Origin of the sequence: Duganella hordei (genome assembly GCF_040369125.1) — a bacterium.
GTDB classification, from domain to species: Bacteria; Pseudomonadota; Gammaproteobacteria; order Burkholderiales; family Burkholderiaceae_D; genus Rugamonas; species Rugamonas hordei.
Genome location: NZ_BPWI01000001.1, coordinates 344,511 through 400,592 on the forward strand (window position 1 = coordinate 344,511; position 56,082 = coordinate 400,592).

The 56,082-nt window shown below is 65.1% G+C and carries 53 protein-coding genes (2 of these 53 running past the window's edge); 22 read left to right on the top strand and 31 right to left on the bottom strand.

From position 1 onward, the window contains the following. The 5 genes from ABWW33_RS01445 to ABWW33_RS01465 all read left to right on the top strand — a co-directional run. A protein-coding gene (locus ABWW33_RS01445; protein WP_353398090.1) for an aldo/keto reductase crosses the window boundary here: on the top strand, positions 1-343 show its 3' end. The gene continues 497 nt to the left of window position 1, outside the view; 343 of the gene's 840 nt are visible here — the last part of the coding sequence; its start codon lies off the left edge, out of view; the stop codon is at positions 341-343. A 14-nt stretch (positions 344-357) separates the two neighbouring features. Then, entirely contained in the window at positions 358-1,431 is a 1,074-nt protein-coding gene (locus tag ABWW33_RS01450; protein WP_353398092.1) for a DUF4272 domain-containing protein, read from the top strand. A gap of 79 nt (positions 1,432-1,510) precedes the next feature. Continuing rightward, complete coding sequence (locus ABWW33_RS01455) at positions 1,511-1,933, top strand: RcnB family protein (RefSeq protein WP_353398095.1); 423 nt, start codon at positions 1,511-1,513, stop codon at positions 1,931-1,933. Between the two features lie 59 nt (positions 1,934-1,992). Beyond that, positions 1,993-2,448 (top strand): YbaK/EbsC family protein, encoded by a 456-nt coding sequence (locus ABWW33_RS01460; RefSeq protein ID WP_176650445.1) that lies wholly within the window; start codon positions 1,993-1,995, stop codon positions 2,446-2,448. Between the two features lie 11 nt (positions 2,449-2,459). After that, positions 2,460-4,475 (top strand): alpha/beta hydrolase domain-containing protein, encoded by a 2,016-nt coding sequence (locus ABWW33_RS01465; RefSeq protein WP_176650446.1) that lies wholly within the window; start codon positions 2,460-2,462, stop codon positions 4,473-4,475. Here the strand turns inward: ABWW33_RS01465 and ABWW33_RS01470 are convergent. Both ABWW33_RS01470 and ABWW33_RS01475 read right to left on the bottom strand, forming a co-directional pair. Further along, positions 4,472-6,067 (bottom strand): 2Fe-2S iron-sulfur cluster-binding protein, encoded by a 1,596-nt coding sequence (locus ABWW33_RS01470; protein ID WP_353398097.1) that lies wholly within the window; start codon positions 6,065-6,067, stop codon positions 4,472-4,474. The genes ABWW33_RS01465 and ABWW33_RS01470 overlap by 4 nt on opposite strands. 24 nt (positions 6,068-6,091) lie before the next feature. Next, on the bottom strand, positions 6,092-6,637 hold the full coding sequence (locus ABWW33_RS01475; protein ID WP_353398100.1) for a carboxymuconolactone decarboxylase family protein: 546 nt from the start codon (positions 6,635-6,637) through the stop codon (positions 6,092-6,094). Between the two features lie 116 nt (positions 6,638-6,753). Here ABWW33_RS01475 and ABWW33_RS01480 point away from each other — a divergent pair, with 116 nt between their 5' ends. The 3 genes from ABWW33_RS01480 to ABWW33_RS01490 all read left to right on the top strand — a co-directional run bounded on the left by ABWW33_RS01480 (position 6,754) and on the right by ABWW33_RS01490 (position 10,646). Next, positions 6,754-7,653: a LysR family transcriptional regulator gene (locus tag ABWW33_RS01480; protein ID WP_353398103.1), complete on the top strand. Its 900-nt coding sequence runs from the start codon at positions 6,754-6,756 to the stop codon at positions 7,651-7,653. Positions 7,654-7,848: 195 nt separating this feature from the next. Further along, positions 7,849-9,207 carry a nucleobase:cation symporter-2 family protein gene (locus tag ABWW33_RS01485; RefSeq protein WP_353398106.1) on the top strand — a complete coding sequence of 453 codons (1,359 nt, stop codon included), beginning with the start codon at positions 7,849-7,851 and terminating at the stop codon, positions 9,205-9,207. 77 nt (positions 9,208-9,284) lie between these two features. Further along, positions 9,285-10,646, top strand: coding sequence for an 8-oxoguanine deaminase (locus ABWW33_RS01490; protein ID WP_353398109.1), 1,362 nt, complete (start codon positions 9,285-9,287; stop codon positions 10,644-10,646). On the opposite strand, the gene ABWW33_RS01495 is transcribed toward ABWW33_RS01490, so the two are convergent. The 3 genes from ABWW33_RS01495 to ABWW33_RS01505 all read right to left on the bottom strand — a co-directional run bounded on the left by ABWW33_RS01495 (position 10,622) and on the right by ABWW33_RS01505 (position 13,066). Then, positions 10,622-11,329 carry a hypothetical protein gene (locus ABWW33_RS01495; protein ID WP_353398112.1) on the bottom strand — a complete coding sequence of 236 codons (708 nt, stop codon included), beginning with the start codon at positions 11,327-11,329 and terminating at the stop codon, positions 10,622-10,624. The two genes, ABWW33_RS01490 and ABWW33_RS01495, sit on opposite strands and share 25 nt — an antisense overlap. After that, a complete protein-coding gene (locus tag ABWW33_RS01500; RefSeq protein ID WP_353398115.1) occupies positions 11,329-12,264 on the bottom strand; it encodes a glycoside hydrolase family 43 protein in 936 nt (311 codons plus the stop codon). Before ABWW33_RS01500 ends, ABWW33_RS01495 begins: the two co-directional genes overlap by 1 nt. A gap of 115 nt (positions 12,265-12,379) precedes the next feature. Then, entirely contained in the window at positions 12,380-13,066 is a 687-nt protein-coding gene (locus ABWW33_RS01505; protein ID WP_176650454.1) for a GntR family transcriptional regulator, read from the bottom strand. A 250-nt stretch (positions 13,067-13,316) separates the two neighbouring features. On the opposite strand from ABWW33_RS01505, the gene ABWW33_RS01510 reads away from it, so the two are divergent. Then, the gene (locus tag ABWW33_RS01510; RefSeq protein ID WP_353398118.1) at positions 13,317-15,167 is read left to right on the top strand and encodes a carbohydrate-binding module family 20 domain-containing protein; all 1,851 of its coding nucleotides are present in this window, start codon (positions 13,317-13,319) and stop codon (positions 15,165-15,167) included. 6 nt (positions 15,168-15,173) lie between these two features. Here the strand turns inward: ABWW33_RS01510 and ABWW33_RS01515 are convergent, their stop codons facing one another. Genes ABWW33_RS01515 through ABWW33_RS01525 form a run of 3 tightly spaced genes read right to left on the bottom strand, consistent with a single transcriptional unit; the run spans position 15,174 to position 16,634 of the window. Then, positions 15,174-15,503 (bottom strand): DUF2288 domain-containing protein, encoded by a 330-nt coding sequence (locus tag ABWW33_RS01515; protein WP_176650456.1) that lies wholly within the window; start codon positions 15,501-15,503, stop codon positions 15,174-15,176. 3 nt (positions 15,504-15,506) lie between these two features. Next, on the bottom strand, positions 15,507-16,196 hold the full coding sequence (locus ABWW33_RS01520) for an RES family NAD+ phosphorylase (RefSeq protein ID WP_176650457.1): 690 nt from the start codon (positions 16,194-16,196) through the stop codon (positions 15,507-15,509). Beyond that, entirely contained in the window at positions 16,197-16,634 is a 438-nt protein-coding gene (locus ABWW33_RS01525) for an antitoxin Xre/MbcA/ParS toxin-binding domain-containing protein (protein WP_176650458.1), read from the bottom strand. A gap of 82 nt (positions 16,635-16,716) precedes the next feature. Between ABWW33_RS01525 and ABWW33_RS01530 the strand changes: the two genes are divergently transcribed. Beyond that, the gene (locus ABWW33_RS01530; protein WP_176650459.1) at positions 16,717-17,181 is read left to right on the top strand and encodes a YybH family protein; all 465 of its coding nucleotides are present in this window, start codon (positions 16,717-16,719) and stop codon (positions 17,179-17,181) included. Between the two features lie 10 nt (positions 17,182-17,191). Here ABWW33_RS01530 and recJ read toward each other — a convergent pair whose 3' ends face one another. Both recJ and ABWW33_RS01540 read right to left on the bottom strand, forming a co-directional pair. Then, positions 17,192-18,886, bottom strand: coding sequence for a single-stranded-DNA-specific exonuclease RecJ (gene recJ, locus ABWW33_RS01535; protein ID WP_176650460.1), 1,695 nt, complete (start codon positions 18,884-18,886; stop codon positions 17,192-17,194). A 1-nt stretch (position 18,887) separates the two neighbouring features. Continuing rightward, positions 18,888-19,946 carry a hypothetical protein gene (locus ABWW33_RS01540; protein WP_353398124.1) on the bottom strand — a complete coding sequence of 353 codons (1,059 nt, stop codon included), beginning with the start codon at positions 19,944-19,946 and terminating at the stop codon, positions 18,888-18,890. A 226-nt stretch (positions 19,947-20,172) separates the two neighbouring features. On the opposite strand from ABWW33_RS01540, the gene ABWW33_RS01545 reads away from it, so the two are divergent. From ABWW33_RS01545 to ABWW33_RS01565, 5 genes are all read left to right on the top strand, one after another. Further along, positions 20,173-21,438, top strand: coding sequence for a lipoprotein-releasing ABC transporter permease subunit (locus ABWW33_RS01545; RefSeq protein WP_176650462.1), 1,266 nt, complete (start codon positions 20,173-20,175; stop codon positions 21,436-21,438). Further along, positions 21,431-22,126 (top strand): lipoprotein-releasing ABC transporter ATP-binding protein LolD, encoded by a 696-nt coding sequence (lolD, locus tag ABWW33_RS01550; protein WP_353398127.1) that lies wholly within the window; start codon positions 21,431-21,433, stop codon positions 22,124-22,126. Before ABWW33_RS01545 ends, lolD begins: the two co-directional genes overlap by 8 nt. A gap of 5 nt (positions 22,127-22,131) precedes the next feature. Beyond that, the gene (locus tag ABWW33_RS01555) at positions 22,132-22,935 is read left to right on the top strand and encodes a TatD family hydrolase (protein WP_353398129.1); all 804 of its coding nucleotides are present in this window, start codon (positions 22,132-22,134) and stop codon (positions 22,933-22,935) included. 63 nt (positions 22,936-22,998) lie between these two features. After that, positions 22,999-23,793, top strand: coding sequence for a CsgG/HfaB family protein (locus tag ABWW33_RS01560; protein WP_176650465.1), 795 nt, complete (start codon positions 22,999-23,001; stop codon positions 23,791-23,793). 71 nt (positions 23,794-23,864) lie between these two features. After that, positions 23,865-26,366: a DNA internalization-related competence protein ComEC/Rec2 gene (locus tag ABWW33_RS01565; RefSeq protein WP_353398132.1), complete on the top strand. Its 2,502-nt coding sequence runs from the start codon at positions 23,865-23,867 to the stop codon at positions 26,364-26,366. Here ABWW33_RS01565 and ABWW33_RS01570 read toward each other — a convergent pair. After that, positions 26,363-28,834, bottom strand: coding sequence for an SGNH/GDSL hydrolase family protein (locus tag ABWW33_RS01570; RefSeq protein WP_353398135.1), 2,472 nt, complete (start codon positions 28,832-28,834; stop codon positions 26,363-26,365). The genes ABWW33_RS01565 and ABWW33_RS01570 overlap by 4 nt on opposite strands. 180 nt (positions 28,835-29,014) lie before the next feature. Between ABWW33_RS01570 and ABWW33_RS01575 the strand changes: the two genes are divergently transcribed. Then, positions 29,015-29,848: an alpha/beta hydrolase gene (locus tag ABWW33_RS01575; RefSeq protein ID WP_176650468.1), complete on the top strand. Its 834-nt coding sequence runs from the start codon at positions 29,015-29,017 to the stop codon at positions 29,846-29,848. 56 nt (positions 29,849-29,904) lie between these two features. Next, entirely contained in the window at positions 29,905-30,471 is a 567-nt protein-coding gene (gene dcd / locus ABWW33_RS01580; protein WP_176650469.1) for a dCTP deaminase, read from the top strand. A gap of 19 nt (positions 30,472-30,490) precedes the next feature. Here dcd and ABWW33_RS01585 read toward each other — a convergent pair whose 3' ends face one another. After that, positions 30,491-32,062: a HAMP domain-containing sensor histidine kinase gene (locus tag ABWW33_RS01585; RefSeq protein WP_353398139.1), complete on the bottom strand. Its 1,572-nt coding sequence runs from the start codon at positions 32,060-32,062 to the stop codon at positions 30,491-30,493. Between the two features lie 4 nt (positions 32,063-32,066). Continuing rightward, positions 32,067-32,759 (bottom strand): response regulator, encoded by a 693-nt coding sequence (locus tag ABWW33_RS01590; RefSeq protein WP_176650471.1) that lies wholly within the window; start codon positions 32,757-32,759, stop codon positions 32,067-32,069. 207 nt (positions 32,760-32,966) lie between these two features. Here ABWW33_RS01590 and ABWW33_RS01595 point away from each other — a divergent pair, with 207 nt between their 5' ends. Genes ABWW33_RS01595 through ABWW33_RS01605 form a run of 3 tightly spaced genes read left to right on the top strand, consistent with a single transcriptional unit; the run spans position 32,967 to position 35,122 of the window. Further along, entirely contained in the window at positions 32,967-33,524 is a 558-nt protein-coding gene (locus tag ABWW33_RS01595) for a Spy/CpxP family protein refolding chaperone (protein ID WP_353398143.1), read from the top strand. A gap of 35 nt (positions 33,525-33,559) precedes the next feature. Beyond that, positions 33,560-34,237: a hypothetical protein gene (locus ABWW33_RS01600; RefSeq protein ID WP_353398146.1), complete on the top strand. Its 678-nt coding sequence runs from the start codon at positions 33,560-33,562 to the stop codon at positions 34,235-34,237. A gap of 12 nt (positions 34,238-34,249) precedes the next feature. Next, entirely contained in the window at positions 34,250-35,122 is an 873-nt protein-coding gene (locus ABWW33_RS01605; protein WP_353398149.1) for a dioxygenase family protein, read from the top strand. Here ABWW33_RS01605 and ABWW33_RS01610 read toward each other — a convergent pair. The 6 genes from ABWW33_RS01610 to ABWW33_RS01635 form a co-directional block, all read right to left on the bottom strand. Continuing rightward, positions 35,076-36,251, bottom strand: coding sequence for a hypothetical protein (locus tag ABWW33_RS01610; RefSeq protein WP_353398152.1), 1,176 nt, complete (start codon positions 36,249-36,251; stop codon positions 35,076-35,078). The two genes, ABWW33_RS01605 and ABWW33_RS01610, sit on opposite strands and share 47 nt — an antisense overlap. Before the next feature lie 75 nt (positions 36,252-36,326). After that, the gene (locus tag ABWW33_RS01615) at positions 36,327-38,579 is read right to left on the bottom strand and encodes an Orn/Lys/Arg family decarboxylase (protein ID WP_176650477.1); all 2,253 of its coding nucleotides are present in this window, start codon (positions 38,577-38,579) and stop codon (positions 36,327-36,329) included. A gap of 200 nt (positions 38,580-38,779) precedes the next feature. Next, entirely contained in the window at positions 38,780-39,379 is a 600-nt protein-coding gene (locus tag ABWW33_RS01620) for a DUF4337 domain-containing protein (RefSeq protein WP_176650478.1), read from the bottom strand. Between the two features lie 35 nt (positions 39,380-39,414). After that, complete coding sequence (locus ABWW33_RS01625; RefSeq protein ID WP_353398155.1) at positions 39,415-39,900, bottom strand: dihydrofolate reductase; 486 nt, start codon at positions 39,898-39,900, stop codon at positions 39,415-39,417. Between the two features lie 50 nt (positions 39,901-39,950). After that, complete coding sequence (locus ABWW33_RS01630; RefSeq protein ID WP_353398158.1) at positions 39,951-40,745, bottom strand: anti-sigma factor family protein; 795 nt, start codon at positions 40,743-40,745, stop codon at positions 39,951-39,953. After that, positions 40,735-41,283, bottom strand: coding sequence for a sigma-70 family RNA polymerase sigma factor (locus tag ABWW33_RS01635; protein WP_176650481.1), 549 nt, complete (start codon positions 41,281-41,283; stop codon positions 40,735-40,737). Before ABWW33_RS01635 ends, ABWW33_RS01630 begins: the two co-directional genes overlap by 11 nt. Positions 41,284-41,456: 173 nt before the next feature. On the opposite strand from ABWW33_RS01635, the gene ABWW33_RS01640 reads away from it, so the two are divergent. Both ABWW33_RS01640 and ABWW33_RS01645 read left to right on the top strand, forming a co-directional pair. Continuing rightward, positions 41,457-42,335: a metallophosphoesterase family protein gene (locus ABWW33_RS01640; RefSeq protein ID WP_353399207.1), complete on the top strand. Its 879-nt coding sequence runs from the start codon at positions 41,457-41,459 to the stop codon at positions 42,333-42,335. 3 nt (positions 42,336-42,338) lie between these two features. Further along, positions 42,339-42,695 (top strand): cupredoxin domain-containing protein, encoded by a 357-nt coding sequence (locus ABWW33_RS01645; RefSeq protein WP_353398161.1) that lies wholly within the window; start codon positions 42,339-42,341, stop codon positions 42,693-42,695. 12 nt (positions 42,696-42,707) lie between these two features. Here ABWW33_RS01645 and ABWW33_RS01650 read toward each other — a convergent pair whose 3' ends face one another. The 12 genes from ABWW33_RS01650 to wrbA form a co-directional block, all read right to left on the bottom strand. Beyond that, positions 42,708-43,403: an alpha/beta fold hydrolase gene (locus ABWW33_RS01650; protein WP_353398164.1), complete on the bottom strand. Its 696-nt coding sequence runs from the start codon at positions 43,401-43,403 to the stop codon at positions 42,708-42,710. Further along, positions 43,400-44,374, bottom strand: a complete 975-nt coding sequence (locus tag ABWW33_RS01655) for a thymidylate synthase (RefSeq protein ID WP_353398166.1) — start codon at positions 44,372-44,374, stop codon at positions 43,400-43,402. Before ABWW33_RS01655 ends, ABWW33_RS01650 begins: the two co-directional genes overlap by 4 nt. Before the next feature lie 58 nt (positions 44,375-44,432). Beyond that, a complete protein-coding gene (locus tag ABWW33_RS01660; protein WP_353398169.1) occupies positions 44,433-45,986 on the bottom strand; it encodes a DEAD/DEAH box helicase in 1,554 nt (517 codons plus the stop codon). Between the two features lie 61 nt (positions 45,987-46,047). After that, the gene (locus ABWW33_RS01665) at positions 46,048-47,130 is read right to left on the bottom strand and encodes a threonine aldolase family protein (protein WP_353398172.1); all 1,083 of its coding nucleotides are present in this window, start codon (positions 47,128-47,130) and stop codon (positions 46,048-46,050) included. Between the two features lie 24 nt (positions 47,131-47,154). After that, positions 47,155-47,928, bottom strand: coding sequence for a sterol desaturase family protein (locus ABWW33_RS01670; protein WP_353398175.1), 774 nt, complete (start codon positions 47,926-47,928; stop codon positions 47,155-47,157). Positions 47,929-48,007: 79 nt separating this feature from the next. Continuing rightward, positions 48,008-49,852, bottom strand: coding sequence for an ABC transporter transmembrane domain-containing protein (locus tag ABWW33_RS01675; RefSeq protein WP_353398178.1), 1,845 nt, complete (start codon positions 49,850-49,852; stop codon positions 48,008-48,010). Between the two features lie 70 nt (positions 49,853-49,922). Further along, positions 49,923-51,020 carry a lipocalin-like domain-containing protein gene (locus ABWW33_RS01680; protein WP_353398181.1) on the bottom strand — a complete coding sequence of 366 codons (1,098 nt, stop codon included), beginning with the start codon at positions 51,018-51,020 and terminating at the stop codon, positions 49,923-49,925. Continuing rightward, entirely contained in the window at positions 51,020-53,584 is a 2,565-nt protein-coding gene (locus tag ABWW33_RS01685; RefSeq protein WP_353398183.1) for an FtsX-like permease family protein, read from the bottom strand. The genes ABWW33_RS01680 and ABWW33_RS01685 overlap by 1 nt, the downstream gene beginning before the upstream one ends. Before the next feature lie 11 nt (positions 53,585-53,595). Next, positions 53,596-54,030 (bottom strand): DUF4124 domain-containing protein, encoded by a 435-nt coding sequence (locus tag ABWW33_RS01690; RefSeq protein ID WP_353398186.1) that lies wholly within the window; start codon positions 54,028-54,030, stop codon positions 53,596-53,598. Positions 54,031-54,041: 11 nt separating this feature from the next. Then, a complete protein-coding gene (locus ABWW33_RS01695) occupies positions 54,042-55,448 on the bottom strand; it encodes an FAD-binding oxidoreductase (protein WP_353398188.1) in 1,407 nt (468 codons plus the stop codon). Then, a complete protein-coding gene (locus ABWW33_RS01700) occupies positions 55,445-55,852 on the bottom strand; it encodes a DUF2069 domain-containing protein (RefSeq protein WP_176650493.1) in 408 nt (135 codons plus the stop codon). Before ABWW33_RS01700 ends, ABWW33_RS01695 begins: the two co-directional genes overlap by 4 nt. Before the next feature lie 13 nt (positions 55,853-55,865). Next, positions 55,866-56,082: the final stretch of an NAD(P)H:quinone oxidoreductase gene (gene wrbA, locus ABWW33_RS01705; protein WP_176650494.1), read on the bottom strand. It continues 395 nt past the right edge of the window; the window shows 217 of its 612 coding nt (coding positions 396-612); its start codon lies beyond the right edge, outside the window — the gene reads right to left on this strand; it ends in the stop codon at positions 55,866-55,868.

Sequence of the window (56,082 nt, forward strand, 5' to 3'; positions counted from 1 at the left end):
CAAGCGCGGCATCGAATTCGACCTGCTGCCGTGGTGTCGCCAGCAGGGCATGCCGTTGATGGCTTATTCGCCGCTGGAATCGAACGGCCGCGATCAGGCCGCGCTGCTGGGCAATCCCGGCCTGCGGACCGTCGCCGACGCGCACGGCGTGACGCCGGCACAGATCGCGCTGGCCTGGGTGCTGCATCAGGATGGCGTGATCGCCATCCCCAAGGCCGTCGATCCTGTACACTTGCGCGCTAATCGCGCCGCCGCCGATATCCGCCTCTCGGCGGAGGACCTGGCGGCGCTGGACCGTGCGTTTCCACCGCCGCGCCGCGCCCGCGCGCTGGACATGCGTTAAACATCGAATAATTTATGCTCAACCGAATCAAGCAACTGTTCTTCCCAAAAGATACCAGCAACCACATCCTGATCAACGCCTACTGCACGGTCGCCGACGTTCCCAAGCCCGGCTTCCCGCATGTGCTCAATGCCCGGCGCGGCCTGTCCGATCCCGAATTGCCGCCGCATCTCAACGGTTTCATGAACCACCTTGCGCAAGCTGGCCAAGGCCAGATGACGCAGCTGCGGTACCACGTGATCCGCCATCTTCAGCGGGTGCAGCAGCATGTCAGCCTGTCCATCGAGCCCGGCGCCATGGACAGCTTCGGTGCATGGGCGGAAGCGGCAAACGCCGTCGTGTTCATGGAAGACGGCAGCGTGCGCGATCCGCAGGGGCGCATCCTGCTCCCCGCCGCTGGCGACAACGGCGACCCGAAGGCCGTCGTGCCGTACCCGCCGCAGGCCTGGCGGCGCAAGGCGCGTTCCGACGAGCTGCTCGCCGCGTACAAGATCATGGTGCCGGCCACGTTGCCGCCGCTGGTCTCCGAGCCGGAACTGCGCCTGCGTGCGCCGGAGGATGTACTGCGCCGTATGCTGGCCCTGTTCGTGGTTGCGATCCGCGCGGAATCGCTGGCTGGCGGCCGGCCTATCGCTGTCGATGATCTGCAAGAACGCTTTCCGCCCGCATTCGCCGGCCTGACCGACGCGGAGCGCGCCTATCTCGCGCAGGAAGAACCCAGCGAGCAGGAGACCGCCCAATTCCTGTGGCGCTACGAGGCCATCCTGGTGCTGCAATGGGTATTGGGCCTGCAGGATGCGCTGCCGTTCGCCGACGCGATCTGCGACGTGGCAGCGATTTCGCGCACCGTCATCGAGCGCGGGACCGACGGCTTGCGCAAGCAGCTGGCCATGCGTCCGGCCGGCGAGCTGCTGGACGCGCTGGATCTGCACTACCGGCTGCATTGGGCCACGCGCCAGGCGATACTGAAAAAGACCCCGGCTCCGGCAGGTCTCAACGATGGCGTGCTGCAGGAGCGCCACCTGGCGCTGAACTGGCTGGTGCGCTTTGAAGACCGTGACTGGGACGACGTCGATACACCGACCTGAGCAATGTACGTTACCGTACGGAACGATGGCGACCGGCGCAGTATATTGGATCATCGAAGCGCAACCCAAGGGAGCTGAAATGAACAAGAATATGATTATCGCCGCCATATTGGCTGCAAGCGTTGCCGGCATCGGCTCCGCATCCGCGCAGGACCGTCACGACAACGGCCGCCGCGACGCGCCTGGGCAGATGAAGAAGGATGATCGTCACGACAATCGCAACGACAATCGCTATGATCGCAGCGACGAACGCCGCAACGACCGCGCCGACTACCATTACGACGACCGCGGCCCGAATCGCGGCGCCGGACCGCGCCATGACCTGCGCAAGGGCGGCCGTCTGCCGAATGAATATCGCGGCCATCAATACGTGGTCGACGACTGGCGCGGCCATCATCTGAACGCGCCTCCACGCGGCTACCATTGGGTGCAGACCGGCGGCGATTACGTGCTGGTCGCCATTGCCACCGGCATCATCGCCAACCTGCTGCTGAATAACTAAAAGAGCGTTCGCCGCTCTGCTACACTGCTGGACAGTTCAAACTGTCCAGCATTTTTTTTATGAGCCTGCAATCGGTACGCGAATTCTTTCTCTCCCGCGATCTTCATCCGCCCATCATGGAGCTCGACGTCAGCACCGCCACGGTGGCGCTGGCGGCTGAAGCGCATGGCGTTGAACCCGGCCGCATCGCCAAGACCTTGGCGTTCCGCGTCGGCGAAGGCCGCGTGATCCTGCTGGTGGCCAGCGGCATCGCCCGCATCGACAACCGCAAGTTCAAGCAAGCCTTCGGCAAGGGCAAGATGCTGGCGCCCGAGGAAGTCGCCGAAGCGACCGGTCATCCGGTGGGCGGCGTCTGCCCGTTCGGCCTGGCGCAAGCGCTGCCGGTCTACCTCGATCATTCGCTGAATAATTTTGATGAAGTGCTGCCCGCCGCAGGCTCGGTCAACAGTGCCGTGCGCATCACTCCGGCGTTGATGGCGTCTGTCACGCAAGGGCAGTGGGTGGACGTGTGCTAAGGAGCGCGAGGATGAAGAAGCTGGCAATGGGTGCCGCGATTGCGGTCATATCGTTGAGCGCACAGGCGGCGGTCGAGCGTATCGAGATCAAGGAACGCACAGCGTTCGCGCCCGGTGTCAGCTTTGGCGAGGCCGGTGCCTACGAAAAAATACGCGGCGTTGCCTACTTCGCGCTCGATCCCAAGGCCGCCGCCAACGCCGCCATCGTGGATCTGAAACTGGCGCCGCGCGATGCGCGTGGCCGCGTGCTGTTCTCCAGCGAGTTCGTGCTTTTGCGGCCAACCAGCGGCCAGCCATCTACGTTGATCTACGACGTCAACAACCGTGGCGGCATCGCCATGCTGGGACAGATCAACGGCCGCAGCCCGGCTCATAACGATCCGACCACCGCGGCCGATGCCGGCGATGGCTTCCTGATGCGCCACGGTTTTTCGCTGCTGTTCTCCGCCTGGACCTGGGACGTGGCGCCGCCGCCGGCCGGTGCGCGGCCGCTGGTGTTTGCGCCGCCGGTGGCCAAGGGCGTCAAGGGCAAGGTGTACAACGAATTCACGGTGAACGCGGCGGCCGATGTCGCCACCTATGCCGGCATGCGCGGCCTGACCTATGAGCCGGCCAGGCCGGAAGACCCTCATGCCCAGCTGACCGAGCGCGCACGCCCGCAAGACAAGCGCCGCCCGATCCCGCGCAGCAGCTGGCATTTCGTCGCGCCGGAACAGGCGGGCGGGCCGGGGCGCGTGCAGCTGGAAGGCGGCTTCAAACCCGGCACGATCTACGAGCTGACTTACGTGGCCAAGGATCCTTACGTCACTGGTGCCGGCCTGGCCGGCATACGCGACCTGCTGTCCTACTTCCGCGACAAGCCGTTTGAGGGCGCGGCCGCACCGAAGAACGTGCTGATGTTCGGCATCAGCCAGTCCGGCCGCGTGATCGGCCGCATGCTGCACGACGGTTTGAATGTCGATGAATCCGGCCGCCTGGCCTTCAACGGTGCCTACCTGCATGTGCCGGGAGCCGGCGGCAGCGCGGGCTTCAACAGCCGCTTCGCGCAGCCGACCCGCCATCCGTCGATGATGGAGGAGCACGAGTATCCGGCGGACGCCTTCCCATTCACCACCGCGCCGTCGCGCGACCCGGTCAGCGGCAAGACGGCTTCCTTCCTCGACAAGGCGCGCGACAAGCAGGGCAGGCTGCCCAAGCTCTTCTTCGCCAATACATCGACGGAGTTCTGGAACCGCGGCGCCTCGCTGATCGCCACCACACCCGATGGCGCGCAGGATGTGGCGCCGGCCGACAATGTGCGCATCTACGCCTTCATGGGTGCCCAGCATTATGTGGGCCGCTCGCGCACCGTGGCGCCTTTCACGGCCTGTGTGTCGACCAGCGACCACTACCTGCCGATGCGCGCGCTGGTGCTGGCTTTGGATGACTGGACCGTCAAGGGCAAGCAGCCGCCGGCCAGCGCCTATCCGCAACTGGCGGACGGCACGCTGACCACGGTGGCGGACTATCGCGCCATCTTCCCCAAGGGTTTCGGCCTGACGCCTCCTGAACAGAATCTGCGAGAGCCCCGCCTGGACTTCAGCCGTGGCGCGGGCCTGCCGAAACGCGGTGACGACTACGAAACCCGCGTGCCGGTGCCCGATGCGGACGGCAACGACAAGGGCGGCGTGCGGCTGGTGGAAGTGCAGGCACCGCTGGGCACCCACACTGGCTGGAATCTTCGCGCACCGGAAACCGGCTTCGCCTGGGCTACTTCGCGCTTCGACGGCAGCTTTGTACCGTTCGCGCGCACCGAGGCCGAGCGCCTTGCCGCCGGCGACCCTCGTCCGAGCCTGGAGGCGCGCTATCCCAAGCGTGACGATTTCGCTGCCGCCGTCCGTGCCGCCGCCGATCGCCAGCTCGCTGCCGGGCTGCTGTTGCCGGAGGACGTGGAGCGCACGATGGCCGGCAATCTCGGACTATACGACCGCATCATGGCGCGAGATCCCGCCGACAATGGTTGCGGCTACCTGTACGCCACGCCTTAAAGATCCAGCGTCAGGGCAGGGCCATTGGCGCGCGAGACGCAGATGCACATGCGGCCTTGGGCGCGCTCTTCGGGCGTCAAGGCATCGTCCCGATGGTCCGGCGAGCCTTCCAGCACGTTGACCGCACAGGCACCGCAGTTGCCGATGCGGCAGGAGGCGGGCGCCGCGACGCCTGCGGCCTGAACGGCGTCCAGGATGCTGGTGCCGGCCGCTACTTCCACCACTTTGCCGCTGCGTCGCAACGTTACGAATACCGGCTGGTCGCCGGCGCGAGCCGTGTTCGCGGCAAAGCGCTCGAAGTGCACTCGCGCGGCGGGAATGCCGGCGTTGACTGCCTCGCGCCGTACCGCGTCTATCAGCCGCTCCGGTCCGCAGGTGTAGATCACGGTGTCCGGGCCGGCGAGGGCGATCACGCTGGCCAGGTCCATGCGGCTGTTTTCATTGGAGGCGTGGATGATCAACCGGTCGCCGAATTCCGCCGCCAGTTGGTCGAGATACGGAGCCTCGGCACGTGAGCGCACAGCGTAGTGCAATACAAAGTTTCGTCCCTGCGCCGTGAGCGTATGCGCCATTGTCTTGACGGGCGTGATGCCGATGCCACCGGCGATCAGCAGGACTGGTGCGGGCTCGTCCGACAACGCGAAGTCGTTGCCGGGCAGGGCGCACCGCAGTTCCAGTCCAAGGATGTATTCGGCGTGCACGCCTTGCGAGCCGCCGGCGCCGTCGTCCTCACGCAGCACGGCGATTTCGTAGCTGTTGGCCAGCAGCGGATTGGATGCGATCGAATAGCGGCGCGTGGCGCTGACGCCGTCGGGCAGCGTGACCGGCACGTCGATGTGCGCGCCGGCCTGCACCGGCGGCAACGGTGAGCCGTCCGCGCTACGCAGCTCGTAGGCGCGCACGCGGGGCGTCAGCTGGCGCACGCCGGTAATGGTCAGTGCCAGCGGGCCATTGCCAAGGACGGAGCGCTGCACCGCGCGTGGCGTGGCGTCGGCGGCTGCCAGTTGCTCTTTCAGGCGCTTCACCTGCGCGTGCAGCGGCGCCGACATCCGGGTGACTTCCGCCTCGGTGAAGCGTGGCGTGATGTGCTGCGGGCAGTTCCAGTCGTAGCCTTCCACGGTGATGATGAAGGCCCGTTCGATGCGCGCCGGATAGCCCGGCATGCGCAGCCGCTCCATCAGTTCCGGATCGTCGGCCGCTTCCACCGTCCGCGCGCGGCCGATGATCTTGAGGCGTACCTGTTCCGCATAATCGATCAGTATCATCGAAATGCGGTCATCCTTTTTCAGGTTGCCGACGCTGAGGTACTGCACGTTGCCGCTGAAATCGGCGAACGCCAGCGTTTTGCCGTCGATAACGCGCAGGAAGCCCTGGGGCCCGCCGCGATGCTGGACATATGGCCACCCTGTCTCGCTGACGGTCGCCTGGAAAAAGTGATCGCGCTCTTCGACGAAGGCGATTTCCCTCCTGCCCAGGCTGTCCTGCCGGTTTTGCATCTCGTCGAGGAAGGCATATTGGGCGCGGCTGCCCATGCTGCTCTGAACCTCACGCACGGTGGGCGTAAAGGTGATATCGGAATAGGCACGTCCCATGATGCTCTCCTCGATTGAAATGAATCAGGCGGCGATTTTCAGCTCGACTTTCGGGAAGTCGATTTCAACGCGGCTGGCTTTGCCCAGGATGTTGGTCAGGAAGTTCATGCCGACATGGGTGATGATTTCGACGATGTCGGATTCGCTGTAGCCCGCGCCTCGAATCTCGGCCAGTTCCACGGCGCTGATCTCGCCTTTCTTTTCCATCAGGCTTTGCGCGAACTTCACCGCCACGGCGGCTTGGGCATCTTCGCTGCCGCCATTGCGGGCAGCGGTCATCTCGTCACCGCTCAAGCCGGCTTTGCGGCCGATGGCCGTGTGGGCCGAAACGCAGTATTCGCAGCCGTTTTGCTGTGCCAGCGCCAGCGCGATGCGTTCGCGGGTCGGCGCGTCCAGTGTGCCACCGTTGGCGATGCCGTGCAGGCCGAGGAAGGCGCGCAGGGCGACCGGCGAGTTGGCGAAAACCTTGAGGAAGTTGGGCACCATGCCGAGCTGGCCCTGGATGGCGTCCAGCAGGGCTTTCTGTTCTGCGTTGGCGGTGGCGGTTTCGATTGTGGCGATACGGGTCATGGTGTTTCTCCTTTGGGTTGGGTTGTTTGTTCAGCGAACAATTGCAGTTTCATCGATATGGCGGATAATGAGAATCCATTGAATTTGCAATGAACTATTTCTAAATCAGGAATAATATGGACAAACTCTCTGCCATGGCGATCTTCGTGGCCATCGTCGATGAAGGCGGTTTCGCCTCGGCCGCGCGCAAGCTGCGGATCTCGCCCCCTGTGGTCACGCGCGCCGTCACCGAGCTGGAAGACAGCATGGGCGTGCGCCTGCTGGTGCGCACCACGCGCGTGGTGCGGGTGACCGAGGTCGGCGCGCGCTATGCCGCCGATTGCCGCCGCATCCTGGCCGACGTGGCGGAGACGGAGACCTCCGCCGCCGGCTCGCACGGCGCACCGCGCGGCAAGCTGGTGATCACCGCTTCGGTGATGTTCGGCGCGATGTACGTCACGCCCATCGTCACCGAATACCTGCGGCGCTATCCGGAGACGGACGTCGAATGCCGCTTCCTCGACCGTGTGGTCAACATGATGGACGAGGGCGTGGACGCGGCGATCCGCATCGGCGCGCTGCCCGACTCGAGCTACCAGGCGGTGCGTGTGGGACAGGTGCGGCAGGTGCTGTGCGCTTCGCCTGCATATCTGGACGCCCGTGGCATCCCCACCACCCCGGAAGACCTGGGGCGCCACGACCTCATCGCGGCCACGGCGGTGGTGGCCACCAACGATTGGCGGTTCGAACGGGACGGCAAACCGGCGACGGTAAAGGTGCACCCGCGCCTAAGCAGCACCAGCAACGACGCCGCCTTGCGCGCGGCGCTGGACGGCTTCGGCATCACCCGCGTGATCTCCTACATGGCGGCGCCGCACCTGGCGGCCGGCCGATTGAAGACGGTACTGGGCAGATACGAGACGCCGCCGGTGCCGGTCAGCGTGGTGCATCACGAAGGCCGCCAATCCTCCCGCAAAGTGCGGGCCTTCCTCGATATGGCGATCGCCGCGTTGAGCGCCGACAGTGCGTTGAACTAGCAATACGCATTCAAAAATTGTATACAAAATTCGTTGACAATGTATCCGGCGAGGTGCAATATCGTCCTCAATAAAGCGCTCGGTCACAAGCTGCAGCGTTGCTAGGCACGATTTCTACGCACGGTTAAGGGCAGGCCGCGCGGGCAGTAGTTGCAAAGTAACGCCCATATAAAAGAGACTGACGGAGACGCGCTTATGAATCATTTGTTATTTCAGGTCGAGGATCGACCACCCTTGTTTATGACCGTACTGCTGGCGGCGCAGCACATGCTGGCGGCGCTGGGCGGCATCATCGCCGTGCCGCTGGTGGTGGGCGCCGCGCTCAAACTCCCGGCGGACCAGATCATCACCCTGATCAACGCCGCGCTGCTTGGCTCCGGCATCGTCACCATCATCCAGTGCAAAGGCGTGGGCCCTGTCGGCATCAGGCTTCCTTGCGTCATGGGCACCAGCTTCGCTTTTGTCGGCGCGGCCATCAGCGTCGGCCTGGAACACGGCGTGCCGGCCATCCTCGGCTCCTCGCTGGCTGCTTCGCTGGTGATGATCGTCGGCAGTTGCTTCATGCCGAAGATACGCAAGCTGTTCCCGCATGCCGTCACCGGCGTGGTGGTGACGATGATCGGCCTGTCGCTGGTGCCGGTGGCGGTGGACTGGGCGGCGGGCGGCCATGCGTCGGGCGCCGTCTACGGTTCGCCGCTCAACCTCGGCATCGCCGCGTTTGTGCTGGTCACGGTCATCATGCTGGTCCAATTCGGCAAGGGTATCGTGTCGGCGGCGGCGGTGGTGATCGGCATGTTCATCGGCTACATGGTATGCGTTTCGCTGGGCATGATCGACTTTTCTCAGGTCCGGAATGCGCCGGTGTTCGCGCTGCCGCAGCCGCTCCATTACGGCATGAGCTTCCCGATCAGCGGCATCGTTGCAATGGGCATCGCCTACCTGGTGACGATGGTGGAAACCACCGGCACCTTCATGGCGCTGGGTGCCGCCACCAACACCAAGATGCGCGGCAAGACGCTGGCGCGCGGCATCCTGTGCGACGGCGTCGGCTCGGCCTTCGCCGCGCTGATGTCCAGCCCACCGGTGTCGACCTTTGCGCAGAATGTCGGCGTGGTGTCGCTGACGGGCGTGGCCAGCCGCCACGTGGTCGCCTTGACCGGCGTGATGCTGTTCCTCGCCGGCCTGTTCCCGATATTGGGAGCGGTGGTCGTGACGATTCCGCAGCCGGTGCTGGGCGGCGCGGGCCTGATGATGTTCGCGATGATCATTTCGGCCGGCGTACAATTGCTGAGCCATGTCGAGCACACCAAGCGCAATGGCATCATCATGGCCGTGGCGATCGGCTGCGGACTGGCGGTGACGGTGCGGCCTGAGTTGCTGTCCAAGTTGCCGGCGTTCGTCAAAGAGGTGTTCGGCTCGGGCATCACGGTCGGCGCGCTGGTGGCGGTGGCGTTGAACCTGGTGCTGCCGGAACGTCCGGTCGAAAAGACCGATGACGATGAAGAGGAAGATGTGCCGCAGGCTTTTTTAACTTCCGAGCGTGAAGCGGCTTAAAATACTTTCATTATTAACCCCGCTGTTTCCGCAGTGCCCGCGCATTGTTTCCGCAGTGTTTAATCATCATAGAACTTATGACTAAAACCCTACTGATCAAAAATGCGCGCGTACTGGTGACGATGGACGACGAGCGCCGCGAAATCGCCGATGGCGCCGTCTTCATACGGGACAACGTGATCGAGCAGGTCGGCAGCAGCGCCGATCTGCCGAAGGAAGCCGATGAAGTCATCGACGCCGCCAGTCACGTCGTGATGCCCGGCCTGGTCAATACGCACCACCATATGTACCAGAGCCTGACGCGCGTGATTCCCGCCGCTCAGAACGGCGAGCTGTTTAACTGGCTGACCAATCTGTATCCGATCTGGGCCAACCTGACGCCGGAAATGGTCAACGTGTCGACGCTGGCGGCGATGTCGGAGCTGATCCTGTCCGGCTGCACCACCAGCAGCGATCACCTCTACATTTATCCTAACGGCTGCAAGCTCGATGACAGCATCGAAGCCGCCCGCAAGATCGGCATGCGCTTCCACGCGGCGCGCGGCTCGATGAGCGTGGGCCAGTCCAAGGGCGGTTTACCGCCGGACCGGGTGGTCGAGGAGGAGGGCGCCATTCTCAGGGATACGCAGCGCCTGATCGAAACCTATCACGACGCCGGCCGCCATGCGATGCAGCGCATCGTGGTGGCGCCATGTTCGCCGTTTTCCGTCTCGCGCGATTTGATGAAGGAGTCGGCGGCAATGGCGCGCAGCTTCGGCGTGTCGCTGCATACGCACTTGGCGGAAAACGCCAACGACATCGCCTACAGCCGCGAAAAATTCAACATGACACCGGCCGAATACGCCGAGGATTGTGGCTGGGTGGGCCACGACGTCTGGCACGCGCACTGCGTGCAGCTCGACGACGACGGCATCTACATGTTCGCGCGCACCGGCACCGGCATCGCGCACTGTCCGTGCTCGAACATGCGGCTCGCTTCAGGCATCGCGCCGATCCGCAAGATGCTGGACCGCGGTGTATCGGTCGGCCTTGGCGTGGATGGTTGCGCCTCCAACGATTCCGGCCACATGATGGGCGAAGTGCGGCAGGCGATGCTGCTGCAGCGCGTGGGCTTTGGCCCGGATGCGATGACGGCGCGGCAGGCGTTGGAGGTGGCCACGCTGGGCGGCGCCAAGGTGCTGAACCGCGACGATATCGGCGCGCTCAAGCCGGGCATGGCGGCCGATATCGCGATGTTCAAGCTTGACGGCATAGGCTTTGCGGGCGCGCTGCACGATCCGGTGGCGGCGCTGGTGTTCTGCACACCGCCGAACGTTTCGTACAGCGTGATCAACGGCCGCGTGGTGGTGCGCGAGGGTGTGCTATGCACGATCGATCTGCCGGTGGTGATCGAGCGCCACAACGCGCTGGCGCATCAATTGGCCTTGGCCGCCAGTTGATTAAGGGCTTGTCGCATGTGCTGGTCGTGGCGCGCCTGGTCGTCCTGGTTGGCGGCGGAAGGCGGCGCCTGGCCGCTGCCGCGCTGGCGCCATTCGTCCAGCGCTTGCACCGCGTAGGTCTCCTCGTTGCCGAACCATTCCAGTGCGATGCGCTCGCCCAGCATGCGGACGCGTAGTTGCTGGCGTTGCTGTTGCCAGCTGCTCAAGCGGTTGAGGTCCAGCGACGCGACGTCTTCGGAGGTGAAGTTCTGGGCTGCCAGCAGCTCGTCGTGCACAACGAGATAGGCCTGGTAGCGTATGGCAATCTGTATGGCTTCTGCGGCCGCGTTGGCGGGGAGCGTGCGGCGCAGGTGGTCGATAAGGGCTTGCATCCGGCTTGCATCACGTCGGTTCAGCAGAAAGCTGTCCATTAACGCATGCAGCGCGAAGTCTGCAATCAGTTCCTGATTGTCGGCGAGCGAGAGTTCGGGCGCGGGCGGGGCGGGAGCCTGGGTGCCGAGTTGGCGGAACAGGCGCTGTGCGGCGGCGTCCGCGATCGGCGGCCGGCCGGCTTGGGCTGCGGCTGCCGCCGAGGTGGCATCGGCTTCACCGGCGGCAGGGCGCTGCGGCGCCGGTGCGTCATGCCACGCCAGCGCCGCCAGCAGCATCGCCGCCAGCGCAGTCAATGCCACCAAGGCTTTCATCAGTAAGTCGGCCAGCCGTTGCTGAAGGTCAGGTCGTTGATGAACAACACGCCGTTGTAGTTGTTCTGGCTGTCCAGCTCATGTCGCACCATCACGCCGTTCGCCACCGACTCGCCGCCCGGTGCGATGAAGCGTCCGCCGCCCGCGTCCAGCGTGGTGCCACCGCCATTGAGCATGTTGACGCCGTTCTTGTCGAGATACGGCCCGGTCACGCTGGTCGAGCGGCCGTAGGAGATGTGATAGGTGCTGTTGGCGCCGGCGCAGCAGCTGCCCTTCGAGACGAACAGGTAGTAATACGAGCCGTTGCTCATGATGAAGGAGTTCTCGATGCCGCTGCTGTCGGCGGCCAGGTGATACCAGCTGCCGGTTGGCTTGAGCGTGTTCGGATCGACCCGCGTGGTATAGATCCCGGTCCAGAAGGAGCCGAACGACAGCCATGGCTGGCCCGCTTTATCGACGAAGAAGTTGGGATCGATGGCGTTGTAGTTGTTGCCCGGTGCCGACGTCAGCACGGCGCCCTGGTCGGTCCAGTTGCCTTGGGCGATGCTGCTGGCCGTCGCCAGGCCGATGGCCGATTTCTGCGAGCCGAAGGTCGACACGGCGTAGTACAGGATCGCCTTGCCGTTCCATACGTGGATGTCCGGCGCCCATACGGTTTTGCCGTTGCCGTTGTACTGCGTCCACCACGACAGGCCTCCGCCGAAGATGCTCACGCCCTGCGTCCACGCGTGGCCGTCCGGCGAGTACTTCACGCCGATGCCGGTGTCGCTGGTTTCGGTGATCCACCAGGTGCTGTTTTCCTTGTAGACGCTGGGGTCGTGCGTGATCAGCGATCCGGTGAGTGTCCAGGTGGTGGCATGTGCGTTGATGGCGCCGATGGCGCTGAAGGCCATGGCTGTCGCCGCCGCCCATCGCTTGAGTAGCTGTTTGTTCATGTCGTCTCCGCTTTATGTGTTTTTGTGTCTGCTGGATGCAGGATTTCATGCTGCGGGAGGTGCGGGCGGGCGTCTAATGAATTTTTATGGCGTACCGATACTGCGAATCGTATCGCTACATGAGCAGCGCGGAGACCAGGTCCTTCTTGGCGGGGCTGGTGCTGACGTCGAAATTCAGCGCCGCTTCGACGTGGCTCAGATGGTGCAGCATCAGCTCCGCCGCCTTGTCCGCGTCGCCCGCGCGGGCGGCGGCGAGGAAGTCGCTGTGCTCATCGGATGAACAGACTGCGTCGCGTTCGGACTGGTACAACATGGTGATCAGCGTGCTGCGGCCGACCAGCTCGCGCACGATTTCCTTCAGCACCTGGTTGCCGACGACATCGGCCAGCAGCACGTGAAAATCGCCCAGCAATTGCTGGCGCATTTTCGACGGCGCCTGCGACAGCAGGCTGCGTTCTTCCTTCAAGTGCTTTTCCAGCATGCGGTAATCGGCTGCCTTGGCCTTGGCGGTGAACTCGCGCGCCAGCGCCACTTCGATGATGCGGCGTGCCGCGAAAATCTCGCGCGACTCCTGCTCGCTCGGCTGGCTGACCACGGCGCCCTTGTCCGGCACCATGTCGATCAATTTGTCCTTCGACAGTATCAGCAGTGCGGCGCGGACCTTGGTGCGGCTGACCGAGTACAGGCGGCACAACGCTTCTTCCCTCAGCTTGGTCCCGGGCGGCAGTTTGCGTGCCGCGATGGCTTCGGCGATGTTGTTCGCGATGTCGTTGGCGCTGTCGGCGGAGGCGGTGGTGGGCATGAAGTGGCTTGCGGTGGCGAAGTGTCGTTTTTTTGCCATCATACAGGGACCGTGGAAGATTGACTACGTAGCAGTGCCGCCGCCGTAATTGCATTACATCTGTGTCTCAATGGGAATTAATGGAAGCGATTCCTGTAGTGAATTGTCAAAAATGAAGAGAATTCCACTTGTTGTTTACTGTAGTTCTGCTACATTTTATTCGGGATGCAGTATTTCCCAAAACATAAAACAAACAACACACGGAGACAGCATGAAGAAAACCTTATTGGCCGCCGGCATCCTTGCCGGTGCCGCGCTGGCGCCTGCGCACGCCGCTTTCAACGCCGCCGACACCTCGGTGCAAATGTTCCGCTGGAAGTGGAACGACATCGCCAAGGAGTGCACCAACTGGCTCGGACCGCAGGGCTTTGGCGCGGTGCAGGTATCGCCGCCGCAGGCATCCGCCAGCCTGGGCGCGTGGTGGGATGTGTACCAGCCGGTGAACTTCGTTACGCTCAAGAGCAATATGGGCACCGAAGCCGAGTTCCAGGCCATGATCAACACCTGCCACACGGCCAAGGTGCGGGTGTATGCGGACGTGGTGGTCAACCACCTGGCGGCCGGTTCCGGCACCGCCACCGACGGCTCGACGTGGAATTCGACGACGCTGGCGTACCCGTATTTCAGCAGCAGCGATTTTCATCCGGCCTGCGACATCGCCGGCGGCGATTACGGTTCGCCGGGCAACCGCTACAACGTCATGTTCTGCCGCCTGAGCGGCCTGCCGGACCTGAAGACCGACGGCGCCTACGTGCAGGGGCAGGTCAAGAACTACCTGACCAAGTTGATCAACATGGGCGTGGACGGCGTGCGCTTCGACGCCGCCAAGCATATGCAGCCGTCCGACCTGCAGGCGATCATGGGCGGCGTGACGCACACGACCACCTCGGGCGAAACGCTGTGGGTCACGCAGGAGGTCATCCCGGACAGCAATGTGGTGCGCTCGGACTACTACAGCGTCGGCACGCTGAACGAGTTCCAGTACACCTTCGCCATCAAGGCCATGTTCCGCAACGAGAACGGCGCCAATATCTCGCAGGTGCGCTCGATCATGGGCACGCCGGGCAACTGGGGCGGCACCTGGGGCTTCATCCCGAGCGACAAGGCGACGGTGTTCGTCAACAACTGGGATACGGAGCGCAATGGCAGCTCGCTGGTGGCCAGCAATTACGTCTCCGGTACCACCAACGACACGCAGGGCACCAAGCGCTACGACCTGGCCAACATCTTCATGCTGGCCTGGCCGTACGGGAACGCGCAGCTGCACTCGGGCTTCCGCTTCACCAATTACGACCAGGCGCCGCCGAGCGCCAGTCCGTTCGATGCCAGCGGCAATCCGTTGATCAACCAGAACTGGGACTTTATCCACCGCTGGAGCGACATCTCCAACATGGTGGCGTTCCGCGCGGCGACGTCGGGGCAGGGCGTGGACTACTTCACCAACGGCACCGTCAACCAGATCGCTTTCGGCCGCGGCGCCAAGGGCTTCGTGGCGATCAACAATGAGTACTCGACCTGGAGCGCGTCGCTGCAAACGCTGCTGCCTGCCGGGACGTACTGCAACGTGGTGCACGGCACGCTGAACGCCGGCGGCACCGCCTGCACCAGCGACAGTGTGACGGTCGGCAGCAACGGCATGATCACCGTGAGCATTCCGGCCAACGGCGGCTCGACGGTGCCCGCGGTGGCGCTGCACATCAACCAGAAGATCGGCGGCAGCGGCGGCGGTGGCACCTGCACCACGGTGCCGGTGACCTTTCGCGTGGCGAACGCCAACACCGTGGTCGGGCAGAACGTCTATGTGGTCGGCAATCGCGCGGAGCTGGGCAACTGGGTGCAGGGCGCCAGCAATCAGCTGAATATCGAAGGCAGCGGCGCCAACGTGCCTTGGTCGCGCACCTTCCAGCTGCCGCCGTCGACGGCGATCCAGTACAAGTTCATGAAGTACGGCGTCGCCACCGTGTGGGAGAGTAATCAGTCCACCGCCAGCGGCAATCGTGAGGCGACCACGCCGGCCTGCGGCGGTTCGGTCACGCTGGATGCGGGCAGCTTCAAGTTCTGACGAGGTTTAGTGCATGCTCGACGGTACGGCTTTTTCCTGCTGTACCAGGATGAACGGGCTGACCACCACCGCCCACAGTTCGGCGTTGGTCTCGAGCCAGCTTGCCGCCTGCTCGTCGCTGACCTTGGCGAGCAGGCCGGCGTTCATCCACTGGCCGATGTTGGCCTTGTCGTCGTGCGAGATGCGCACGGCCACGTCGACCAGGTCCAGCGAATTGGCGATCCACACCACGTTGCCGGCGGCGAAATGCTTGAGCAGTTCGGTCCATGGCAGGCGCGCGGTTTCGCGGTTCACTTTAAGGCGCAGGTCGGTGTCGTTTTCAGGTTTGGTTTGCATGATTCAGATAATTTCGATAATCGGTACAGGGCTGCCCCGCCATGTTAACCGATAGGCCGGTCCTTTGCGCACATTGCCCACCAGCGCGGGCCGGAAGCAGGCCAGGTTGGTGCCGCCTTCGCGCCGCACGCTGGGGTAGATCACACCCAGCGAACCGCCGTCCAGCAGGCGCTCGGCCAGCGTTTGCGATGCGATGTAGCTGTCCGGGGCCAGGCATGCGTCGTAGCGCGGCTGGTTGCGCAGGTCGTGAAACGGTGCGGTGAAATCGGCCAGCATGGCCTGGTATTGGACGCTGTCGTCGAAGCGGTTGATCTCCGCGTATTCGACGGTTTTGTGGAAGCTTACTTCGGCCAGCGCGGTCTCGGCGTCGAAGGCGCAATACCATGCGCCGCGATCGCCGCCGTTGAAGCGACTGCCTTCGGGGCGTGCGTAGGTAAAGGCGGCGTTGACGATGCGGAAGTTCGGCACGCCGAACACCAGTTCATCCATCGTGATGCCGGCTGCGCCGCCGTTTTGTGCGTGCAGGCGCGCGTTGGTGGCGTTATCCAGTTCAAACAGGTCACGCAGGTCCTGGTCGTTGTCGGCCAGCGGCGCGAGAACGGAGTCTTCAAGATCGGCAAAACGCGAGGGCAGCAATCGAAAAGTGTCAAACTGGCGCAGCGTGGTTAAGGGCGGAATCAGGCTGACCGGCACTTACAGTCCTCCGCGGCGCGCGTCCAGCAGCTGACGCAAGGTTTGCATGGCGGGCAGGCCGCCCGCCGAGATGTAGGCCAGCGGCGAGCGGCCGCCGAAGATCAGGTTGGTGTTGGGCAGGGCCATCCATTCGTCGGCCAGTTTGTCGCCGTAGAGGATGTGCAGCGCCTTGTACACGCCCAGCAAATAGGAGATGCGCGTGATGCAGTCCACCTCCAGCGTGCGCTCGGGGTGCTTTTTCCACTCGTAGTAGGCGCTGCTGGAAATGCCGCCCAGCAGTTCGCGGGCGTCGTCGTCGCGCAGTTTCCAGGCGGCGGCCAGCTTGAAAAAGCCCTTCAGGGCTGCCTTGGACAGCCGCTCGCGTTCCGCCTTGGCGTTCAGGTCGACAAGAATGGTAGGCTCGAAGCGGCTGCGGGGGTAAGCATAGGTAAGATTCATAAATCCTCCGTTTATGGAGTACTTATACTCCTTTTTCGGGAAAATGGCAAATGTGAGTTCAACTAAGCAAGGGAGGCTGGACATGAAATGGATGAATCTGGCGGTGGCGGTGGCGGGGCTGCTGGCGGCGGCATCGGCCGTGGCGGCGGCTGGCGCAGGTGCTGCGCCGGCTTTTACCGGGGTGCAGGAGCAGGTGGCCAATGTCGAGCGGGCGTTCGCGGCCACGATGAAGGCGCGCGACCATGCCGCTTTCGTCAATTTCCTGTCCGAGGAGGCGATTTTCGAGGCCGGCGACAAGGCCCAGCGCGGCAAGAAGGTGGTGGCTGCCGAATGGGCGAAGTTCTTCGTCAAGCCGGACGCGCCATTCTCGTGGGAGCCGGACCAGGTGGAGGTGCTGGCCTCGGGCACGCTGGCCAAGACTTCCGGTCCGGTCTACGCGCCGGACGGCAAGCTGATCGCGCGCTTCAACTCGGTCTGGCGGCTGGAAGCGCCGAACACCTGGCGCATCGTGTTCGACGGCGGCAGCGAGGTGTGCGGCATCAAGTGATCACATCCGATCACATCGCCTCGGCATGCTCCACCATCAGCTGGACCTTGGTGACGCCGTTGTATTCGTTGGCGTCCAGGCGGAAGGCGACCTTGGCGCGGTCGCCCAGCGAATCGACGTGGCCGAACCAGATGGCGTCGTAGCGGGCGCCGTTTTTCTCCAGCAGCAGCTTGAGGTGGCGTTCCTTCAGGATGCGCTGGCTCACCACGCGGAACTCGTCGCAGAACACCGGCGGCGCAAAGCCCTGGCCCCAGACCTGGCCGTCCATCAGGCCGATGAAGTCGGTGGTGTAGTAGGCGTCTTCCAGCGGGCCGTCGGTTTCGATGACGCGCTCCAGCTGCTGCTTGCTCAGCCACGCGCGGCCCACTTCCTCGAAGGCGGCGGCGAAGGCGTCGAAGGCGTCGGCGCGCAAGGTCAGGCCGGCCGCCATCGCATGGCCGCCGAATTTGTCGATCAGCGACGGCGCCTTCTTGTAGACCAGATCCAGCGCGTCGCGCAGGTGGAAGCCGGGGATCGAGCGGCCGGAACCCTTGATCCAGCCGTCGGCGCCGGGCGCGAAGGTGATCGTCGGGCGGAAGAACTTCTCCTTCAGGCGCGAGGCGACGATGCCGATCACGCCCTGGTGCCACGATTCGTCGAACACGCAGATGGTGCTGCTGTTGGCCGGCTCGAACGCGTCCAGGTGCAGCAGGGCGGCGTCCTGCATCTCGGCCTCGATCTCGCGCCGTTTCAAGTTGATTTCGTTGAGCTGCTGCGCCAGTTGCCAGGCGCGGCCCTCGTCGTCGGTGATCAGGCACTCTATCCCGAGCGACATGTCTTCCAGCCGTCCGGCCGCGTTCAGGCGCGGGCCCAGCGCGAAACCGAGATCGAAGGGATTGGCGGTGCGCGGCTCGCGGCCGGCCACGCGGAACAGCGCCGCCACGCCGGCGTGCATGCGGCCGGCGCGCATGCGCTTCAGGCCCTGCGCCACCAGGATGCGGTTGTTCGGATCGAGGCGCACGACGTCGGCCACGGTGCCCAGCGCCACCAGGTCGAGCAGGTTGTCCAGCTTGGGCTGGGTCTGGGCGTCGAACACGCCGCGCTTGCGCAGTTCGGCGCGCAGGGCCAGCAGCACATAGAACACCACGCCGACGCCGGCGATATGCTTGCTCGGGAAGCCGCATTCCGGCTGGTTCGGATTGACGATCACGCGCGCGGCCGGCAGCGTGTCGGCCGGCAGGTGGTGGTCGGTGACGACCACTTCGATGCCGCGCCGGTTGGCCTCGGCCACGCCGTCGATGCTGGCGATGCCGTTGTCGACGGTGATGATGATGTCGGGCTGTTTCTCGCGCGCCGTCAGTTCGACGATTTCCGGCGTCAGGCCGTAGCCGTACTCGAAGCGGTTCGGCACGATGAAGTCGATGTTGGCGCCCATCGCGCGCAGGCCGCGCAGGGCGACGGCGCAGGCGGTGGCGCCGTCGCAGTCGTAGTCGGCGACGATCACCATGCGCTTGCCGGCGGCGATGGCGTCGGCCAGGAACACGGCGGCGACGTCGATGTGGAGCAGGCCCGATGGCGGGATCATGGCCGCCAGCTCGCTCGACAGCTCCTTGGGATCGGTCAGGCCGCGCGCCGCATACAGGCGCGCCAGCACAGGATGGATGCCGCCCTGGCGCAGCATTTCGGATTCACGGAACGGGCAAGGGCGGATGGCGATACGGGTCATGTCAGGTGGGGCTCAATAAGGTGTTCAGGTTCGGCTTGCGCCAGAATTTTCGCTGCGCCATTTTACTGGTGCTGATTTCACGCCAGCCGTCGCGGTGGCTGGCCACCAGCGTCAGCTGGCCGAGGCTGCCGTCGTTCAGCGCGGCCAGCAGCGGCGCGAACCACTGCTGTTCCAGGCGCTGCATGATGGCCAGCCAGGCGGCCCAGTCGCCGGCCACGGCGTCCGGTATCAGGTCGGCCAGCAGGACGGTGGCCTGGCCCTTGTCCTTGGCCTGCGCGATCAGCGTGGCGGCGGTCGGCTGGCTGCCGGATGGCTGCGCCAGCGCCTGCATCCAGGGCGGGCCGCCGCCGATGGCGACGGCGTGGCATTCGGCCGGCGTGCCGCCGGCGGCGGCGCCGCCCCACAGCCAGAAGGCGTTGACCGGCTGCAGTCCGCGCGCGGCGCGGGCTTCGTTGACCGGGTGTTCGTGCCACAGCATCTGCGCCTCGTTTTGCAGCTTGCGGTAGTTGCGCGAGTGTTCGCCTTCCGGCAGCCAGTCGCTCATGCTCTGGCCGAGGACGGCGTCGACGGTGGTGGTCTTCAGGCCGGCCCAGTCGTCGGCGCGCATCAGCCACAGGCTGGCGTCGGCGTAGACCATGGTCTTGCCGAGTTCCTCGGCGTAGGGCTGGACCAGGTCGAACAGCGCGCGCGAGTCGGCGGCATCGAGGCGCAGCTGGCGCGGATCGGACAACAGCATGTGGGTGCGCGAGATCTGCACGTGGGCCGGTTGCAGCATGAACCAGTAGCCTTCATCGACGCCGAGGCCGAAGCCGCGCAGCACGGCGGCGGCCAGCGGCGCGCCGGCGTCCGGGCTGTTTGGCGCCGGCGCCAGGCCGAGGGCATGGGCCAGCCAGGCTTCATGCGGGAGCACGCGGCCGGAGTTGTCAAAATTGAAGGTGGCCAGTTTGCTGTGGCGCGACAGCAGGGCCGCCAGCGCCGGCGTTTGCATCACGCGCTGCAGGTCCGGGGCCATTTCCGGCGGGGGCAGGGCGAAGGGCAGGGCGAGGGTAATCTGAGTCATCCCGGGATTGTAGGGCATCGCGGCCCTGCGGGACGAATTTTAGTGCACCAGCTTGATCCGTAGTGCCGAGATAAGCGCGGCAGGCGACTTCTTCGATACCGGCTGTGGCGGCTTAATCGGCACTTAAGTGCCGGCCTTTCTGGCGGCACAGTGCGGTGTTTCACCCATGAAATCCTCATTGTGTGGCAAACTGCGGGCTCACCAATGTTGATTGCCTCCGGAGCCCATGAGCATTATCCAGAATCTGCCCTTTGAATGGCTGGTCGGCCTGCGTTATACGCGGGCCGGCAAGCGCAGCGGGCGTAACAGTTTCATCTCCTTTATCTCCCTGATTTCCATGGCCGGCATCGGCCTCGGCGTGGCCGCGCTGATCGTCGTACTGTCGGTGATGAACGGCTTCCAGAAGGAAGTGACCGACCGCATGCTGTCGGTCCTGGCCCACGTCGAGATCTTCGATGCGCGCGGTTCGATGCCGGACTGGCACGCCGCCGCCGCCGAGGCGCGCAAGAATCCGGAAGTGATCGGCGCCGCACCGTTCGCCGAAACCCAGGGTATGCTGGTGCGCGACGACGTGTTGCGCCCGGCCATCATCCGCGGTGTGCTGCCGGAGCAGGAGCCCAGCGTTTCCGACGTCGCCAAGCAGACCAAGCGCGGCAGCTTCAACGCGCTGCAGCCGGGCAGCTACAACATCGTGCTCGGCATCGAGCTGGCGCGCGCGCTGCGCGTCAACCTCGGCGAGAAAGTCACGCTGGCGCTGGCGCAAGGCCAGCCGACGCCGGCCGGCGTGCTGCCGCGCCTGCGCTCGTTCACCGTGGTCGGCATCTTCGAGGCAGGCCATAACGAGTTCGACTCGGCGCTGGCCTTCGTTCACCTGACCGACGCCGAAAAACTGCTGCGCATGGACGCGCCGGCCGGCCTGCGCCTGCGCCTGTCGGACATGCACCGCGCGCCGCAAGTGGCGCAGGACCTGAAGGCCAGCATGTCGGGCGACCTGATCATGCGCGACTGGTCCAAGCTCAACGCCAACTGGTTCGCCGCCGTCCAGACCGAGAAGCGCATGATGTTCATCATCCTGACCCTGATCATCGCGGTGGCCGCCTTCAACCTGGTGTCGACCCTGGTGATGACCGTGACCGACAAGCAGGCCGACATCGCCATCCTGCGCACGCTGGGTGCCTCGCCCCGTTCGATCATGAAGATCTTCATGATCCAGGGCGCGCTGGTCGGCATCCTCGGCACCTTCATCGGCGTGGCCGGCGGCGTGCTGGTGGCGCTCAACATCGACGTCATCGTGCCGTTTATCGAACATTTATTGGGAGTGCAGTTCTTGTCGAAGGATATTTACTACATCAGCACGGTGCCGTCCGATCTGCGCTGGCCGGACGTGTTCAAGATCGGCGGCGTGGCCGTGGTGCTGGCCTTCGTGGCGACCATCTATCCAAGCTGGTGGGCCGCCCGCGTGAAACCTGCGGAGGCGCTGCGCTATGAGTAACCTCGAACCCGTCGTCCTTTCCTGCCGCGGCCTGGGCAAGACCTTCACCCAGGGCGCCTACTCGGTGCCTGTGTTGAACGGCATCGACATCGATGTGCGGCGCGGCGAACGCGTGGCCATCGTCGGCGCCTCCGGCTCGGGCAAATCGACGCTGCTGCACCTGCTGGGCGGCCTCGATACGCCGACCAAGGGCAGCGTCACCCTGCTGGGCAAGGACTTCGCCAGCCTGAGCGAAACGGCGCGCGGCGATTTGCGCAACGCCTCGCTGGGCTTCGTCTACCAGTTCCACCACCTGCTGCCGGAGTTCAGCGCGCTGGACAACGTGGCGATGCCGCTGATGATACGGCGCGTCAAGCGCGCCGAGGCATCCAGCGTCGCGCAGCAGATCCTGGCGCGCGTCAACCTGGCCAAGCGCGTCACGCACGTGCCGGGCGAGTTGTCGGGCGGCGAACGGCAGCGCGTGGCGCTGGCGCGGGCGCTGGTCACACAGCCGGCCTGCGTGCTGGCCGACGAACCGACCGGCAACCTCGATCACGCCACCGCGCAGCAGATTTTCGAGCTGATGCTGGAGCTGTCGCGCACCCTCGGCACCGCCTTCGTCATCGTCACCCACGATATCGAACTGGCACGCCGCTGCGACCGCGTGCTGCGCCTCACCGACGAAGGCCTGCAGCCATACCAGGAGTAAGCCTGATGTGGATCGACACTCACTGCCATCTGGACGCGCACGAATTCGGCGGCGAGTCCGTCGCGCAAGCCGCGCTGGCGCGGCAGCAGGGCGTGGGCATGATCGTGATCCCGGCGGTGGAGACGGCCAACTTCCCGGTGGTGGCGCAGCTGGCCGCCAGTGTGGACAATGGCTGCTACGCGCTGGGCATCCACCCGATCTACGTGCCGCAGGCTGCGGAGGACGACTTGCGGATGCTGCGCGAACAGGTCGCCGCCGCGATGGCGGATGACCGCTTCGTGGCCATCGGCGAGATCGGCCTCGATTTTTTCATCCCCATGCTGACCGAACCGACCATGCGCGAGAAGCAGGTGTTCTTCTTCCGCGAGCAGCTCAAGATCGCCCGCGACTTCGAGCTGCCGGTGCTGATGCACGTGCGCCGCTCGCAGGACGTGGTGCTCAAGCACGTGCGCCAGATCCGCCCGGCCGGCGGCATCGCGCACGCATTCAACGGCAGCTTCCAGCAGGCGCAGGGCTATATCGAGCTGGGGTTCAAGCTGGGCTTCGGCGGCGCCATGACATTTACCCGCGCGCTGCAGATACGCCGCATGGCGGCGGAGCTGCCGCTGGACGCCATCGTGCTGGAAACCGATGCGCCGGATATTTCACCCAGTTGGATCCATCCGGGCCGCAACAGCCCCGACCAGATTCCCCGCATCGGCCAGGTGCTGGCCGAGTTGCGCGGCCTGTCGCTGGCCGAAGTGGCCGCCGCGACCACCGCCAACGCCCGCGCCGCGCTGCCGCGCATGGTGAGATTTGGTGAGAATTGACGGAACTTTAATAGTGCATAATTTTAAATCTTAATTTTAAAATAATTCACTGGAAAGTGCCGCATGAAAAATATCTGCCTTGCATCGCTGCTGGTCGTGCCCATCCTCGGTTTTGCTGAAACCAGCCAGGTGTCCGAGCGCGAAATCGCCGTACCGAAGTGCGCCAATCCCGCCGCCAAGGTGGTATTTACCGAATTTAAATGCAAATCGGCGGATTGCTCGTCGGGCGCCGGCCAGCAGGATCCGCGCCAGTACCGCTGGTGGGAGCGCCAGGGCAACGTGGCGCAGCCCAGCTACACCGGCGTCGGCACCGGCATGACCGAGATGCTGGCGACCGCGCTGACGCAAACCGGCTGTTTCGACGTGCAGGAGCGCGCGGAGATGGAAGAGATCAACAAGGAACTGGCGCTGATCGGCAAAAAAGTGGAGGCCGAGGCGGCCGACTACATGATCACCGGATCGATCACCTCGCTCGGCTTCGAGCAGAGCTCCACCGGCCTGGGTGGCCTGGGCTTCCTGAAAGGGCCGTTGAGCCTGCTGGCCGGCTCGGTCGACTTCAAGAAATCCAAGGTGCACATGAACATGGACATCCGCGTGGTGGACGTCAAGCGCGCCAAGATCGTCGCCTCCAAGACCTTCCAGGCGAATAACGAGAAGAACGGCTTCGGCGTGTCGGCGCTGGGCTGGGGCGGCGGCGTGGGGCTGGGCGGCAGCCACGCCAGCATCAGCGGCTCGCCGCTGGAGGAGGTGGCGCGCGACCTGCTGGTCAAGTCGACGTCCTTCCTGGCCGAGACCATCGCGGCCAAAAATATCACCGAACACGTCGCCATCAAGGCGACGGACGTCTCGGTCAAGTAGGCGGCTGGCGCCCGGCGAACCCGGGCAGGCGCAGTGTCCGGCGGCGGGCCTGGCGGTAGCGAGGTGGCGTGATGCGGATGGCGATAATCGGCTTTGCCGCCGGCGCGGCGCTCCTGCAAACACAGGCCGCGCTGCCTGAGGCTTCGACTATCGGGCTGGCCGCCGTCGCGGTTTTGGCGTTGCCGCTGGCCTTGGCCGCATGGCGCAGGCGCGGCGGGCAGGGCGGCTGGTCCGCCACCATGCGTGGCGCGGCTGCCTTGACCCTGGCGGCGCGTCTCGCCGCGATGCTTGCCGGCTGCGCCGCCGGATTCCTTTGGGCCGCCTGGCTGGCCCATTGCGCGCTGGCGCCGCAGTTGGCGTCCGCCGACGAAGGACGCGACTTCACGCTGGTGGGCACTATCGACAACCTGCCGTATCGCTTCGACCGGGGCGTGCGCTTCAACTTCGCGGTGGAGCGGGTAGTCGGCGGCGTGCAAGGCCAAGTACCGCCGCATGTCGCGTTGTCCTGGTATGCCGGTTTCCGCGACCAGGTGACTGAAGTGGGCGACGTCCAGCCGGGCGAACGCTGGCAGCTCACGGTGCGGCTGCAACGACCGCACGGCAACGCCAATCCCTACTGTTTCGATTATGAAGTCTGGCTGCTGGAACAAGGCCTGCGCGCGACCGGCTATGTGCGTGCGGACGCGGGCAACCGGCGGCTTGACGGCTTTGTCTTCAGCATCGGCAACGTCGTCGAGCATGCCCGGGCGGTACTGCGCGCCCGCATCCTGGCCGCGCTGCCGGACCGGCCCTATGCCGGCGTGATCGTCGCGCTGGTAGTCGGCGACCAGCGCGGCATCGACCAATCCGACTGGGCGGTGTTCAACCGCACCGGCATCGGACATCTCATTTCCATCTCTGGGTTGCACATCACGATGGTGGCGGGACTGTTTGCGCTGGCCGCATTCAAGCTGTGGCGCTGGTCGTTCTTCACGCGCGCGCAGCTGCCGTTGCTGCTGCCGGCGCAGAAGGTGGCGGCGCTGGTCGGCATGGCGGTGGCCTTGCTCTACGTGCTGCTGGCTGGATTCGGCGTGCCGGCGCAGCGCACCTTGTACATGCTGACGGTGGTGGCCGCCGCGCTGTGGCTGAACCGGATCACCAGCGTCTCGCACGTGCTGTGCACCGCGCTGGGTGTGGTGGTGCTGATCGATCCGTGGGCCGTGCTGTGGCCGGGCTTCTGGCTGTCGTTCGGTGCGGTCGCCGTCATCCTGTACGCGACGGTCGGCCGTACCACGCTGCGTCCAGCGCGCGGCCGGCACGGTCCCGCGCCCGCTGCGGCGGCGCAGGCGCCGTCGCGCCGCGAGCAGCTTTGGCAGGCGTTGCGGCTGGGCGCGCACACGCAGTATGCGGTGACGTTCGGGCTGGTGCCGCTGTCCATGCTGCTGTTCGCGCAAATCTCCGTGGTCAGTCCCCTGGCGAACGCTGTGGCGATTCCCTTGATCAGCCTTGTGGTCACGCCGCTGGCTTTGGTCGGCAGCATGCTGCCCGCGCCGCTGGCCGGACCGGTGCTGGGGCTTGCGCACTGGCTGGTCGCGCTGCTGGCGGCGTGCCTGCAGTGGTTCAGCGGCCTGCGCTATGCCGTCTGGAGTGCGCCGACACCGCCGTTCTGGCTGTTCTGCTGGGCCATGTTCGGCACTATCTGGCTGCTGGCGCCGCGCGGCTGGCCGGTGCGCTGGCTGGGCCTGGCGACGTGGATACCGTTGCTGGCGGCGCAGCCATCGCATCCGGCGCCGGGCCGGATGACGGTCACCGCGTTCGACATCGGGCAGGGCATGGCGCTGCTGATCGAGACCGGGCACCACCGGCTGCTGTACGACACTGGTCCGGCCTATGCGCCCGACTCCAACGCCGGCAACCGCGTCATCCTGCCGTACCTGAAGGCGCGCGGCATCGCGGCGCTGGACGGCATGATCGTCAGCCACAGCGACGCCGACCACTCCGGCGGCGCGCTGACGCTGCTCGACGGGATCCGCATCGGTTGGGTTTTATCCTCGCTGTGGCCGAATCATCCGATCGCGCTGGCCGCGCGCCAGCACGTGCATTGCGCGGCGGGGCAGGGCTGGAGTTGGGACGGCGTGCGTTTCGAGATGCTGCATCCGCTGCCGTCCAGCTACGCCGATACCGCGCTCAAGCCGAACGCGCGCGGCTGCACGCTGAAGATCACGGCGGGCGGCAAATCGATGCTGCTGGCGGCCGACATCGAAGCCGCGCAGGAAGCCGCGCTGCTGGAGCGCGATCGTGGCCGTTTGCAGGCCGACGTGCTGCTGGCGCCGCACCACGGCAGCGGCACCTCGTCGACGCCGGCTTTCCTGCTGGCCGTGCAGCCATCGGTAGCCGTGTTCCAGGTTGGCTACCGCAACCGCTATCACCATCCCAAGCAGGAAGTGTATGAACGCTACGGCGTGCAGGGCATACGCCGCTTGCGTACCGACGAAAGCGGCGCCGTTACCATCGATTTCAGCAACGGCGCCGGCCAGGGTATCGGCATTGCCAGCTATCGCACCGAGCACCGGCGCTACTGGAACGGCCGCTAGTTGGCTCCGGCGCCGCTGGCCTGCAATACGGACGGCTTGATATTCAGCGTGACGATTTTTTCCAGCGGAGTGTTCTTCCGCGCGCCGTTGCCGACCTGGTCGACCGGCTGCACGGCAATCTGCTTGACGACGGCGACGCCGCCGGTCAGCGGCAAGCGCATCACAGGCTGGTTTTCCTGCTCTGCGGCGCAGGCTGCGCCTTCGCAGTTCCATTGCCTGAATCCCGACTTGTCGTCCTTGGCCACCAGTACCAGATCGGGTACGCCCTCGAACACCGTGCTGTTGACGGCGGGATCGTCGCACGCCAGCTTGAGGTCCGCCAATTGCACGCTGCATTCGAAGGATGGCGCCACGGTGTCGACTTCCAGCCGTGTCGTGGGCTTGACCTGGAAACGCTTCAAGGTGGCATCCCGGACCGCCAGCTCCAATTCAAACGGACCCTCGTCGGCAAGGGCCGACAGATTAATCGATAGCGTCTGGCCGGCCGCGTCGAACGAGCACTTCGCGCCCGGGCTGCGGTACGACGTGCTGGATCGGGCGCCTGAGCACAGCGTCCTCGCGCCATATTTACGGGAGAACGCGGTGACGTCCGGATAGACAGTCCGTATATAGGCGGTCGTGTCCCGTGCCGGATCGAGCGAGCTTCCAGCGAGCTGGAAATTTGCGGTGCCCGGCACGAACAGCGTGGCTCCATCGGCCGATAGCGCCGACTGCGCAATGGCGATGGCGGGAGCCTTGCCGCGTTCCGCCATGGCGGAATACAGCACCGCCATGTAGGCCTCGTGGCCGTTGGCGCTGGGGTGCATCGCGCCGCTTGATAATATCGGGTCGCCGGGGATTTCCGCCTGCAAGTGGAAGGAGTCTGCCAGCGTGCGCATCCAGCGCTGGTCGTCGGCCGCACACCAGGCGTGGGTATCGAACTCGCGCAGCGCGTGGGCGACCTTGCGCGATAAATCGTCGGTGCTGGCATCGGTCAGGAACGGATCGGTCTTCAAACCATGCACGAAGTACCAACCGTGTTTGCCCGCGGCCGCGGCCAATTCGCGGTTCAGCCGCAGCACGATGTCGTTGGAGGCATACTCGTTTTCCTTTTCATCCATGCAGAATTTCTGGTCGATTCCAGAGATATTCAGGAAACCGCCGGCGCTGCAATCGCAATATCCGTAGGCAGCTTTATCGTCCGCCGGCAGCGTCAGGCGCGTTGGGTCCGGGTAGGACATCAGGTAGACGTTGGCGGGATTGAGTTTCTGCTCCAGCTGATCGAACAGCTTCGGAAACGCGGTGCTCAGTTTCTTGATTTTTTCTTCCCGCTCGATGCGTGCTTCGGCGGTCGGCAGGCCTTTGCGCATCATCATGTCGATGACAATGGAGCCGAAGCCTATGTCGTTGCCGCCTATCGAGATGAGCGCGGCGTCGATTTCATTGGGCGAGGCCGTGTCCAGCAAGTCAGTGATTTCCTTGATCTGCGGCTTGAGCGTTTCCCACTCGTTTCCCACGGCTGAAAACAAGGGCAGTTTCTCCCAGCCATAGTGGTCCACATGCGCGGTTTTCATCTGTCCGACAGTCTCCCGGCCTGCATATCCTCGGTCCTGGTCGGCGCCGATCAGCAAGTCTGCCAGCTCGGCACCTGAACAGGCTGCACTGAGGACGGTGATGGCGCCGCCCGTTGTGATCCGCACGCCGTTCTCTACTGCGCTGGTAGATGCTGCCATTTTCAGTCCGGCACGCATCGGACCGGCCCAGAACGACCGGTGGCAGCGCTCGCTCATCCAGATCGCGCGGTTGTCGATCGGAACCAGCTCCGGCTCGACAGCACTCTTTTGCCGTACGCCCGCCTCGCCGAGTTGAAGATCAGGGTTGCCTTCACCTGAAGCATAGGAATCGCCCAAGACCACGATCAATTTATCGGCCGGAATGGGGAAGTCGACGACCTGGTCGCCAGCCGGCAGATGAACTACCACCTGGCCATTGCCGCGCGCATTGCCGCGTTGGGTCGTTTCTATGAAGCATAGTCGCTTAGGATCCTTTATTTCTTTGTCATCGAGGGTCCAGGTGCACGTGCTGTTCTCGCCAAAGCCGTCCGCCTTCAATATGAGCTGGCGGCTGGCGAGGTTGCCACACAAGGTATGCGGGTCGGAGTTGCTTTCCGCGCATTCGCTGACTGTTCCCGTTTTGGCCTTGGGAAATACCGCAGTCCATTTTCTCTGCGGCGCGGCGTAGCGGGAAACCAGCGCGTCGGCCGGCAAGCGTGCCAGATAATCCGCGCGGCTGCGATAGAGCAGGTCGTCAAACAATCCCAGCCGGGGGAGAACATCGACAGACACGGCGGGGCCGGTCTTTGGCGGAACAGGCGCCGCCTCCGCCGGAGGAGGCGGGTAGTACAGCTTCATGGTGCTGCCGCATCCCGCCGACAGCACGCAAAGCAGGATAGCCAGTATTTTGTCGGATAGTTTGTGCCACGCCGCCATGTCCACCTCCGTCTGGATTTGTAAGATTAATCCTACATCAATTGCTATTTTGATCTTTATTTTTAGAAAAAGTCTCTCCAATAGTCACAACAGCCGGTGCTCGGTATTAGAGCCTTTTCCCCATATCCCCGGAGCAAACTGCCCTTACAATGGGCCGAAACCATCATACGGAGACCGCTTGTGAGCAAGCCCAAGCTGCATTTCGCCCACGCCAACAGCTATCCGGCGGGCGTGTACCGCCAATATTTCGCGTTGCTGGCCGAGGATTTCGACATCCAGGCGCTCGACATGCACGGCCATAGCCCGCGCTACCCGGTCAGCGACTGCTGGCCTAACCTGGTCGACGAATATATCAACGAACTGACCGCCCGCTACGACGAGCCGGTGATCCTGGTCGGCCACTCGCTGGGCGGCATGCTGAGCCTGATGGTGGCGCACGCCCGGCCCGACCTGGTGCGCTGCGTCGTCATGCTCGACGCGCCGGTGGTGGCCGGGTGGCGCGCGCTGGCCTGGCGCCTGATCAAGATGACCGGCAGGGCCAACAGCGTGCCGCCGGCCAAGTTCTCCATCCGCCGCCGCAACGTGTGGCCGGACGCGCAGGCGGCCTACCAGCATTTCGTCACCAAGGACCTGTTTGCCGCGTGGGCGCCGGGCGTGCTGGCCGACTACATGGAAAGCGGCCTGAAACCGCACCCGGAGGGCGTGCAGCTGCGCTTTACCCGCGAGGTGGAGACGGCGATCTACGCCAGCCTGCCGCACCACCTGCCCAAGCTGGTGCGCGGCCGCTTCCCGGTGCCGATCGGCTTTATCGGCGGCACGGATTCGTGGGAAACCAGCCAGTCCGGCCTCGGTCACACGCAGGCGCTGGTGGGGCGGCACTTCCGCATCGTCAAAGGCGGCCATTTGTTCCCGATGGAGTCGCCGCAAGTGGCGGCCGAGGCGACGCGGGAGATGATAGTCAATCTCGTGGGCATATCGAGCAAAAAAGTTCTTAAAAGCGGGGCTTTCGCGTAAAATCTCGGGCATCCGGCGCGGTTGCGCCGCCCCCTGAACTTTAGGAATGCCTTGCGATGACGATTAAAAGCGATAAATGGATACGCCGGATGGCGGAGCAGCATGGAATGATCGAACCGTTCTTCCCGGACCAGGTGCGCCAGGAAGAGGGCCGCAAGGTGATCTCCTACGGTACCTCGTCGTACGGCTACGATATCCGCTGCGCCGACGAATTCAAGGTCTTCACCAACATCAACAGCACCATCGTCGATCCGAAGAACTTCGATTCGAATTCCTTCGTCGATATCAAGAGCGATGTCTGCATCATCCCGCCGAACTCCTTCGCGCTGGCGCGCACCATCGAGTACTTCCGCATTCCGCGCAACGTGCTGACGGTCTGCCTGGGCAAATCGACGTATGCGCGCTGCGGCATCATCGTCAACGTGACGCCGTTCGAGCCGGAATGGGAAGGCTACGTCACGCTGGAGTTCTCCAACACCACGCCGCTGCCGGCCAAGATCTACGCCGGCGAAGGCTGCGCGCAGGTGCTGTTCTTCGAGAGCGACGAAGTGTGCGAGGTGTCGTACAAGGACCGCAACGGCAAGTACCAGGGCCAGCACGGCGTGACCTTGCCGAAGGCCTGAGGTCCAGGGCCGATAAGGCTTAGCGCTTAATCGGCAGCAGCATTTCCACGCACAAGCCACCACCCGTACGGTTGGTGGCTTTTATACTTCCGCCGTGCGCCTGGATCACATGCTGGGCGATGGCCAGGCCCAGGCCGTGGCCGTCGGCGCTGGCGGTGCTGGAGCGGAAGAAGGGCTGGAAGATGGTTTCCAGATCGGCCGGCGCCACGCCTGGGCCGCGATCGAGCACGCGGATGCACAGCTGGCGCGCGTCCTGCACGGTGCGCGACTGCAGCTGCACCACGCCGCCCTCGGGGCTGTGCTTGATCGCGTTGCGCACCACGTTCTCGATGGCGCGGCCCAGCAGGTCGGCCTGGCCGGCGACCAGCACTTCGGCTTCGCCTTCCTGCACCACGCTGCGCTGCTGGCTGGACGCCTCGTAGCTGGCGTCGTCGGCGATCTGGTCCAACAGTTCCGCCATGCTGATTTCTTCCTGGCTGGCGCGGATGGCGCCCGCTTCCAGCCGCGCCAGGGTCAGCAACTCGCCCACCAGTTTGTCCATGCGCACGCTTTCGCGCTCGATGCGCTCCAGCGATGCGCCCAGCTTTTCCGGCTGCTGATGGGCGAGGCCGATCGCCGCCTGCAGGCGCGCCAGCGGCGAGCGCAGTTCGTGCGAAACGTCGTGCAGCAAACGGGTCTGGCCGTCGATCAGGCTGCGCAGGCGGGCCGTCATGCGGTCGAAGTCGCGACCGAGATCGTTCAATTCCGAATTGCCCTTGCCGTTGCCGAAGCGCGGCGCCAGATCGCCGCCGGCGGCGGCGTCGAACGCCTGCCGCAGCGCGCGGATGGGACGGGAAAAATACCACGCCAGCAGGAACGAGAACAGCAGGCTGGCCAGAGTGGCCGCGGCGATCGGCACCCACGGCGTCAGCGGCTGGAAGCGCTGGCCGCGCATCTCGCGCGGTTCGCCCGGGCCGCCGGGACCGCCCGGACCACGAGGGCCGGCGGCATCGCCCGGCCCGCCTGGGCCGCTGTCGGGTGGCGGGTTCGCATGGCCCGGGTCGAAGCGGTGGTCGGGCATTGGCGGCTGGCCGTTCGGGCCGTGGGGCTGGTCGCCGCCGGGCGGCATCGCCGGGGCGCCTTGCAGCGCCATCTGCGCGCCGCCGAGACCGGCCATCAACTGGCGGCCGCCATCGAGGCCGCGCAGGCGCTCGGCCGTCGGCAGGAACAGCGTGTGGCGCAGGCCGTCCGGATCGGTCACCTGGCGCACCACGTGGCGCTTGCCTTCCTGCTTGAGCAGGGCGCGCGATTCGCGCAGCATGGCCGGCGTGACGACGCGGCCCAGCAGTTCATGCCCCTGCTCGTCGACCACGAAAACGCGATGGCGCTCGAGGCCATCGAGCATCTTCCGCAGCGCCTTGGTGCCGCCGAATTCCAGCGTGGCCGCCGCCGCGCCGATCGCCATTTCGGCCGGCGGACTGGTGTCCAGGTCGGATGCCGCGGCGTTTTGCTGACGGAGGTTCTTGAGCCAGACGGCGCCGCCGATGCCGACCGTCGCGGTCAGCTGCGCCAGCAGGATACAGACGAAAAACTTCCAGAACAAACGGCCCACAGGCTTACTCCTTGATCAGCTGATAGCCCAGGCGGTACACGGTTTGCAGGCAGGAGCGGCCGTCGGCGATGGTGCCGAGCTTGTGGCGCAGGCTGCTCAGGTGAACGTCGATATTGCGGTCGAAGCGCGCCAGCGGCCGGCCCAGGCCCTGTTCGGACAAGGTGTTCTTGCTGACCGGGCGGCCGGCGTTACGGGCCAGCACTTCGAGCAGGTTGAATTCGGTGCTGGTCAGCTCCAGCTTGTCGCCGGCCCACGCGGCGCGGCGCTGCTCCGGCCACATGGTCAGCTGGCCGACCGTCAGCGCGGCCGGTGTGCCGCTGTCCGCCGGCGCGCTTTGCGCCCGGCGCAGGATGGCGCGGATGCGGGCGGTGAGCTCGCGCGGCGTGCAGGGCTTGGCGACGTAATCGTCGGCGCCCAGTTCGAGGCCGACGATGCGGTCGGTGTCGTCGCCGCGCCCGGTCAGCATCAGGATCGGCAGCTGGCTGTTGGTGCGGATGCGGCGCAGCGTCTCCAGGCCGTTCATGCGCGGCATCATCACGTCCAGGATGGCGATCGAATACATGCCGGTAAAGGCTTCGGCGGTGCCGGCTTCGCCGTCGTGCACGGCTTTGACATCGAAGCCTTCGCGCTCCAGGTACTCCTGGAACATGCCCACCAGTTCGATGTCGTCGTCTATCAGCAGTACTTTGCTCTTCATTGCAGCGTGGTTCTTTCTATATCGAGAAGCCGATCATAGCAGCCCTCCGGCAGCCGCCGGCATGCTTTTACCCCGTTTTACAACGCGTTGCCCTGTGCCAATCAAGTGTCAAATCGACCATCTTTACATCGATTTACCCCGGGCTAACAGCGCTTTACACGGGGTGGCAAGAAAATGGCTGCTCCCTACCAACCAAGGATTGTTTGCATGAAAACTCCAAGAAACAGCGTACACAATGTCTTGCTGGCGGCCGCCATGGCGCTGCCGCTGTTTGCCATGACCGGCGCCGTCCGCGCCGGCAACGACGATGGCGATGTCGACGGCGGCCGTCCACCGATGATGATGCGGGAAGGCGACGCGCCAGCGCACGGCGGCGAGCGCGGCCCGAACCATGGCCCCGGCTTCCACGGCGGCATGGCCCCGTTTGGCGGGCCGGTCATGGGCGGCCCCTCGCGGTCGCTGCGCGGCGTCGAGCTGAGCGAGGCCCAGGACGACCAGGTGTTCGCCATCCTGCATGCCCAGGAACCGTATCTGCGCGAGCAGGGCAAGGCGGCCGCCAAGGCCCACGAAGCGCTGCGCGCGCTGGCTGCAGCCGACAAGTACGACGACGCCAAGGCCGCGGCGCTGGCGAAGGAAGCGGCGACGGCGATGGCCAACATCGCGCTGCAGCACGTGCGCACCGAGCAGAAGTTGCGGGCCGTGCTGACGCCGGAACAGCGCAAGAAGCCAGCCGAAGACGATGCACGGCGCGCACCGCGCTCCTGAATCAACCTCAACCACTCACATGAACGGAGAACGCCATGTCGATCAGCGCCCTGAGTTCCAGTAACGTCAGCCAGCTCAGCTTTCTGAGCCGTTTGAGCAGCACCAATGCCGGCAGCAGTGCCGAGGCGACGCGCGGCGCGCCGCCACCTCGGCCACCGGAAGGCGGCGGCTTCGCCTCGGCCATCGCCGACGCGCTGGCGGCGATCGGAATTACCGACGCCAGCATCACCGGCGGCACCACCGACACCAGCACCGGCACCGCGGCAGCGGCCGGCAGCACCGACAGCACCGACAGCACGGGCGACGGCACCGACAGCGGCACGCTGGCCGATGCGCTGGGCAGCTTCCTGCAAAGCCTGATGGGCGCGCTGCACGCGCAAAACAATGGCAGCGAAGCGCCGCCGTACAGCGACGCGCAGCAGGGCGGCGGCTTGGGCGGTCCGGGCAAGCTGCAGTCCGATCTGCAGAGCCTGATCGCCAAGCTGACATCGGGCAGCACCACTTCGTCGACCACGAGCACCGACAGCACCGACGGCAGCGACGCCGTCAGCGAACTGGAAAGCACGTTCGCCAATCTGCTGGACAAGTTGAGCGGTGGTAGCGGCACCGGCAGCACCGATGCCAACGCCAAGCTGGCGGACTTCCTGCAAGCGTTGTCGTCCAAGGTCGGCGGCAGCGGCACCAGCGGCAGCCTGGTCAACACCAGGGTATAAGGAGAAATGTAAATGACAATGCACGACGATCAACACGAGCACAGCCTGGCGGCCGACCTGGGCGCCATGCTCAACCTGGCCAGCGACCGGCGCCAGACCCTGCGCTGGCTGCTGGCCGGCGCATCGGCCTTGCCGGTGCTCGGCTGCGGCGGCGGTGGCAGTGCCAGCGACAGCACCAGCGCGACCACCTCGACCGGCAGCACTACTACCACCACCACGACAACAACGACCACCGGCTCATGCGCGGTGATTCCCGAGGAGACCGGCGGCCCTTATCCGGGCGACGGCACCAACAGCAACGCCAGCGGCGTGGTCAATGTGCTGACGCAGACGGGCGTGGTCCGCAGCGACATCCGCAGCAGCTTCAACGGTCCGACCGGCGTGGCGGCCGGCGTGCCGTTGACGATCAAGCTGCAGATCGTCAACGCCAACGGCAGCTGCGCGGCCTTGTCCGGCTACGCGGTGTACCTGTGGCATTGCGACCGCGACGGCAACTACTCGCTGTATTCGAGCGGCGTGACGTCGGAGAACTATCTGCGCGGCGTGCAGGCCAGCGACACCAGCGGCAACGTCACGTTCCAGACCATCTTCCCGGGCTGCTATTCGGGCCGCATGACGCACGTGCACTTCGAGGTGTACCCGACGCTGGCCAAGAGCACCAGCGCCGCCAACCGCATCAAGACCTCGCAGTTCACCTTCCCGATGGCGACGCTGAACGAGGTCTACGCCACCAGCGGCTACAGCGCGAGCGTGCGCAACCTGGCGCAGATCAGCTACGCCACCGACAACGTCTTCAGCGACGGCACCACGCTGCAGATGGGCGCCGTCACCGGGAACGTCACCGACGGCTACGTGGTGACGCTGACCGTGGCCGTGGCGGGGTGACCGGCGCAGGCGGGGCCAGCGTATCCCTGACGGCCTTCAGCCGCGCATAAAACTGATCGCTGCTATTGGAAATTTCATCGAACAGCAGCAGGGCGCCCACGGCAATCCTGCCCATCTGGTACTGGTGATTGAATAAGGTTTCCTCATTGCTTTCATGTAGGCGGCGCGAACCATGCGAGATGTGGCAGCGTTGCTTGTACAGTTCCTTCAAGTCATCTTCGATGGCTGCCCACTCCTGTTTCATGTCGCTGTCGACAACAGGGTGGGCCTGGGACGCCAGATCCGGGTGAGCAGCGATGACGGCGAACGTTGCACCGAACTCGCGGAACTTCGCCGACACACCGCCCGTGCCGCCGGCCTGGTTGGTCAGGGCCTCGACAGCGGTGGCGCCCCGGAGGAAGCAGTCTCGCAGATTGGTCTCTTCCATCATGGCACCGAACTGGATCATGCTGGCGCCGATGATTTCATGCAGCGGCGTCACGTGCTGGCCTGTGTGGGAACGGTAGACCGTCGCTGCCAGCGTCTCGAAATTCCAGGCCAGTATCCACAGGTCAATGTCTTTCTGATGGAGCGGCACATCGTGGATGCGGGTGCCCGGCAGCAGATCCTCGGAATAGGATTTGCCGCTATCCGTCACGCCGACGACCGTAGAGTAATGTGGCAGGTGCTGAAGGCTGATGAGATTGTGGGCAGGCATCTGGCCCCGATGGCCAATAAAGATAAACAGGCGCAGCAGCGACAACATGTCTTCGAGAAGCGGCAAGGCCATGCCAATCACATCGGTGGGTTCGCCGCCGGCTATCGTTGCAATACAAATGCATTCCTTGTTCCTGAGTGTGACGACATCGACCATCTGGCCGTCAATCAGACGAGGCTGTGTTTGATCGGTTTTGTGTCTGGCACATCGGCGACACCGGTTTTGTTCAGGCACTACATGGCCAGGGATTTTTACGGACAACACAGTACTGCACCAAAAGTCCTCCTTGAGGCGCAGCTGATGTTTTTCGCGCAGGTTCTCCATGCTTGCATGGCGGAGCGAAAACGGACCGAATTCGACGTCCGTCTTAAACTTTACGCCTATGATGGGCAACAGGATTTCCCATTCCACCGTTTGCATTGCGGTATTCATAAGTTGAGATGTTACGACGTAGGTTTACATGAAAAATGCAGCCGAAGCTGCATTTTTTGCCGGGATTAACGACGCTTACTGTTTGACGCAGTCGACAAAGTAGCCCCGCTTGCCGTCCACTTCGCGCTTGACCAGCCCGTGCACGTCGGTTTCGAAGCCGGGGAAGCGTTCGTTGAAGTCGCGCGCGAAGCGCAGGTAGTCGACGATGGTCTTGTTGAAGCGCTCGCCCGGGATCAGCAGCGGAATGCCCGGCGGGTAGGGGGTCAGCAGGATGGATGTGATGCGGCCTTCCAGCTCGTCGATGGCGACGCGCTCGATCTCGCGGTGCGCCATCTTGGCGAAGGCGTCCGACGGCTTCATCGCCGGGATCATGTCCGACAGATACATCTCGGTGGTCAGGCGCGCCACGTCGTAGGCCTTGTAGAAGTCGTGGATCTGCTGGCACAGGTCGCGCAGGCCCATTTTTTCGTAGGTCGGGTTGGCGGCCGCGAATTCCGGCAGGATGCGCCACATCGGCTGGTTCTTGTCGTAGTCGTCCTTGAACTGCTGCAGTGCGGTCAGCAGCGTGTTCCAGCGGCCCTTGGTGATGCCGATGGTAAACATGATGAAGAACGAGTACAGGCCGCACTTCTCGATGATCACGCCGTGCTCGGCCAGGTACTTGGTGACGATGGACGCCGGAATGCCGGACTCGGCGAACTGGCCGTCCAGCGACAGGCCCGGATTGACGATGGTGGCCTTGATCGGGTCCAGCATGTTGAAGCCCGGCGCCAGCTTGCCGAAGCCGTGCCAGTCGTCCTCGGCGCGGATGACCCAGTCTTCGCGCGAGCCGATGCCTTCCTCGGCGAATTCCTGCGGGCCCCAGACCTGGAACCACCAGTCCTTGCCCCATTCCTGGTCGATCTTCTTCATCGCGCGGCGGAAGTCCAGCGCCTCGAGGATGGACTCTTCCACCAGCGCGGTGCCGCCCGGCGCCTCCATCATCGCCGCCGCCACGTCGCAGGAAGCGATGATCGAGTACTGCGGCGAGGTCGAGGTGTGCATCAGGTAGGCCTCGTTGAAGGCGTCGCGGTCCAGCTTGACCGTTTCCGATTCGCGCACCAGCACCTGCGAGGCCTGCGACAGGCCGGCCAGCAGCTTGTGGGTCGACTGGGTCGAGAAGATCATCGACTCCTTGGCGCGCGGACGGTCCTTGCCGATCGCGTGCATGTTCTTGTAGAAGTCGTGGAAGGTGGCGTGCGGCAGCCACGCTTCGTCGAAGTGCAGCGTGTCGATCTGGCCGTCCAGCATCTCGCGCAGGGTTTCCACGTTGTAGACCACGCCGTCGTAGGTCGACTGGGTGATGGTCAGGATGCGCGGCTTCTTGTTTACCGCTTCGCGCGCGAACGGGTTGGCCTCGATCTTGCGCATGATGCTTTCCATCGTGAACTCTTCCAGCGGAATCGGTCCGATGATGCCCAGGTGGTTGCGGGTCGGCATCAGGAACACCGGAATCGCGCCGCACATGATGATCGAGTGCAGGATGGACTTGTGGCAGTTGCGGTCGACCACGACGATGTCGCCCGGCGCCACCGTCGAGTGCCAGACCATCTTGTTCGAGGTCGACGTGCCGTTGGTGACGAAATAGCAATGGTCGGCGTTGAAGATGCGCGCGGCGTTGCGCTCGGACGCGGCCACCGGACCGGTGTGGTCCAGCAGCTGGCCCAGCTCTTCGACGGCGTTGCAGACGTCGGCGCGCAGCATGTTTTCGCCGAAGAACTGGTGGAACATCTGGCCGATCGGCGACTTCAGGAAGGCCACGCCGCCCGAGTGCCCGGGGCAGTGCCACGAGTAGGAGCCGTCGTTGGCGTAGTGCACCAGCGCGCGGAAGAACGGCGGCGACAGGCCGTCCAGGTAGGACTTGGCTTCGCGGATGATGTGGCGCGCCACGAATTCCGGCGTGTCCTCGAACATGTGGATGAAGCCGTGCAGCTCGCGCAGGATATCGTTGGGGATGTGGCGCGAGGTGCGGGTTTCGCCGTACAGGTAGATCGGGATGTCGGCGTTCTTGTAGCGGATCTCTTCGACGAAGGCGCGCAGCGACTTCAACGCGACATCGGTTTCCTCGGCCGAGCCGGCGCCGAATTCTTCGTCGTCGATCGACAGCACGAAGGCCGACGCGCGCGATTGCTGCTGGGCAAACTGGGACAGGTCGCCGTAGCTGGTCACGCCCACCACTTCCATGCCTTCTTTTTCCATCGCATCGGCCAGGGCGCGGATGCCCAGGCCAGACGTGTTCTCGGAACGGAAATCCTCGTCAATGATGACGATGGGGAAACGAAATTTCATGCATGTCTCCAAAAAAGCAAGCCGCCCCGGCAAAGGTGCAGGGGCGGACAGGGCGCGACCCTTCAGATGAACGGGCCGCAAAAAAATAAGAACGGGATTCTCGCAGAAATAGTGCCGCTGCGGGAAAAAATTATCGTAACAGAATGCATGAGTAGCATGACGCCCCTGTGACAGGCGTCATGCCGTTCATATAATGTTGCTTAGTGACCGCCCAGCAGCGCGCCGATCGGATCGACGTGGAACCAGGCGAACGCGCCCAGCGCGATGCCGACGCCGGCCACGCCGTAGGCCAGGCCCATCATCCACTTCTTGCGGGTCAGCAGCGTGATGGCCGCCAGCGAAATGGCGATCTGCTCGGCCGTGGTCGCCAGCGCCCACTGGTGGTGCTGGTGCATGGCCTCGTCCGATTTATGGTTCCATTCCTTGGACGACTCTTCCCACTTCTCCGCATCCTTCTTGATGTCTTCCTTTTCGCCCTTGTAGCGGGCCACCTCGGCCTCGTAGCGTTTCGGGTCGACGCCCGGCAGCGTCATCGCCAGCTCGGCCAGGTTTTGCTTGCTGGACTTGGCCTGATAGTAATTCCAGCTGTTGGCGGCCTGGGTCTTGTCGATCGCCGCGTTGTTCTTGAACAGCGCCGCGTCATTCTGCGTGGCGCCGCCCAGGTAGCCGAAGGTGGCGCCCACCGTGGCCAGGATGGCCGTCATGACGGCAATGTTGTTCGAAAAGCCATCGCTGCCGTGGGCTGCGTGTTCGACCGCGTGATCGTGCGGTCCGTGTACGTGAAAACCATCGCCTGACATTGCTGTTGATTCCTTGATGAAGTTGAAGATAGGACTTACGCCTTGCGGCGCAGTGTAACAAAAGCGTAGGACAAACCGGCGGATTCCGAAACGTGCGGCTCGCGGGCGGTCTCTTCCCACTCCGACGGCGCCAGGGCGGGGAAGAAGGCGTCGCAGGCGAAACTGCCGCCGATTTCAGTGATGACCAGCTTGTCGGTCGCCGGCAGCGCCTGCTTGTAGATCTCGGCGCCGCCGATCAGGTAGCCTTCGGCGCCGTCCAGCAGCGCGATGGCCGCGTCGATGGAGCCGACCGCTTCCACGCCGTCGTGGCGCCAGTCCGCGTTGCGGGTGATGACGATGTTGCGGCGGTTCGGCAGCGGCCGGCCGATGGAATCGAAGGTCTTGCGGCCCATGATGATGGGATGGCCGGTGGTCAGGCGCTTGAAATGCGCCAGATCCTCCGGCAGCTTCCACGGCAGGGTGTTGTTGATGCCGATGCCGCGCTGGGCGTCCATGGCGACGATGATGGTTAGTGTGCTCATTTTTCGATGCTATCCGATGCAGAGCCAACATTATCGTTCAAATTGCCATGCTATTGGGCGGCCGATTGCGCCACCTTGTCGTGCAGCAGGCGGGCGAATTCCGCCAGGTCCTGCGGATTCATATCCGACACGGCCGAGTACCGCATGCCGTCCTGCGACCAGCGCAGCAGGTGGAAGCCCTGGCGCGTGCCGGCGCGCGGCGCGCTGTCGCGGCCGCCGGCGTCGGGCCAGACGTACAGGTTCATGATGTGCTGGCGGTGGCGGTAGACCAGCGCCGCCACCGGACGCCGCTGCAGGTAGTCCAGCCGGCCGCCGACCAGCGTATAACCGTGCTCCGCCAGGTCGTAGACCGGCGGGGAAAAATCGAGCTTGCCGGCGAACCAGGGCTTGACCGTGTGCTGGTCGGTCGAGGCGACGTCCGCCAGGTGGTCCGGCATCAGCGCGCGGAAGTGGCTGGCGACCAGTTCCTGTTCCATCAGCTCGTTGGCCGACGGCTGGCCCAGGTACAGCGTCAGCGTGACGGCGAAGGCGGCCGTCGCGGCGCCGGCCAGGCCGAGGTTGATCCATGCCCACGGCCAGGCGCGCCGGCTGCGCTGGCCTTGCGTATCCGCCTGGCGCGGACGCTCGGCCTGCAGCGCCGCGTGGATGCGGTGCTTCAGGTGTTCGGGCGCGGCGTGGCGCGTCGCCTGCGTCGCGATCTGGTCCTGCAGCGCCCGCAGTTCCGCCAGCGCGGCCTGGCAGGCGGCGCACGACGCCAGATGGCCCTCGATCTGGCGCAGGTCGGCCGCGCCGAGTTCGGCGTCCAGATAGGCCGACATCATTTCCTGGCTGTGCTTACAGTCCATCCTGTTCTCCGTGCTTCAGGTAGGCCAGCAGCAGCTTGCGCGCGCGGGCCAGCCGCGACATCACCGTGCCGATCGGCGTTTCGGTTACTTGCGCGATCTGCTTGTACGACAGATCGTCCATCTCCTTCAGTACCAGCACCTCGCGGAACGCCCGCGGCAGCTGCGCCAGCGCGGCGTTGACGGTGCGGCAGGTGTCGCGGCTGGCGGCGATGGCGGCCGGGTCGCCGGCGTCGTCGTCCTGCTCGCCGTCGCCATGCAGTTCCTCGTCGTAGCTGACGTCGCCGCGCTGGGCCTGGCCGTCGCGCAGCGCCGTGTAATAGGTGTGGCGCACGATGGTCAGCAGCCATGCGCGCACGTCGCCGCCGCGAAAGCCGTCGGCAAAGCGGAAGGCGCGCAGATAGGCGCTCTGCACCAGATCATCGGCGTCGTGCTCGTTGCGGGTCAGCCAGCGGGCCAGGTTGTAGGCCGCGTCCAGGTGCGGCATGGTCATCGCCTCGAACCGCGCGGTTTTGTCGTCGTCGCCCAAATACTTGTCCATCGTAGTGATCCAGTGGATGAAGACTCGGTGGGATGCGGTTTTATTCCCGGTTCAAAAATAAAAAAATAAACGGGAATAATCCCGCTGCGCTCCGGGTTTTAGCCGGTACGAGCGACGCCCGCAGATTATGCCATGGGCGCCGTCTTTTCAATCTGACCACGGAGCACATCATGATGGATCGCAGGGGATTTATACGGTTGACGGCAGTCGGCGGGGGCGCCGTTTTCATGTCCGGCCTGTACGGCACGGCGCTGGCCGACACCGGCTATGAGGATTTTTACTTCGTCCAGCTGTCCGATTCGCACTGGGGCTACAAGGGGCCGGCCAATCCGGACGCGCAAAACACGCTCAAGCTGGCGGTTGACAGCGTCAACGCGCTAACGGTGCCGCCCGAGTTCATCGTCTTCACCGGCGACCTGACGCATACCACCGACGATCCTGCCGAGCGCCGCCGGCGCATGGCGGAGTTCAAGCAGATCGTCGGCGGGCTGAAGGTGAAAACGGTGCATTTCCTCGCGGGCGAGCACGACGCCTCGCTCGACAACGGCGCCGCGTTCCAGGAATTCTTCGGACCGACGCACTACAGCTTCGACCACAAGGGCGTGCACTTCATCGCCCTCGACAACGTCTCCGATCCCGGCGCGCGCATCGGCGAGGCGCAGCTGGCGTGGCTGAAGGCGGATCTGGCCAAGCAAGCCAGGGAAGCGCGCATCGTCGTGCTGACGCACCGCCCGCTGTTCGACCTGGCGCCCAAGTGGGACTGGGCCACGCGCGACGGCGAGCAGGCCATCGCGTTGCTGATGCCATATTCGAACGTGACCGTGTTCTACGGCCATATCCACCAGGAGAACCATCACATGAGCGGCCATATCGCCCATCACGCGGCCAAGTCGCTGATCTTCCCGCTGCCGGCGCCGGGTTCGCAGCCCAACCGCGCGCCGCTGCCATGGGACCCTGCGGCGCCGGGCAAGGGCCTGGGATTCCGCGAAGTGGAAGCGGAAGCGAAGCCCGTGGGCTACCAGATCACCGAATTCCCTGCGATGAAAGGATAAGTCATGGTGTCGACAAAACGAAGGCTGCTGGTTAGCGCGCCGCTGGCGCTGGCGGTGCTGGGCGTGGTGCAGGCCAAGGCGAAGGAACGCGTCATCAAGATCGAAGCGCGCAAATTCCGCTTCGCGCCCAATGTGATCGAGTTGAAGAAGGGCGAGGCGGTGGTGCTGGAGCTGACCGCGTTGGACTTCCCGCACGGCTTCAGCCTGCCGGACTTCAAGATCCGGGCCGATCTGGTGATGGGCAAGCCGGTGCAGGTGAGATTGAAGCCGGACCAGGTGGGGCAATTCGGCTTCTTGTGCGATAACTTCTGCGGCAGCGGCCACGAGGAAATGGCCGGCACGATTATCGTCAAGGCCTGACGGCGAGCCGTTTCATGCGGCGTCGTGGAAGGCCAGTATGTCGGCGGCCAGCGTCTGCGGGATCTCCAGCGGGATCATGTGGCCGCTGCCTTCGTGCATGCTCAAGCGGGCGTGGGGCAGGCGGGCGTGCATGTCGCGCAGGATGGCGGCATCCACCAGTTGGTCGCCTTCCGCGCCGACGATCAGGACCGGGCAGGCGATCTCCGATAGCCGGTCCATCAGGTCGGGGCGCTCCATGGAGGCGGTGAACTGCGCCAGCAGCACGTCCTTGCCCAGGTCCAGCGCCATCTGCTGGATGACGTCGACGATGGACTGGTCTTCGAAGTGGTCCGGATGCAGCACTTCGCGCAGACGCTGGCGCGTCATGCCGCTGTAGGCATTGCGCTCCAACATGGGGATGATGCGCCGGCGGGTCTGGATTTCAGCGTCGCTCAGCCCACGGGCGGAATTGGCGATCAGCACCAGCGACTGGACCCGCTCCGGATGCGCCAGCACGTGTTCAATCGCCAGGTAGGCCCCCAGCGAGAACGCCACCAGATGGGCGGACGGCGCGCTATGCGCCGAAATCAGCTGCTGCATCTGGGGACGCGTGCGCGCCTTGTGCAGCGGAACGTGATTGAATTCGAAACCGCCGCCCAGCAGCGGCGTCAGGCGGGACCACATCCTCTCGTCGCACAAGGTGCCGGGGATGAAGTCCAGCCGCGTCATACCGCCATCGGCGCGGTGATCGGCGCGTGGTGCTGGTAGCCTTCCAGCGAGAAGTCGGACGGCTCGACCTTTTCCAGCCATTCCGGCTCGTACTTGCCGGTCTTGGCGAAATCCGGCACGCGGTCGGAGATGATGAAGCGCGGCGCAGGGAACGGCGTGCGGGTCAGCTGTTCCTTGACCATGTCCATGTGGTTTTCATAGATATGGGCGTCGCCGATGAAGTAGGTGAACCAGCGCGGCGTGTAGCCGGTCAGGCGGCCGACCAGGTGCATCAGCGCGGCGCCTTCGGCCAGGTTGAACGGCGTGCCCAGACCAAGGTCGTTCGAACGTACGTAGAGACACATCGACAGCTCGCGCGTGGCCGGATTGGGAATGAACTGGTACAGCAGATGGCAGGCCGGCAGCGCGACCGAGTCCAGCACCGCCGGATTCCAGCCGTGGAACAGGATGCGGCGGCTGGACGGATTGTTGACGATGGTGTCCAGGCACTCGCGCAGCTGGTCGATGGCCTTGTGCAGCAGGACCTTGGTCACGCCTTCATCCTCGATTTGCGAAATCAGGCGGAAGCCGTTCTTCTGCGCGTCGGCGATTTGCGCCGGCTGGTCGACGGCGATCAGCTTGAAACCCGGCCATTGGCGCCACTGCACGCCGTAGACCGGGCCGAGGTCGTCCTCGCCGAGGCGGTAGGGATTGTCCAGCCATTGCTTGTTCTCGTTGGCGTTCTGGTCCCAGACCTTGCAGCCCAGCGCGCGGAAGTCGGCGGCGCTGCGGGAGGCGCGCAGGAACGCGCACAGTTCGCCGACCACGGACTTGAATGCCAGCTTCTTGGTCGTCACGGCAGGAAAACCGTCGTTCAACAGGTCGAAGCGCATCATCGCGCCCGGCACGCTCAGCGTGCGGATGCCGGTGCGGTTGTTTTGCCAGCTGCCGGTGTCGAGGACGGTCTGGATCAGTTCCTGGTATTGCTGCATTCAATTCTCCAACGTGTGCGGGGCGCGAAAGACAGCTATTTTATCAGGCCCCCGGCAGTCAGCGTCCGCCCGGCTTGCCTTTGCGTCCGCCCGGCTGGGCGGTGGCCTTGCCGGCGGCGCGCGCCAGCGATTTGGCGCCGCGGCCGCCGGTGACGACCACGGCGCCTTTCGGTGCTGCGGCCGGCTTGCCGCCACCCCCGTAGATGCGGCCTTGGGCGGATTTGCCGCCACCGGCGGAGCGTGCGCCGCCAGCCGGCTTGCCCGATGGCGCGGGCGGTATCCAGGTGCCCAGCGACGCGTCGCCGCCTGCGGGGCGCGCCGCCACAGCCGCCTTGGCGCCCGCTGCGGCGTTTGCGACCGGCGCAGGCTTGCCGCCGGCAGGTCCGGTGAACGGGCGTTTCTTTTTGGCCGGCGCCTCGGCCGCCATCTTCCTGGCTGCGGCGATGGCGGCGCCTTTGGGGCCGGTCTCCGGCACGCGGTGGTCGGCCTCGAAGCCCGGTTCTTCCTGGCGTGCGATGACCTGGCGGGTCAACGTTTCGATCGCCTTCAGCAGCTCGACCTCGTCGGCACACACCAGCGACACCGCTTCGCCTTCCATGCCGGCACGGCCGGTGCGGCCGATACGGTGGATGTAATCCTCCGCCACGGTCGGCAGATCGAAGTTCACCACCTGCGGCAGCGCCTCGATATCCAGCCCGCGCGCGGCCACGTCGGTGGCCACCAGCAGCTGCACCTCGGCCTTCTTGAAGCGGGCCAGCGCCTTCAGGCGTGCCGGCTGCGTCTTGTCGCCGTGGATGGAGTCGGCCGAAATGCCGTGCTCCTGCAAGGTCTTGACCAGCGTTTCAACGCCTTTGCGGGTCTTGACGAATACCAGTACCTGGCCCCATTGGAGCTTGTTCAGCAAATGCAGCAGCAGCTCGGGCTTGCGGCGCTTGTCGGTCGGGATCAGCCACTGCCTGACGGTCTTGGTCGCGGTATTGCCGGCGCTGACCTGCACCGATACCGGGTCTTTCAGCATACCGCCGGCCAGCTTGCGGATCTCGTCCGAGAACGTGGCCGAGAACAGCAAGGTCTGGCGCTTCTTCGGCAGCGCCGCCAGCAGGATGTCCAGGTCACGCTCGAAGCCGAGGTCCAGCATGCGGTCCGCCTCGTCCAGCACCAGCGTTTGCAGCAGCGTGAAGCTGATCGCGCCCTGGTCGTGCAGGTCGATCAGGCGGCCCGGCGTCGCCACCAGCACGTCCAGGCCCTTGCGCAGCTTGGTGATCTGCGGTTCGATCGGCACGCCGCCATAGGCCACGGCGGACTTCAGCGGCAGGTTGCCGCCATAGGTGCGGAAGCTTTCGTAGACCTGCTCGGCCAGCTCGCGCGTCGGCACCAGCACCAGGCAGCGCACGGCTTTCGGCTCGGTCACGCCGTCCATGGTCAGGCGCTGCAGGATGGGCAGGGCGAAGCCGGCGGTCTTGCCGGTGCCGGTTTGCGCCGCCGCCATCAGGTCGCGACCCGCCAGCACTGCGGGAATGGCTTGCTTCTGGACGGGCGTAGGCTGCTTGTAGCCCAGCGTGTCCAGCGTGCGCTGTATGGGGTCGATCAGGCCGAGGGCTTGGAAAGTCATGGTATGTGCAGTAAAACGAAAAGAGGGCGCAGTGTAGCCGGTTGGCCCGGCTTGTGCGAAATTAGTTGACGAGCGCTGCGGACCACAAGGCCAGGATTTCACGCACGCGGTCGTCCGGCATGTTCAGCAGGTTGTCGCCGATGTAGAGCTCCACCGAGCTGCGGCCGGGCAGCGCGGCGTGGCTGGCGGCGTTAAACAGCCACACGCCATGGCGCTCGGCGATGCTGTTGCGGAGTTCGTTGGCGCGCTCGCGGCTGACCGGCAGATGCAGGTGCAGCATGCTGGCCTGCGGCTGTGCCGGATTCGGCACCAGCAGCGGAAAGTCGCGCAACTGCTCGTACAGCCACCGCGTGCGGCGGAAGTAGTCGGGCATTGCCTTCAGCCGCGCATCGAACTGCATCGCCGCCGCCACCACGTACGGCGTGCGCTGGTAGACGTTGCCGCCCTGGCGGCGGAACCACTCCTGCGCCTTGGCCACGAAATCCGCGCTGCCCAGCAGCATGGCGCCGCCCATGCCGCCTATGCCTTTGTACATCGAGACGTAGACCGTATCGAAGCCGGCCGCGATCTCGGCGGCGGGGCGGCCGTATGCGGCGGTTTCCCACAGGCGGGCGCCGTCCAGGTGCAGGTGGATGGCCCTCTCGCGGCAGTAAGCCTTGATCGCCGCCAGCTCGTCCCAGCTCGGGCACTGGCCGCCGATTTCGCGCATCGGCAGTTCCAGCGTGGCCGCGCCCAGTTTGTCCGGGATGCCTTTCAGCTCCTCGAGCGTCCACGGACGGTGCTGGTCGCCGATCTGCAGCGCGTGAAAATGGTCGAACAGCTGGTGGTTGCCGCGCTCGTGGCGCAGGATGTGCGACGTCGGATGCAGCGCCACCAGCTTGCTGCCGCGTTCCGCGCAGGCGATGCGCAGCGCAGTCGCCTGCGCCATCGTGCCGGTGATGCAGAAAAGCGCCGCCTCGAAGCCCAGCAAGCCGGCCACCTTCTGCTCGAATTGCTGGATCAGCGGGCCGTTGCCGTAGGTGTCGTGCGCCACGCCGTTGGCCTCGCACCATGCCGACATCGCCGCAAACAGCTGGGCGGGCGACGGCTGGCGATGGCCTGGAAGATGGGTTGTGCAGCTGAGCCGCAGTTCGGCGTCGGTCAAGGCGTTCTCCTGAAAGAGAGAATGTTACCGGCTTTTTGCCTCGGCGGCCAAAAAACCGGCTTTGCGATAGTGTTCATCATAATCCGGCGACAGGGTGCCCATCATCCGGTCCCAGAACAGGAAGTACCAGCCATAGTTGTAGCGGCCCCGCGCGTGGTGTGTGTTGTGCGCCGTGGAGGTGTTGATCCACCGGCCCAGCCAGTGCCGCGACAGTGCGCGCGGGAACAGCTCGTAGCCCAGATGCGTGTACACCGCGAAGATCGTATTGAGCCACATGAAGATGAACAGCGACCAGAACGTCACCGGCAACAGCAGCAGCATCACAATGCTGGCGCCGCTGTCGATCACCGCTTCCAGCGGGCTGATCGAGTAGGTGGACCAGGGGCTGGTGTTGGTGGACAGGTGGTGGGTGCGGTGCGTCCAGCGAAACAGCCGGCGGTGGTGCATCAGCCGGTGCGTCCAGTAGAACCAGGTATCCTGGATGAGCATCATCAGCACGACCACGGCGGCGATAAAGCCCCATCCCCGACCGTAGGCGTGCACGCTTTGGTAGAAGTGGGTATGTCGGCCCAGGCCCAGCGCGAAGGCGACCGGCATCACGCTGCCGAGCACCGCGATGCTGACGATGGAGGTCAGGACTTCGCGCCGGATCTGCGGAACGCCGATCGCCTTCGCTTGCAGGCGCTGCCGGCGGCCCGGCCGGAAGCGCCACCACAGCCAGAGCGCGGTGAAGACGCCGACCACCACCAGGTAGTGCCAGGCCGTCTGCAGGATAGTGCGCGCAAGGTTGTCCAGCATGGCGTTCCCTTAAAATTAAGATAACCCGATGCTAAGGCCAGTTGCGCCGGCCGTGCTTATGATTTGATTAACGCGTTGATTAATGCGGCTGGTGCTCGATGTGGACGTTGTGGAACTGCAGCGCCGCCAGGTTGGCGTAAATGCCGCCCAGCGCCACCAGCGACGCGTGGGTGCCGGTTTCCACAATCTGGCCGTCTTCCATGACGATGATACGGTCGGCGCGCTGCACTGTCGCCAGGCGGTGCGCGATGATGACCGTGGTGCGGCCGACCATCGCCGCTTCCAGCGCTTTTTGCACCAGGCGCTCGGATTCCGCATCCAGCGCGCTGGTCGCTTCGTCCAGCAGCAGCAAAGGCGGATTTTTCAGCAAGGCCCGCGCGATCGCGATGCGCTGGCGCTGGCCGCCGGACAGGCGCACGCCGCGCTCGCCCAGGAAGGACTGGTAGCCCTGCGGCAGACGCTCGATGAATTCATGGGCGGCGGCCAGCTTGGCCGCCTGGATCACCTCGGCGTCGGTGGCGCCGGCGCGGCCATAGCGGATGTTTTCCATCGCGTCGGCCGAGAAGATCACCGTATCCTGCGGCACGATACCGATGGCGCCGCGCAGCGTGTGCAGCTCGAGCTGGGTGATGTCCACGCCATCGAGCTTGATGCTGCCGCTCTGCGGATCGTAGAAGCGCAGGAACAGCTGGAACAGCGTGGTCTTGCCGGCGCCGGAAGGACCGACCACGGCCACCGTTTCACCCGGCTTGATGTCCAGCGACAGGTGGCCCAGCGCCGCCGTATCGGGGCGCGAAGGATAGGAGAAGGTCACGTCGTGCAGGCTCAGTGCGGCGCCGTTGGCGGCGCGCGGCGGCAACGCCAGCGGCTGGGCCGGCGACTGGATATTCGATTTGACCGACATCAGTTCCAGCAGGCGCTCGGTGGCGCCGGCGGCGCGCTGCGCTTCGCCCATCACTTCGGACAGCGCGCCAATGGCGCCGGCGACGATGGAGGCGTAAAGGATGAACTGGCCCAGGTCGCCCCCGGTCATCGAGCCGGCCAGCACGGCGTGCGCGCCCAGCCACAGCACGAAGACGATGGTGCCGAACACCAGCACGATGGCGATCATGGTCAGCAGCGCGCGCGCGCGGATGCGGCGCATGGCGGTGCCGAACGCGCCTTCGACCGAGGCGCCGAAGCGGGTCGATTCGATTTTTTCGTGCGTGAACGCCTGCACCGTCGGCATGGCGTTGAGGATTTCGCCTGCCATGGCCGAGGCGTCGGCGATGCGGTCCTGCGAATCGCGCGACAGCTTGCGCACGCGGCGGCCGAACATCACGATCGGCAGCACGGTCAGGATCAGCAGGCCGATGATGATGGCCGACAGCTTGGCGCTGGTCACGAACAGCATCACCAGGCCGCCGATGAACAGCAGCACGTTACGCAGCGCCATCGAGATGCTGGTGCCGACGACCGCCTGGATCAGCGTGGTGTCGGTGGTGATGCGCGACAGGACCTCGCCGGTCTGCGTGGTCTCGAAGAACTCCGGGCTCTGGGTGACGACGTGGTCGTACACCGCGCTGCGGATGTCGGCGGTGACGCGCTCGCCCAGCCAGGAGACGGTATAGAAGCGCGCCGCCGTGGCCAACGCCAGCACGGTGGCGACCGCGAACAGCGCCAGGAACACCAGGTCCACGTGCTTGATGCTCTTGGCGCCGGTGCCGCCGAAGCCCAGGTCGATCATTTGCTTGAAGGCGGCGGGGATCGCCAGCGTGGCGCAGGCGGCGACCACCAGCGCGATGCCGGCCATGACGAATTGGCGCTTGTACGGCAGCAGGAAAGGCGTCAGCCCGCGCAAGGTGGCGAGGCTGCCTTTCTTGGCTTCCCTGGCGGTGTTGGGGGCGGTTGCGGACGGGGTGCTGGCGGTGGTGCTGTTGGTCATCGTGTGGCTGCGGTTTGTAAGTATTCTTTGTTGACGATTCGGGTAGCGCTATATTTTACAGTTTCATCTTTTACAGTTTCATCGGCCGGACGTAACCCGTCATTTCCAGGTAGGCGCGCCCGGCCGGCTTGCCGTCGCGCTCAAGCGTGACGGCGCCCTCCCAATAAACGGCGCCGGTCGAGCGGCGCGAGTCCAGCTCCTGGTCGTCCTGCAAGGGGACGATCCGCCAGACCGTGCTGCCTGTGGTGAGCTGCGTCGCGACCGGATACTCGGCATTGGTGCGGGGCGAACGCCACCGCCTTTGCGGGGTAAAACTGACCTGGTCCGGCGAGAACTGCGTGATCTTACCGGATGCATCGCGCCATGTCGCGTGCGCCCATAGTTTAGCACCTGTCTTGCTGCGGACCTGGAAAGCCATCAGCGCGCCGCCGTCGGCCAGGTTGGCGCCCACCCAGTCCCAGCCGCTGGCTGCCGGATCGAGGGCCTGGCTGGACCATTCGTGATCGAGCCAGCTGGCGCCGCTGACGGCGACGGCCTTGCCGGCGCGGGTCACCGTCCCGCTGGTGGTCAGTTGCGGCTCGCTGTAGTAGTAGCTGCTTTGCCGTGGTTGCGGTCCTTTGCGCGAATACCCTTGTTCCCCTTGCAGCAGCACCGGCTGCGACGGTGCCAGCTTCAGGTCCAGCTTGAATTCGGCGGCGTCGAGATGCACCTGGTAGCTGCCGTCGGCGGCGCGCATCATGCGCCAGTCTTCTAGCTTGACGTCGGTGTCGCCGACCTTGGCGTAGGACAGGCCGAAGCCTTCGCGCGCGCTGCGCTGGTCGTGCAGCAGCTTGCCGTTGGCCGGATCGGACACGGCGGCATGGCCGATGATCAGCTGCTTGGGTGCGAACTGGCTGGGATTGGCAAGGTCATGCCCGGTGGCGCTGCGGAAGAAGGTGACCTGGAAGCCGAGCGGCTTGCCATCGGCCGTGTTCAGCCAGCCGGTGACGTACCACCATTCGGTCTTGTAGTCGGGGTGGGCGCCGAAGTCTGCGGGGAAGCGCAGCGCGGCGCCAGCCGCCAGCGGAACGACGGTCTTGAATTCCGGCGCGGCGGATCGGGCCGGGGCGGCGGCCAGCAACGGCAGGACCAGAGCGGCGACGGCCCATTTGCGAATACGGCTGAGCATTACCAGTCCTCCCTGACTGCGCGTATCGGTCCGCCCGACAGCGATTGGCGGCCCGCCAGCAGCGCAGTCAGCGCGGCGGCGGCCAGCAGCAGGCCGGCCACGGTGCCCAGCAGCGGCCATGGCAGGTGCAACTGCATGGTCCAGTGGAACGATTGCGGGTTGACGATAAAGACCAGGATCAGGCTGATGACCCAGCCCAGCACGAAGCCGGTGCCGATGCCAAGCGCCGTCAGCGCGCCGCCCTCGATCGCCAGTATCGACAGGATCTGGCGGCGGGTGACGCCGACGTGCCGCAGCATGCCGAACTCCTTGGACCGCGCCAGCGTCTGCGCCGAGAACGTCGCCGCCACGCCGAACAGGCCGATCACGATGGCGATCGCCTCCAGCAGGTAGGTGATGGCGAAGCTGCGGTCGAATATCTTCATGCTCATGGCGCGGATCTCGGACGGCGCGCTGGTTTCCAGCGAGGCCGCAAACGGCAGCCGCTTCAAGGCCTGCGTGGTGTCGGCGGGCTTGGCGCCCGGCTTGAGCCACAGCGCGGCATTGCTGGCGTCCTGGTCGCCGGTGATGGCGCGGTAGTCGCTCAGCCGCATCTGGATGGTACCGGTCGGCCGCGCATAGTCGCGCCAGACGCCGGCCACCTGGAACGCATGCAGCTTGCCGTTCAGCGGCAGGTCGATGCGCTGGCCGACATGCATGTCGTACAAATCCACCATCGCTTCCGATACCCACACCGGCGGCGGAGCGTCAGGCCCCGGCACTTGCGTCGCGCCGACGATGGCCAGCGATTTGCCGGGATCGGCGGCGTCCACGTTGCGCGCCATCAGCGCGACCGGTGGACGGGCGGCGGCCAGCGAGATCGCCCGCACGCGCAGGAAGTCGGCGCTGGCCACGCCGGGCAGGGCGGCGATGGCGGCTTGTTCCTGCGGACGCAATCCGGCAGTGGTGCCGCCGCTGGTGGTGCTGACGTAGATATCGGCCGGCAAGATGTGCAGCAGCCAGTCGTCCAGCGACACGCGGAAGCTAGCGACCATGATGGCCATCGCCACCATCAAGCTGAAACTCGACAGCACGCCGCCCAGCGCGATGCCGGCTTGGCTGGATGCGTTGGCCAGGCGTGACAATGTCAGCGTCAGCACCGGCGACGCACCCGGCCTGTTGGCGTTGGCCGCGCTCCAGCGCAGATGGGCCGCGCGGAACACGATGGCTGCAAGGCGGGGCATCAGGGCGATGCTGCCGATCAGCAGCAGGGCGATCGACAGGTAGCCGAACAGCGGCAGCTCGAATACCGGCGGCGCCTGCGTTAACAGCGTCGCCAGCGCGATGCATGCCAGCGATGGCCAGGCGCGCGACAGGTGCGACATCGCCGCTTCCTCGGTGCCGGATTTGAGCGCGACGGCAGGCTTGGCGCGTGCCGCGTCCAGCGCGGGCGCGGCGCAGCCCAGCAGCGCGACGGCGACGCCAAGCGCGAAATAGACCATCGCAGCGACCGGCGTGAACTGGACTTCCGGCCTCACGCCGGAGAAGAATCCCGCACCCAGGTCGGCGCCCATGAAGTGCAACGCGGCCGCCGCCATGCCGTAGCCGGCGGCGATGCCGATCGCCGATCCGGCTACGCCGAGGCTCAGGCCCTCGATCATGATCTGGCGCAGCAGGTGCTTGCGATCCATGCCGAGCACGCGCAGCAGCGCGAACTGGCTGCGGCGGCGGATCACCGACAGCGCCTGCGTGGAGAAAACCAGGAAGGCGCCGGTGAACAGCGCGACCAGCGCCAGTACCGTCAGGTTGACGCGGTAGGCGCGGCTCATGCCTTCGTTGCGGCTGTTCTGTTCTTCGTCGTTGGGCTGGTTGACGCGGAAGCGGCCCGGATAGTCGCGCTGCAGTTGCTGTTCCAGTTGCGCCTTGAAGGCGTCCCGATTGACGCCGCTGCGCAGCTTGAGGTCGACGCGCGACAGCTGGCCCAGTTTGTTGAAGCGCCATTGCGCGGCGCCGAGATCCATCACGCCAACGCGCTGCCCGGCGCGGGCGCGTTGCAGCGGCCCTGCCACGCGAAGATGCAACTGGCCGACGCCGACCTGCAGCGTCAGCGGCGCGCCATCCGCGGCCTTGAGCCATTGCAGTGCCGCGGGCGACAGGAAGATGGCGTCGTCGGCCAACAGGTCGTCCACCTTGTCTTCGGCGGGAGCGCCCACCAGGTCGGGCGAGATGAAGCCGGCGCGGAAGGCATCCACGGCCAGAATCTTCAGGGCGGTGCGTTCGCCGGGCACGGAAGCGTCGAACTCCAGCACCGGTGAGGCCACAGCCACGCCGTCGCGTTGCGCCAGCAGCGGATAGATGGTTTCATCGAAAAACGGTTCGGTGCCGCGCACCTGCACGTCGGCGACGCCAGACAGGCCCTTGATGGCGGACGAGAACTCGTTGAACGCGGCGGCGTTGATCAGGTGGATGGCGAAGCCCAGCGAGATGCCGATGGCGATGGCGGCTATCGCCACCAATGCCCGCACGGGATGCGCGCGCCACTCGCCAAGCAGCAGCCAGCGTGACAGGCGAGTATTTGCAGGCATCAATCCGGACATTACTTGGGACACTCCAGCGCCAGCGTGTCGCCGGCGCGCTTGGCGCGCAACTTGGCGTTATCGAGATTGACGGCGGTGGCGCGGAGTACGTCGTCGTCGGCCCATCGCTTGTTCAATTTGAGCTTGCCGCATTTCTTGCGCTGTACGGCGGCCGCCTGCGCGGACTTGTCGGCTTCGCGCGCGTCCTTGTCTTCACGCTGATGGCGCTCCTTTTCCAGGGCCGCGGCTTCCTTGCCTTGCCGCGCCAGGTCGCGCGCCGCCGCGGGATCCACCACCGGCGCCGGCGGCACCTGCAAGGTCGTGGCCGACGCCGCGCTTGCGGGACAAGGCACGTCGCTGTAGCTGACTTTTCCATCCACGGTGCATTTGTGGACGTCCTGGGCGTGCGCCGTCAGGGACGCCGCGCACAGCACGGCCGCGATAGCGAATTTCATGGCAGCTCCCTTCAAAGGATTTTCCCGGGATTCATGATACCCAGTGGATCCAGCGCCGTTTTGATGGCCCGCATCATGTTCAGTTCCACCGCTGATTTATAGTGGGCCAGCTCGTCGCGCTTCAACGCACCGATGCCGTGTTCCGCCGAAATCGAGCCGCCAAAACCCACCACGCTGTCATGCACGACGCGATTGACCTTGTCCTGGTTGGCGAGGAAATCCTCGTTGGAGATGCCGGCCGGCGGCGCCACGTTGTAATGCAGGTTGCCGTCGCCCAGATGGCCGAAGCACACCAGCTGGCAGCCAGGGAAGGCCGCTTCCAGCAACGGCCCGGTGGCCGCGATGAAGTCCGCGATGCTCGATACCGGCAGCGAGATATCGTGCTTGATGTTCTTGCCGGCCTTGGCCTGCGCCAGCGGGATATGCTCGCGCAGCTGCCACAGACCGGCCGATTGCGCCACCGACGTCGCCACCACGGCGTCGCTGATGACGTCGCGGTCGAGCGCCGCGCCGATGGCCCGTTCCAGCAAGCCCACCGCATGGTCTTCCGATTCGCTGCTCGACAGCTCCAGCAGCACGTACTGCGGATGCGGCGCCGAGAACGGCTTCGGCAGCGACGGGAACTGCTGCGCCACCAATTCCAGGCAAAAGCGCGACATCAACTCGAAGCCGGTCAGGCTGGAGCCGCAGTGGTCCTGCATCAGGTTCAGTAATTGCAGCGCGTGGGCGGGCGAGGGCAGTGCGGCCAGCGCCGTGATGCTGGCCTTGGGCTGCGGGTACAGTTTGAGCACCGCGCCGGTGACGATGCCCAGCGTGCCTTCCGCGCCGATGAACAGGTCGCGCAGATCGTAGCCGGTATTGTCCTTGCGCAGGCCGCGCAAGCCGCTCCACACCTCGCCCTGCGGCGTGACGACCTCCAGCCCGAGGCATAGTTCGCGCGTGTTGCCGTAGCGGAGAACCGCCGTGCCGCCGGCATTGGTGGACAGGTTGCCGCCTATCGTGCAGCTGCCTTCGGCCGCCAGCGACAAAGGGAACAGGCAGCCCGCGGCGGCAGCGGCTTCCTGCACCTGCTGGAGGACGCAGCCCGCATCCACGGTCATCGTGCGGTTGACGGCATCGACCGAGCGGATGGCGTTGAGCCGGGCCAGCGACAGCACGACCGCCGTGCCGCTGGCATCGGGCACGCTGCCCAGCACCAGTCCCGTATTGCCGCCCTGCGGCACCAATGCGACGCGCCACTGCGCGCAGGCGCGCACCAGCGCCGCAACCTGGTCCACCGACGCCGGCCGCAGCACGGCCAGCGCGCTGCCGGTAAAGCGGCCGCGCCAGTCGGTCAGGAACGGCGCCATGTCGGCGGGCGTGTCGAGCACCCAGGCGTCGCCCAGCAACGAACGGCAGTGCGTCAGGAAGTCCTTCATTTGACGGTGGTGACCTTCACCTTGTCGAGCAATTCCTTGGCCAGCTTCTTCGCCGCCTTCTTATATGGACGCAGGTACATGACGGCGCAGACGAAGTAGACGCAGACGATCAGCGCCTCGCCCCAGCCCAGCCAGGCGGACAGGTTGCCCTTGTCGCTCCAGCCGCGCACCACGCCCTCGGTGAAGTACAGCAGTATCATCATCGAGGTCCACTGCAGCGTGTAGATGTCGCGCTTCCAGACGCCGTACAGCGGCAGCAGCAGCGGCAAGGCCTTCAGCACCAGCCACGAACCGCCCGGGTGCAGCGGCGCCAGCACCATCTCCCACAGCACGCACCAGACTATCAGCGTCACCAGGCTGCCGATGGCGCCCCAGTGAAAATATTTTTGCATTGAGTTTTCCATGTTGCGTCCCCGTTCAAGCGACGGCGCGCAGTTTGACGGCCGTTTCGGCCAGGCGCCTGCCCAGCGCGACGGCCAGGCGTTTTTCATCTTCGGTGATGGTCTTCTTGCCATCAAGGCCGGACCAGTGGCTGGCGCCGTACGGCGTGCCGCCGCTGGACGTCGTCATCAGTTCCGGATGGGTGTAGGGCAGGCCGAGCACCATCAGGCCGTGGTGGAACAGCGGTATCATC

Excerpts from the sequence above, each read along its gene's own strand:
- ABWW33_RS01450 (WP_353398092.1), top strand. The coding sequence starts at position 358 with ATGCTCAACCGAATCAAGCAACTGTTCTTCCCAAAAGATACCAGCAAC.
- ABWW33_RS01455 (WP_353398095.1), top strand. The coding sequence starts at position 1,511 with ATGAACAAGAATATGATTATCGCCGCCATATTGGCTGCAAGCGTTGCC.
- ABWW33_RS01460 (WP_176650445.1), top strand. The coding sequence starts at position 1,993 with ATGAGCCTGCAATCGGTACGCGAATTCTTTCTCTCCCGCGATCTTCAT.
- ABWW33_RS01465 (WP_176650446.1), top strand. The coding sequence starts at position 2,460 with ATGAAGAAGCTGGCAATGGGTGCCGCGATTGCGGTCATATCGTTGAGC.
- ABWW33_RS01470 (WP_353398097.1), bottom strand. The coding sequence starts at position 6,067 with ATGGGACGTGCCTATTCCGATATCACCTTTACGCCCACCGTGCGTGAG.
- ABWW33_RS01475 (WP_353398100.1), bottom strand. The coding sequence starts at position 6,637 with ATGACCCGTATCGCCACAATCGAAACCGCCACCGCCAACGCAGAACAG.
- ABWW33_RS01480 (WP_353398103.1), top strand. The coding sequence starts at position 6,754 with ATGGACAAACTCTCTGCCATGGCGATCTTCGTGGCCATCGTCGATGAA.
- ABWW33_RS01485 (WP_353398106.1), top strand. The coding sequence starts at position 7,849 with ATGAATCATTTGTTATTTCAGGTCGAGGATCGACCACCCTTGTTTATG.
- ABWW33_RS01490 (WP_353398109.1), top strand. The coding sequence starts at position 9,285 with ATGACTAAAACCCTACTGATCAAAAATGCGCGCGTACTGGTGACGATG.
- ABWW33_RS01495 (WP_353398112.1), bottom strand. The coding sequence starts at position 11,329 with ATGAAAGCCTTGGTGGCATTGACTGCGCTGGCGGCGATGCTGCTGGCG.
- ABWW33_RS01500 (WP_353398115.1), bottom strand. The coding sequence starts at position 12,264 with ATGAACAAACAGCTACTCAAGCGATGGGCGGCGGCGACAGCCATGGCC.
- ABWW33_RS01505 (WP_176650454.1), bottom strand. The coding sequence starts at position 13,066 with ATGCCCACCACCGCCTCCGCCGACAGCGCCAACGACATCGCGAACAAC.
- ABWW33_RS01510 (WP_353398118.1), top strand. The coding sequence starts at position 13,317 with ATGAAGAAAACCTTATTGGCCGCCGGCATCCTTGCCGGTGCCGCGCTG.
- ABWW33_RS01515 (WP_176650456.1), bottom strand. The coding sequence starts at position 15,503 with ATGCAAACCAAACCTGAAAACGACACCGACCTGCGCCTTAAAGTGAAC.
- ABWW33_RS01525 (WP_176650458.1), bottom strand. The coding sequence starts at position 16,634 with ATGAATCTTACCTATGCTTACCCCCGCAGCCGCTTCGAGCCTACCATT.
- ABWW33_RS01530 (WP_176650459.1), top strand. The coding sequence starts at position 16,717 with ATGAAATGGATGAATCTGGCGGTGGCGGTGGCGGGGCTGCTGGCGGCG.
- recJ (WP_176650460.1), bottom strand. The coding sequence starts at position 18,886 with ATGACCCGTATCGCCATCCGCCCTTGCCCGTTCCGTGAATCCGAAATG.
- ABWW33_RS01540 (WP_353398124.1), bottom strand. The coding sequence starts at position 19,946 with ATGACTCAGATTACCCTCGCCCTGCCCTTCGCCCTGCCCCCGCCGGAA.
- ABWW33_RS01545 (WP_176650462.1), top strand. The coding sequence starts at position 20,173 with ATGAGCATTATCCAGAATCTGCCCTTTGAATGGCTGGTCGGCCTGCGT.
- lolD (WP_353398127.1), top strand. The coding sequence starts at position 21,431 with ATGAGTAACCTCGAACCCGTCGTCCTTTCCTGCCGCGGCCTGGGCAAG.
- ABWW33_RS01555 (WP_353398129.1), top strand. The coding sequence starts at position 22,132 with ATGTGGATCGACACTCACTGCCATCTGGACGCGCACGAATTCGGCGGC.
- ABWW33_RS01560 (WP_176650465.1), top strand. The coding sequence starts at position 22,999 with ATGAAAAATATCTGCCTTGCATCGCTGCTGGTCGTGCCCATCCTCGGT.
- ABWW33_RS01565 (WP_353398132.1), top strand. The coding sequence starts at position 23,865 with ATGCGGATGGCGATAATCGGCTTTGCCGCCGGCGCGGCGCTCCTGCAA.
- ABWW33_RS01570 (WP_353398135.1), bottom strand. The coding sequence starts at position 28,834 with ATGGCGGCGTGGCACAAACTATCCGACAAAATACTGGCTATCCTGCTT.
- dcd (WP_176650469.1), top strand. The coding sequence starts at position 29,905 with ATGACGATTAAAAGCGATAAATGGATACGCCGGATGGCGGAGCAGCAT.
- ABWW33_RS01590 (WP_176650471.1), bottom strand. The coding sequence starts at position 32,759 with ATGAAGAGCAAAGTACTGCTGATAGACGACGACATCGAACTGGTGGGC.
- ABWW33_RS01595 (WP_353398143.1), top strand. The coding sequence starts at position 32,967 with ATGAAAACTCCAAGAAACAGCGTACACAATGTCTTGCTGGCGGCCGCC.
- ABWW33_RS01600 (WP_353398146.1), top strand. The coding sequence starts at position 33,560 with ATGTCGATCAGCGCCCTGAGTTCCAGTAACGTCAGCCAGCTCAGCTTT.
- ABWW33_RS01605 (WP_353398149.1), top strand. The coding sequence starts at position 34,250 with ATGACAATGCACGACGATCAACACGAGCACAGCCTGGCGGCCGACCTG.
- ABWW33_RS01610 (WP_353398152.1), bottom strand. The coding sequence starts at position 36,251 with ATGAATACCGCAATGCAAACGGTGGAATGGGAAATCCTGTTGCCCATC.
- ABWW33_RS01615 (WP_176650477.1), bottom strand. The coding sequence starts at position 38,579 with ATGAAATTTCGTTTCCCCATCGTCATCATTGACGAGGATTTCCGTTCC.
- ABWW33_RS01620 (WP_176650478.1), bottom strand. The coding sequence starts at position 39,379 with ATGTCAGGCGATGGTTTTCACGTACACGGACCGCACGATCACGCGGTC.
- ABWW33_RS01625 (WP_353398155.1), bottom strand. The coding sequence starts at position 39,900 with ATGAGCACACTAACCATCATCGTCGCCATGGACGCCCAGCGCGGCATC.
- ABWW33_RS01630 (WP_353398158.1), bottom strand. The coding sequence starts at position 40,745 with ATGGACTGTAAGCACAGCCAGGAAATGATGTCGGCCTATCTGGACGCC.
- ABWW33_RS01635 (WP_176650481.1), bottom strand. The coding sequence starts at position 41,283 with ATGGACAAGTATTTGGGCGACGACGACAAAACCGCGCGGTTCGAGGCG.
- ABWW33_RS01640 (WP_353399207.1), top strand. The coding sequence starts at position 41,457 with ATGGATCGCAGGGGATTTATACGGTTGACGGCAGTCGGCGGGGGCGCC.
- ABWW33_RS01645 (WP_353398161.1), top strand. The coding sequence starts at position 42,339 with ATGGTGTCGACAAAACGAAGGCTGCTGGTTAGCGCGCCGCTGGCGCTG.
- ABWW33_RS01650 (WP_353398164.1), bottom strand. The coding sequence starts at position 43,403 with ATGACGCGGCTGGACTTCATCCCCGGCACCTTGTGCGACGAGAGGATG.
- ABWW33_RS01655 (WP_353398166.1), bottom strand. The coding sequence starts at position 44,374 with ATGCAGCAATACCAGGAACTGATCCAGACCGTCCTCGACACCGGCAGC.
- ABWW33_RS01660 (WP_353398169.1), bottom strand. The coding sequence starts at position 45,986 with ATGACTTTCCAAGCCCTCGGCCTGATCGACCCCATACAGCGCACGCTG.
- ABWW33_RS01670 (WP_353398175.1), bottom strand. The coding sequence starts at position 47,928 with ATGCTGGACAACCTTGCGCGCACTATCCTGCAGACGGCCTGGCACTAC.
- ABWW33_RS01675 (WP_353398178.1), bottom strand. The coding sequence starts at position 49,852 with ATGACCAACAGCACCACCGCCAGCACCCCGTCCGCAACCGCCCCCAAC.
- ABWW33_RS01680 (WP_353398181.1), bottom strand. The coding sequence starts at position 51,020 with ATGCTCAGCCGTATTCGCAAATGGGCCGTCGCCGCTCTGGTCCTGCCG.
- ABWW33_RS01685 (WP_353398183.1), bottom strand. The coding sequence starts at position 53,584 with ATGCCTGCAAATACTCGCCTGTCACGCTGGCTGCTGCTTGGCGAGTGG.
- ABWW33_RS01690 (WP_353398186.1), bottom strand. The coding sequence starts at position 54,030 with ATGAAATTCGCTATCGCGGCCGTGCTGTGCGCGGCGTCCCTGACGGCG.
- ABWW33_RS01695 (WP_353398188.1), bottom strand. The coding sequence starts at position 55,448 with ATGAAGGACTTCCTGACGCACTGCCGTTCGTTGCTGGGCGACGCCTGG.
- ABWW33_RS01700 (WP_176650493.1), bottom strand. The coding sequence starts at position 55,852 with ATGGAAAACTCAATGCAAAAATATTTTCACTGGGGCGCCATCGGCAGC.